This window comes from Aestuariimicrobium ganziense (assembly GCF_015352975.1).
In the GTDB taxonomy this organism is placed as follows: Bacteria; Actinomycetota; Actinomycetes; order Propionibacteriales; family Propionibacteriaceae; genus Aestuariimicrobium; species Aestuariimicrobium ganziense.
In genome coordinates this window covers 1-55989 of record NZ_JACYIZ010000008.1, presented here as the reverse complement: position 1 = coordinate 55989, position 55989 = coordinate 1, and the positions used below count along the sequence as shown (strand labels likewise).

Annotated in this window: 54 protein-coding genes, 1 tRNA gene and 1 riboswitch (1 of these 56 only partly in view); of the genes, 24 read left to right on the top strand and 31 right to left on the bottom strand. The window is 68.7% G+C overall.

The genetic code is table 11. The features are described from left to right. The 6 genes from IE660_RS13820 to IE660_RS13795 all read left to right on the top strand — a co-directional run. Nucleotides 1–427 carry the 3' portion of an endonuclease domain-containing protein gene (locus tag IE660_RS13820; RefSeq protein WP_203568963.1) on the top strand. Its footprint begins 314 nt before the window's first position, so 427 of the gene's 741 nt are visible here — the last part of the coding sequence; its start codon lies beyond the left edge, outside the window; the stop codon is at nucleotides 425–427. A 15-nt stretch (nucleotides 428–442) separates the two neighbouring features. Further along, nucleotides 443–549: riboswitch (TPP riboswitch) on the top strand. A 40-nt stretch (nucleotides 550–589) separates the two neighbouring features. Further along, nucleotides 590–1240 (top strand): ECF transporter S component, encoded by a 651-nt coding sequence (locus tag IE660_RS13815; RefSeq protein WP_203568962.1) that lies wholly within the window; start codon nucleotides 590–592, stop codon nucleotides 1238–1240. A 4-nt stretch (nucleotides 1241–1244) separates the two neighbouring features. After that, nucleotides 1245–2816 (top strand): ABC transporter ATP-binding protein, encoded by a 1572-nt coding sequence (locus tag IE660_RS16230; protein WP_203568961.1) that lies wholly within the window; start codon nucleotides 1245–1247, stop codon nucleotides 2814–2816. Then, complete coding sequence (locus tag IE660_RS13805; RefSeq protein ID WP_203568960.1) at nucleotides 2813–3607, top strand: energy-coupling factor transporter transmembrane component T family protein; 795 nt, start codon at nucleotides 2813–2815, stop codon at nucleotides 3605–3607. Before IE660_RS16230 ends, IE660_RS13805 begins: the two co-directional genes overlap by 4 nt. Further along, entirely contained in the window at nucleotides 3604–4158 is a 555-nt protein-coding gene (locus IE660_RS13800; RefSeq protein ID WP_203568959.1) for a nucleoside/nucleotide kinase family protein, read from the top strand. Before IE660_RS13805 ends, IE660_RS13800 begins: the two co-directional genes overlap by 4 nt. 159 nt (nucleotides 4159–4317) lie before the next feature. Continuing rightward, complete coding sequence (locus IE660_RS13795; protein ID WP_203568958.1) at nucleotides 4318–4911, top strand: hypothetical protein; 594 nt, start codon at nucleotides 4318–4320, stop codon at nucleotides 4909–4911. Between the two features lie 6 nt (nucleotides 4912–4917). Here the strand turns inward: IE660_RS13795 and IE660_RS13790 are convergent, their stop codons facing one another. The 5 genes from IE660_RS13790 to IE660_RS13770 form a co-directional block, all read right to left on the bottom strand. Continuing rightward, nucleotides 4918–5814, bottom strand: a complete 897-nt coding sequence (locus tag IE660_RS13790; protein WP_203568957.1) for a TIGR01777 family oxidoreductase — start codon at nucleotides 5812–5814, stop codon at nucleotides 4918–4920. Between the two features lie 95 nt (nucleotides 5815–5909). Next, nucleotides 5910–7328, bottom strand: a complete 1419-nt coding sequence (gene pntB / locus IE660_RS13785) for a Re/Si-specific NAD(P)(+) transhydrogenase subunit beta (protein WP_203568956.1) — start codon at nucleotides 7326–7328, stop codon at nucleotides 5910–5912. After that, a complete protein-coding gene (locus IE660_RS13780; protein ID WP_203568955.1) occupies nucleotides 7325–8869 on the bottom strand; it encodes a Re/Si-specific NAD(P)(+) transhydrogenase subunit alpha in 1545 nt (514 codons plus the stop codon). Before IE660_RS13780 ends, pntB begins: the two co-directional genes overlap by 4 nt. Nucleotides 8870–9097: 228 nt before the next feature. After that, entirely contained in the window at nucleotides 9098–9709 is a 612-nt protein-coding gene (locus tag IE660_RS13775) for a CE1759 family FMN reductase (RefSeq protein WP_203568954.1), read from the bottom strand. Beyond that, nucleotides 9702–10355, bottom strand: coding sequence for an ATP-binding cassette domain-containing protein (locus IE660_RS13770; protein ID WP_203568953.1), 654 nt, complete (start codon nucleotides 10353–10355; stop codon nucleotides 9702–9704). Before IE660_RS13770 ends, IE660_RS13775 begins: the two co-directional genes overlap by 8 nt. 451 nt (nucleotides 10356–10806) lie before the next feature. On the opposite strand from IE660_RS13770, the gene IE660_RS13765 reads away from it, so the two are divergent. Together IE660_RS13765 and IE660_RS13760 are read left to right on the top strand one after the other, a co-directional pair. Then, nucleotides 10807–11181 (top strand): ArsR/SmtB family transcription factor, encoded by a 375-nt coding sequence (locus IE660_RS13765; RefSeq protein WP_203568952.1) that lies wholly within the window; start codon nucleotides 10807–10809, stop codon nucleotides 11179–11181. Next, nucleotides 11174–12091 (top strand): SRPBCC family protein, encoded by a 918-nt coding sequence (locus IE660_RS13760; RefSeq protein ID WP_203568951.1) that lies wholly within the window; start codon nucleotides 11174–11176, stop codon nucleotides 12089–12091. Before IE660_RS13765 ends, IE660_RS13760 begins: the two co-directional genes overlap by 8 nt. A 21-nt stretch (nucleotides 12092–12112) precedes the next feature. Here IE660_RS13760 and IE660_RS13755 read toward each other — a convergent pair whose 3' ends face one another. Beyond that, on the bottom strand, nucleotides 12113–12661 hold the full coding sequence (locus tag IE660_RS13755) for a hypothetical protein (RefSeq protein ID WP_203568950.1): 549 nt from the start codon (nucleotides 12659–12661) through the stop codon (nucleotides 12113–12115). A 95-nt stretch (nucleotides 12662–12756) separates the two neighbouring features. On the opposite strand from IE660_RS13755, the gene IE660_RS13750 reads away from it, so the two are divergent. Next, nucleotides 12757–15858, top strand: a complete 3102-nt coding sequence (locus tag IE660_RS13750) for a DUF3427 domain-containing protein (protein WP_203568949.1) — start codon at nucleotides 12757–12759, stop codon at nucleotides 15856–15858. 13 nt (nucleotides 15859–15871) lie between these two features. On the opposite strand, the gene IE660_RS13745 is transcribed toward IE660_RS13750, so the two are convergent. Beyond that, a complete protein-coding gene (locus IE660_RS13745; RefSeq protein ID WP_203568948.1) occupies nucleotides 15872–16105 on the bottom strand; it encodes an ester cyclase in 234 nt (77 codons plus the stop codon). Nucleotides 16106–16353: 248 nt separating this feature from the next. Between IE660_RS13745 and IE660_RS13740 the strand changes: the two genes are divergently transcribed. Genes IE660_RS13740 through IE660_RS13725 form a run of 4 tightly spaced genes read left to right on the top strand, consistent with a single transcriptional unit; the run spans nucleotide 16354 to nucleotide 18559 of the window. Next, a complete protein-coding gene (locus IE660_RS13740; protein ID WP_203568947.1) occupies nucleotides 16354–16983 on the top strand; it encodes a TetR/AcrR family transcriptional regulator in 630 nt (209 codons plus the stop codon). Between the two features lie 52 nt (nucleotides 16984–17035). Continuing rightward, complete coding sequence (locus IE660_RS13735; protein ID WP_203568946.1) at nucleotides 17036–17875, top strand: CPBP family glutamic-type intramembrane protease; 840 nt, start codon at nucleotides 17036–17038, stop codon at nucleotides 17873–17875. Nucleotides 17876–17912: 37 nt separating this feature from the next. Continuing rightward, on the top strand, nucleotides 17913–18167 hold the full coding sequence (locus IE660_RS13730) for a type II toxin-antitoxin system VapB family antitoxin (RefSeq protein ID WP_203568945.1): 255 nt from the start codon (nucleotides 17913–17915) through the stop codon (nucleotides 18165–18167). Then, the gene (locus IE660_RS13725) at nucleotides 18164–18559 is read left to right on the top strand and encodes a type II toxin-antitoxin system VapC family toxin (protein ID WP_203568944.1); all 396 of its coding nucleotides are present in this window, start codon (nucleotides 18164–18166) and stop codon (nucleotides 18557–18559) included. Before IE660_RS13730 ends, IE660_RS13725 begins: the two co-directional genes overlap by 4 nt. Here the strand turns inward: IE660_RS13725 and melA are convergent, their stop codons facing one another. The 3 genes from melA to IE660_RS13710 form a co-directional block, all read right to left on the bottom strand. Further along, nucleotides 18560–19942: an alpha-galactosidase gene (melA, locus tag IE660_RS13720; protein ID WP_203568943.1), complete on the bottom strand. Its 1383-nt coding sequence runs from the start codon at nucleotides 19940–19942 to the stop codon at nucleotides 18560–18562. A 523-nt stretch (nucleotides 19943–20465) separates the two neighbouring features. Further along, complete coding sequence (locus IE660_RS13715) at nucleotides 20466–22967, bottom strand: ATP-dependent Clp protease ATP-binding subunit (protein ID WP_203568942.1); 2502 nt, start codon at nucleotides 22965–22967, stop codon at nucleotides 20466–20468. Between the two features lie 213 nt (nucleotides 22968–23180). Then, complete coding sequence (locus IE660_RS13710; protein ID WP_203568941.1) at nucleotides 23181–23498, bottom strand: histone-like nucleoid-structuring protein Lsr2; 318 nt, start codon at nucleotides 23496–23498, stop codon at nucleotides 23181–23183. 236 nt (nucleotides 23499–23734) lie between these two features. Between IE660_RS13710 and IE660_RS15950 the strand changes: the two genes are divergently transcribed. After that, the gene (locus tag IE660_RS15950; protein ID WP_203568940.1) at nucleotides 23735–24862 is read left to right on the top strand and encodes an NADH-quinone oxidoreductase subunit D-related protein; all 1128 of its coding nucleotides are present in this window, start codon (nucleotides 23735–23737) and stop codon (nucleotides 24860–24862) included. A 67-nt stretch (nucleotides 24863–24929) separates the two neighbouring features. On the opposite strand, the gene IE660_RS13700 is transcribed toward IE660_RS15950, so the two are convergent. The 7 genes from IE660_RS13700 to ftsH form a co-directional block, all read right to left on the bottom strand. After that, entirely contained in the window at nucleotides 24930–25610 is a 681-nt protein-coding gene (locus tag IE660_RS13700; RefSeq protein WP_203568939.1) for a hypothetical protein, read from the bottom strand. Nucleotides 25611–26107: 497 nt separating this feature from the next. Beyond that, on the bottom strand, nucleotides 26108–26635 hold the full coding sequence (locus tag IE660_RS13695) for a DUF3180 domain-containing protein (protein WP_203568938.1): 528 nt from the start codon (nucleotides 26633–26635) through the stop codon (nucleotides 26108–26110). Continuing rightward, nucleotides 26632–27177, bottom strand: a complete 546-nt coding sequence (folK, locus tag IE660_RS13690; RefSeq protein ID WP_203568937.1) for a 2-amino-4-hydroxy-6-hydroxymethyldihydropteridine diphosphokinase — start codon at nucleotides 27175–27177, stop codon at nucleotides 26632–26634. Before folK ends, IE660_RS13695 begins: the two co-directional genes overlap by 4 nt. Beyond that, a complete protein-coding gene (folB, locus tag IE660_RS13685) occupies nucleotides 27161–27565 on the bottom strand; it encodes a dihydroneopterin aldolase (protein ID WP_203568936.1) in 405 nt (134 codons plus the stop codon). The genes folK and folB overlap by 17 nt, the downstream gene beginning before the upstream one ends. 78 nt (nucleotides 27566–27643) lie before the next feature. After that, nucleotides 27644–28459 (bottom strand): dihydropteroate synthase, encoded by an 816-nt coding sequence (gene folP, locus IE660_RS13680; RefSeq protein ID WP_203568935.1) that lies wholly within the window; start codon nucleotides 28457–28459, stop codon nucleotides 27644–27646. Beyond that, complete coding sequence (gene folE / locus IE660_RS13675; protein WP_203569028.1) at nucleotides 28456–29070, bottom strand: GTP cyclohydrolase I FolE; 615 nt, start codon at nucleotides 29068–29070, stop codon at nucleotides 28456–28458. The genes folP and folE overlap by 4 nt, the downstream gene beginning before the upstream one ends. An 8-nt stretch (nucleotides 29071–29078) precedes the next feature. Next, the gene (gene ftsH / locus IE660_RS13670) at nucleotides 29079–31343 is read right to left on the bottom strand and encodes an ATP-dependent zinc metalloprotease FtsH (RefSeq protein WP_203568934.1); all 2265 of its coding nucleotides are present in this window, start codon (nucleotides 31341–31343) and stop codon (nucleotides 29079–29081) included. Between the two features lie 192 nt (nucleotides 31344–31535). Here ftsH and IE660_RS13665 point away from each other — a divergent pair, with 192 nt between their 5' ends. After that, nucleotides 31536–32735: a winged helix DNA-binding domain-containing protein gene (locus tag IE660_RS13665; RefSeq protein ID WP_203568933.1), complete on the top strand. Its 1200-nt coding sequence runs from the start codon at nucleotides 31536–31538 to the stop codon at nucleotides 32733–32735. Between the two features lie 19 nt (nucleotides 32736–32754). Here the strand turns inward: IE660_RS13665 and hpt are convergent, their stop codons facing one another. The 4 genes from hpt to dacB all read right to left on the bottom strand — a co-directional run bounded on the left by hpt (nucleotide 32755) and on the right by dacB (nucleotide 36940). Further along, nucleotides 32755–33306 carry a hypoxanthine phosphoribosyltransferase gene (gene hpt / locus IE660_RS13660; protein ID WP_203568932.1) on the bottom strand — a complete coding sequence of 184 codons (552 nt, stop codon included), beginning with the start codon at nucleotides 33304–33306 and terminating at the stop codon, nucleotides 32755–32757. 135 nt (nucleotides 33307–33441) lie between these two features. Continuing rightward, complete coding sequence (tilS, locus tag IE660_RS13655) at nucleotides 33442–34476, bottom strand: tRNA lysidine(34) synthetase TilS (protein ID WP_203568931.1); 1035 nt, start codon at nucleotides 34474–34476, stop codon at nucleotides 33442–33444. After that, nucleotides 34476–35513: a zinc-dependent metalloprotease gene (locus IE660_RS13650; RefSeq protein WP_203568930.1), complete on the bottom strand. Its 1038-nt coding sequence runs from the start codon at nucleotides 35511–35513 to the stop codon at nucleotides 34476–34478. Before IE660_RS13650 ends, tilS begins: the two co-directional genes overlap by 1 nt. After that, a complete protein-coding gene (gene dacB / locus IE660_RS13645) occupies nucleotides 35510–36940 on the bottom strand; it encodes a D-alanyl-D-alanine carboxypeptidase/D-alanyl-D-alanine endopeptidase (protein ID WP_328701964.1) in 1431 nt (476 codons plus the stop codon). The genes IE660_RS13650 and dacB overlap by 4 nt, the downstream gene beginning before the upstream one ends. A gap of 66 nt (nucleotides 36941–37006) precedes the next feature. On the opposite strand from dacB, the gene IE660_RS13640 reads away from it, so the two are divergent. After that, entirely contained in the window at nucleotides 37007–37567 is a 561-nt protein-coding gene (locus IE660_RS13640) for an inorganic diphosphatase (protein WP_328701963.1), read from the top strand. Then, nucleotides 37564–38610 (top strand): TRM11 family SAM-dependent methyltransferase, encoded by a 1047-nt coding sequence (locus IE660_RS13635; protein WP_207731132.1) that lies wholly within the window; start codon nucleotides 37564–37566, stop codon nucleotides 38608–38610. Before IE660_RS13640 ends, IE660_RS13635 begins: the two co-directional genes overlap by 4 nt. Nucleotides 38611–38672: 62 nt before the next feature. Here the strand turns inward: IE660_RS13635 and IE660_RS16225 are convergent, their stop codons facing one another. Continuing rightward, entirely contained in the window at nucleotides 38673–39332 is a 660-nt protein-coding gene (locus IE660_RS16225) for a DUF1707 SHOCT-like domain-containing protein (RefSeq protein ID WP_203568928.1), read from the bottom strand. A 137-nt stretch (nucleotides 39333–39469) separates the two neighbouring features. Continuing rightward, entirely contained in the window at nucleotides 39470–41305 is a 1836-nt protein-coding gene (locus IE660_RS13625; RefSeq protein WP_203568927.1) for a gamma-glutamyltransferase family protein, read from the bottom strand. Nucleotides 41306–41441: 136 nt separating this feature from the next. Here IE660_RS13625 and IE660_RS13620 point away from each other — a divergent pair, with 136 nt between their 5' ends. Genes IE660_RS13620 through IE660_RS13605 form a run of 4 tightly spaced genes read left to right on the top strand, consistent with a single transcriptional unit; the run spans nucleotide 41442 to nucleotide 45118 of the window. Then, nucleotides 41442–42986, top strand: coding sequence for an acyl-CoA carboxylase subunit beta (locus tag IE660_RS13620; RefSeq protein ID WP_235998087.1), 1545 nt, complete (start codon nucleotides 41442–41444; stop codon nucleotides 42984–42986). A gap of 16 nt (nucleotides 42987–43002) precedes the next feature. Continuing rightward, complete coding sequence (locus IE660_RS13615) at nucleotides 43003–43464, top strand: OadG family transporter subunit (protein WP_203568925.1); 462 nt, start codon at nucleotides 43003–43005, stop codon at nucleotides 43462–43464. After that, nucleotides 43464–43997 carry a biotin/lipoyl-containing protein gene (locus IE660_RS13610; RefSeq protein ID WP_203568924.1) on the top strand — a complete coding sequence of 178 codons (534 nt, stop codon included), beginning with the start codon at nucleotides 43464–43466 and terminating at the stop codon, nucleotides 43995–43997. The genes IE660_RS13615 and IE660_RS13610 overlap by 1 nt, the downstream gene beginning before the upstream one ends. Next, a complete protein-coding gene (locus IE660_RS13605; RefSeq protein WP_203568923.1) occupies nucleotides 43997–45118 on the top strand; it encodes a sodium ion-translocating decarboxylase subunit beta in 1122 nt (373 codons plus the stop codon). Before IE660_RS13610 ends, IE660_RS13605 begins: the two co-directional genes overlap by 1 nt. A gap of 89 nt (nucleotides 45119–45207) precedes the next feature. Here the strand turns inward: IE660_RS13605 and IE660_RS13600 are convergent, their stop codons facing one another. After that, nucleotides 45208–46230, bottom strand: a complete 1023-nt coding sequence (locus tag IE660_RS13600; protein ID WP_203568922.1) for an acetylxylan esterase — start codon at nucleotides 46228–46230, stop codon at nucleotides 45208–45210. A 61-nt stretch (nucleotides 46231–46291) separates the two neighbouring features. Between IE660_RS13600 and IE660_RS13595 the strand changes: the two genes are divergently transcribed. Next, a complete protein-coding gene (locus IE660_RS13595) occupies nucleotides 46292–46807 on the top strand; it encodes a SixA phosphatase family protein (RefSeq protein WP_203568921.1) in 516 nt (171 codons plus the stop codon). Nucleotides 46808–46841: 34 nt separating this feature from the next. On the opposite strand, the gene IE660_RS13590 is transcribed toward IE660_RS13595, so the two are convergent. The 3 genes from IE660_RS13590 to IE660_RS13580 all read right to left on the bottom strand — a co-directional run bounded on the left by IE660_RS13590 (nucleotide 46842) and on the right by IE660_RS13580 (nucleotide 49606). Then, complete coding sequence (locus tag IE660_RS13590; protein ID WP_203568920.1) at nucleotides 46842–48137, bottom strand: Dyp-type peroxidase; 1296 nt, start codon at nucleotides 48135–48137, stop codon at nucleotides 46842–46844. 9 nt (nucleotides 48138–48146) lie between these two features. Further along, nucleotides 48147–48659, bottom strand: a complete 513-nt coding sequence (locus tag IE660_RS13585; protein ID WP_235998086.1) for a copper chaperone PCu(A)C — start codon at nucleotides 48657–48659, stop codon at nucleotides 48147–48149. Nucleotides 48660–48739: 80 nt separating this feature from the next. Beyond that, entirely contained in the window at nucleotides 48740–49606 is an 867-nt protein-coding gene (locus tag IE660_RS13580; RefSeq protein ID WP_203568919.1) for a hypothetical protein, read from the bottom strand. Between the two features lie 185 nt (nucleotides 49607–49791). Here IE660_RS13580 and IE660_RS13575 point away from each other — a divergent pair, with 185 nt between their 5' ends. Beyond that, nucleotides 49792–51174: an ammonium transporter gene (locus tag IE660_RS13575; RefSeq protein WP_203568918.1), complete on the top strand. Its 1383-nt coding sequence runs from the start codon at nucleotides 49792–49794 to the stop codon at nucleotides 51172–51174. Beyond that, nucleotides 51171–51509 (top strand): P-II family nitrogen regulator, encoded by a 339-nt coding sequence (locus IE660_RS13570; protein WP_203568917.1) that lies wholly within the window; start codon nucleotides 51171–51173, stop codon nucleotides 51507–51509. The genes IE660_RS13575 and IE660_RS13570 overlap by 4 nt, the downstream gene beginning before the upstream one ends. 126 nt (nucleotides 51510–51635) lie before the next feature. Here the strand turns inward: IE660_RS13570 and IE660_RS13565 are convergent, their stop codons facing one another. The 4 genes from IE660_RS13565 to IE660_RS13550 form a co-directional block, all read right to left on the bottom strand. After that, nucleotides 51636–52988: a flavin monoamine oxidase family protein gene (locus IE660_RS13565; RefSeq protein ID WP_203568916.1), complete on the bottom strand. Its 1353-nt coding sequence runs from the start codon at nucleotides 52986–52988 to the stop codon at nucleotides 51636–51638. A gap of 191 nt (nucleotides 52989–53179) precedes the next feature. Next, a tRNA-Thr gene (locus tag IE660_RS13560) sits at nucleotides 53180–53255 on the bottom strand. A gap of 100 nt (nucleotides 53256–53355) precedes the next feature. After that, the gene (locus tag IE660_RS13555) at nucleotides 53356–55056 is read right to left on the bottom strand and encodes an alpha/beta hydrolase (protein ID WP_203568915.1); all 1701 of its coding nucleotides are present in this window, start codon (nucleotides 55054–55056) and stop codon (nucleotides 53356–53358) included. A 9-nt stretch (nucleotides 55057–55065) separates the two neighbouring features. Further along, the coding region (locus tag IE660_RS13550) for a PSP1 domain-containing protein (RefSeq protein ID WP_203568914.1) at nucleotides 55066–55989 on the bottom strand (924 nt) is incomplete at its 5' end.

The following is a 55989-nucleotide window of genomic DNA, read 5'->3' as shown; positions in this document are numbered from 1 at the left end:
GCTTCGCCGCCAGGTCACCACGATCGAGCAGCTTCGTGACGCCTTCGACCTGCTCAAACCCGCCGCTGGGCACCAAGCCCTGCGGCAGATGCTCAACCAGAGCCGGAAGGGACCGTGGTCGCCTCTTGAGCTCGAGGCCCACGACCTGCTGCACACGGCTGGCCTTGACCAGTGGCAGGCCAACCATCCGGTCTGGATCGTCGGGGAACTGTTCTTCATCGACATCGCCTTCCCCGAACTCAAGATCGCGATTGAGCTCGACGGCCAGGGCCACCACTCCTCCCCCGCCGACCTGGCCCGAGACGACACTCGTCAGAACCTGCTGGTTCTCGACGGGTGGCTCGTGCTCCGTTACCGAACCGTCGCGCTCGACACCCTGGTCGACAACGTGCTCGCCGCGATCCAGATCCGGTCAACCATCGGCTGACCGGGCTACACTCGTCGGCAGATACACGGGAGTCCGGGAACGGACTGAGAGGAAGGCTGCCGCCTTCGACCGTCGAACCTGATCTGGGTCATGCCAGCGCAGGGAGATGCTCTTGTGCGTCGAGGGTCGACGCGCACCCGTGCCCATTTCGAGGAGGGGCACATGGCCACCACCAACGGCGTTCGCGCCGTGCACACCACAGACCACACCGACGAGACCACACCGGCCACCCACAAGGGATGGCGAGTGGTCGACATCGTCGTCGCCGCCGTCCTGGGCGTCGCGATCGGACTGATCTTCTGGGGCTGGAACTACGTCGGCGGCTCGCTGTTCGCCACATTGGACGCCGCCACCCCCGGCATCGGCGGGCTGGTCGTCGGCGTCTGGCTGCTCGGCGGCGTGCTGGGCGGGCTGATCATCCGCAAGCCCGGCGCCGCCATCCTGGTCGAGGTGATCGCCGCGATCGTCTCGGCGCTGATCGGCAACCAGTGGGGCTGGACGACCGTGATCTCGGGCCTGTTCCAGGGACTCGGCGCCGAACTCATCTTCCTGGCACTGCTCTACCGTCGCTTCACCCTGCCGGTCGCCCTGGCCGCAGGCGCTGCCGCTGGTGTCGGGGCCTGGTTCAACGAGTTCCTGCTCTTCGGCAACCGCGCCAAGTCCGCCGCCTTCAACAGCATCTACCTGGGCTGCCTGATCGTGTCGGGAGCGCTGCTGGCCGGGCTGGTCGGCTGGCTGCTGACCAAGGCACTGGCCGGCACCGGAGCGCTGAACCGCTTCGCCTCCGGCCGCACCAGCGACGACCTGGTCTGAGCCGATGATCACCGCCGAGTCCTGGGGCTGGCGCCATGCCGGCCGCAAGGCCTGGGCGGTGCGCAACCTCGACCTCACCATCGACCCCGGCGAGCGCGTGCTGTTGCTCGGAGCGTCTGGCTCTGGCAAGTCCACCCGCTTGCCCGCGCTCGCCGGGGTACTCGGCTCGGCCGACGAGGGCGAGTCGACCGGCACCATGCTGGTCAAGGGCAAGCACCCCACCCGGCAGAAGGGTCTGGTGGCCCTGGTCCAGCAGGACCCGGAGGCGGCGGTGGTGCTGCACCGTGTCGGCGACGACGTCGCCTTCGGCCTGGAGAACCTGCAGGTGCCGCCAGACCAGATCTGGCCCCGGGTGAGCGAGTCACTCGAGGCTGTCGGACTCGATGTCGCCCTCAATCGCCCGACCAGCGCGCTGTCGGGTGGCCAGAAGCAGCGTCTTGCCCTGGCCGGGGCGATCGCGATGCACGCCGAGGTGCTGCTGCTGGACGAACCGACCGCAAACCTCGACCCCGAGGGCATCGACGAGGTCCGTGGCGCGGTCGGGCGCCTGGTGGCCGACCGCCGCACCACCCTGATCGTGGTCGAGCACCGGGTGCAGGTGTGGGCCGACCTGGTCGACCGGGTGGTGGTGCTCGCTCGAGACGGTGGCCTGCTCGCCGACGGACCACCCCTCGAGGTGTTCCACCGGCACCGCGACGCGCTGCTCGAGGCCGGGGTGTGGGTGCCGGGAGCGCCCCTGCCGGTCGACGGTGATGGTTTCGTGCCACGCGATCACCCCACAGCGCCCGATTCGGCCGATTTCGCCGATCCCGTGGCACGAAACCATCACGAACGCCTGCTCACCACCGCCGACCTCACCATCGGACGCCACGCACAGCACCCGGTGCAGCGCCACCTCGACCTGACGATCCCCGCCGCCACCTCGACCGTGGTCACCGGCCCCAACGGGGTGGGTAAGTCCACGCTCGCCCTGACTCTGGCCGGGCTCCTCGAGCCGTTGTCCGGTGAGGTCATCGCCGCCCCGGCGATCCGCCCACCGGCCGCCCGACGCTCGCTGATGCGCCGGGTCAGCCCACCGCACCCGATCACCTGGCGCTCGCGCGATCTGCTCACCCGCATCGGCACGGTCTTCCAGCAACCAGAGCACCAGTTCGTTGCCGCCACGGTCGCCGACGAGATCGCCGTCGGCCTGCGGGCCCTGGGCACCCCGACGGCCGAGGTCACCGCCCGCACCGACGAACTGCTCGAGGTGCTTCACCTGACCAGACTCGCCCGGGCCAACCCGTTCACCCTGTCCGGTGGCGAGAAGCGGCGCCTCTCAGTTGGCACGGTGCTGGCCACCCAGCCGGCGGTGATCCTGCTCGACGAACCGACCTTCGGCCAGGACCGCAACACTTGGGCCGAGTTGGTCCGGCTGGTCAGGGCCAGCGTGGACGAGGGCCGCGCCGTGGTCTCGGTGACCCACGACCAGGCCTACCTGTCGGTGCTCGCCCAGCACCGGATCGCGCTGACCGGCGGACCAGACCGCCACGACGACGAGGCCACCACCCCGGGCAGGGCAGGGGCGCCCCGATGACCAGCGCCCACGTCGGCCTGGCCCCGTCCCAGTCGCCACCGACTCGTCTGCTCGACCGGCTCAACCCACTCACCCGGGTCGCCATCGGCCTGGTGATGCTGGTGCCGCTGGTGATCACCATCGACTGGCTGTCAGCCGCGATCGTGCTGCTCGGCGAACTGCTCGGGGTGCTGCTGCTCGGGGTGAAGCTGCCCCAGTTGCTGCGACGCCTGCTGCCGATCTTCCTGGTCGCGCCGATCGGCGCCCTGTCGATGGCGCTCTACGGCAAGCCCGGTGGCCGGGTGCACCTGGACTGGGGCGTGATCGTGGTCAGCGACCAGTCACTGGCACTCGCCGGTGCCGTGCTGGTGCGGGTGTTCGCCCTGGCCCTGCCTGCGATCGCCCTGATGGGCAGCCTCGACCCGACCGACCTGGCCGATGCGCTGGCCCAGATCCTCAAGCTGCCGGCCCGGTTCGTGCTCGGCACCCTCGCCGGTGTGCGCATGGTCGGGTTGTTCGTGGACGACTGGCGCGCCCTCGGCCAGGCCCGCCGCGCCCGCGGCCTGGGTGACCAGGGCCGGCTGCGCCGCTGGGCGTCGATGGCGTTCGGGCTGCTCGTCCAGGCCCTGCGCCGCGGCACCAGCCTCGCCACCTCGATGGAGGCCCGCGGCTTCGGCGGCAACCAGCGCACGTGGGCACGCTCGTCCCGGCTGACCGGGGCGGATGCGATCGCGATGCTGGTCACGCTGCTGCTGGCGGCCGGGGCTGTCATGGCAGCGATCGTGTTCGACACGCTGTGGATCACGGGGTGACCCCGGTGCCGACCACGCTGCCCCGCGACACCGAGGCCCTCGCCGAAGCCCTGCTCGCGCTGACCCCGACGGGCGACCACCCACGCATCCTGCTCGACGGGGGCTCCGGGTCGGGCAAGACCAGCCTCTCCCATGACCTCGCCGCGGCGATGGCCCAGCAGGGCACACCGATCACCGTGGTGTCGCTCGACCGGGTCTATCCGGGCTGGTCAGGGTTGTCGGCGGCGTCGCTGATGGTGCCCGGCATGCTGACCGGACGACGTGCCCACCCCACCTGGGACTGGGACCGGGGCCGGGTCGGTGACTGGGTCGACCTGCCCGACGGTGCGATCCTGGTCGAGGGCTGTGGCGCGATCACCCCGGCCAACCGTGCGCTGGCGACCGCTACCGTGTGGTGCGACCTGGACGCGACCAGCCGCCGCACCCGCGCGCTCGACCGTGACGGTGAGGGCTTCCGGCCGTGGTGGCAGCACTGGGCTGCGCAAGAGGCCTGGCACTGGCAATGGCATCGTCCCCGAGCACTGGCCGACCTGACCGTCGACATGCGCTGAGCCCAGGCGCGGCACAATGGGGCCATGACGCAGGCCCCACCTCCCGGCTGGACCGGCCCGCCCGGACCGCCGCGACCTTCCGGGGCACCTGGCCAGGCACCTCCTCCCGGCACGCCCGGGCCGCCGATGCGTCCCGCCCCGCCGCCAACTCCGCCACCCGTGGGACGACCCCCGCTGCCCCCCGGCCAGCCCTGGACCCCGGGTCCGTGGCCGCCGGGCAGTCGTCCGCCGTGGATGATGCCGCCCAAGCCACCGAAGAAGTTGCCCAGCGCGCAGACCACCCTGCCCTCGCTGGCGGTGCTGCTGGTCAGCGCCGCACTGCTGATCGCCTCGTTGGTGATGCCGATGATCATCATGGAGAACACCCACTGGATGAGTGGACCGACCCTGATCCAGTTCGGCGCCCCCCACCTGCTGTTCGGTGAGGCCAGCGACGGTGTGCAGACCTACTTCGTGATCATGGCGTCGCTGGCGGTGGTGACCGCCGCCGGGTTGTTGCTGGGCGCTGCCCGCCTGCTCGGCAAGGGGTTGGCCACCACGTTGGCGATCGTGGCGACGCTGGGGTTGTTGTCGAGCCTGGTCCTCAGTCTGGTGTTGCTGGTCGGTGCGGCAGCCGAGAGCGCCACCGCCGGGGTGGCCGCCTACGGTCTGCCGGCGGGGTTCTTCGGTGCGCTGCTGGCCGGATTCGTGCCCGGCATCCGTGACGGGTGGATCCGTCGTCCGCGCGGCACCGAGGCCACACCGCAGGCCTGAGAGCGGTCAGTCCAGCGCAGCCCGCATGGCGTCGTTGACCGTGCGGTGTCCGAAGTCGAAGCCGCTCTCGATCAGCACCTTGGGCCGCACCCGCTGCGAGGCGAGCATCGCGTCGTCCACCATCTCTGAGGTGAACACCGCCCGCGCGACCGGCAGTGGCAGCGGCAACTTGGCCGGGCGGTGCATCGCCCGGGCGAAGGCGCGGGTGAACTCGAGGTTGGTGACCGGATTCGGGCCGACCATGTTGACCGGTCCGCAGAGGTCGTCCCTGGTCAGCAGGTGGGTCATCGCGGCGACGTGGTCGGCCAGCGAGATCCAGCTCACCCACTGGCCTCCGTCGCCGATCGGGCCGCCGAGCCCGAGTTCGTAGATCAGCTTCTGCTTGCCCAAGATGCCGCCCTGACCAGCCAGCACGTGACCGGTGCGCAGCAGCACGACCCGGGTGTCGGTCGGGGACAACTCGACGGCGGCTGCCTCCCAGTCGCGGACGAGATCGGCCAGGAATCCATGCCCGGCCGACGACTGCTCGTCCAACTGCTCGGGGCCACGGTCGCCGTAGACGCCGATCGCCGATCCTGACAGGAAGGTCCGGCAGCGCGGGGCTTCGGCCAGGGCCGCGGCGATGGTCTGGGTCGGGCGCAGCCGAGAGTCGACAAGTTCGCGCTTGCGCGACCTCGTCCAGCGGGCGTTGGCGATGCCGGCGCCGGCGAGGTTGACGACAGCGTCGACGTCGGCCAGACCGCCCTCGATCTCCCTGCGTTGCTCTGACAGGTGCCAGCGGCGCTCGTCAGGCGAGTGCGGTTCGCGACGCACCAGCCGGACGACCTCGTGCCCGGTGCGGCGCAGGTGCTGGGTGAGGGCCGAGCCGATCAGCCCGGTCGATCCTCCGACGGCGACGCGCATGTGACCACCCTATACAGCGCAGGCGGCTCGCACGGGCAAGCGCCAAGACCCCACCCCGCCCGCGCGAGGCATCGGGCGGGGCCTGTCGGGGCAACTCAGAGCGCCCGGATGATGTCCTCGACCCGCTCCTTGGCATCGCCGAACAGCATCTTGGTGTTCTCCTTGAAGAACAGCGGGTTCTGCACGCCGGCGTAGCCGGTGGCCATCGAGCGCTTGAAAACCACCACGTCCTTGGCCTCCCACGCGTGCAGCACGGGCATGCCGGCGATGGGCGAGTCGGGCTCGTCGATCGCGGCCGGGTTGACGGTGTCGTTGGCGCCGATCACGAGCACGACGTCGGTCTCGGGCAGGTCGTCGTTGATCTCGTCCATCTCGAGCACGATGTCGTAGGGCACCTTGGCCTCGGCGAGCAGCACGTTCATGTGCCCGGGCAGCCGTCCGGCGACCGGGTGGATGCCGAAGCGGACGTTGACGCCCTGGGCGCGCAGCTTGCTGGTCAGGTCGGCGACCGGGTACTGGGCCTGGGCGACCGCCATGCCGTAGCCGGGGGTGATCACCACCGACGACGCGTTGCGCAGCAGGTCGGCCACTGCGACTGCGTTGATCTCGGTGTGCTCACCGTAGTCACGGGCCTGTCCGACGACGTTGCCGTCGGAGCCGAAGCCGCCGGCGATCACCGACAGGAACGAGCGGTTCATCGCCTTGCACATGATCCAGCTCAGGTAGGCACCCGATGAGCCGACCAGTGCGCCGGTGATGATCAGCAGGTCGTTGCTGAGCATGAAGCCGGCTGCGGCTGCGGCCCACCCGGAGTAGGAGTTGAGCATCGAGACCACGACCGGCATGTCACCGCCGCCGATGGCCGAGACCAGGTGCCAGCCCAGCAGCAGCGCCAGCACGGTCATGACGATCAGCAGCGGACGAATCGGCTGGTAGACGAAGACCACGGTCATGACCGAGAAGGCGACCAAGATGCCGCCGTTGATCGCGTTGTGGGCCGGCAGCATGACCGGACGCGACTTGAGCTTGCCCGAGAGCTTGCCGTAGGCGACCAGTGATCCGGTGAAGGTGACCGCACCGACGAACACGCCGATGAAGACCTCGGCGTTGTGCACCTTGTCGTGGGTGCCGCCGGTGTACCAGGAGTTCCAGCCGACCAGCACCGCGGCCAGACCGACGAAGCTGTGCAGCATGGCGATCAGTTCGGGCATGCCGGTCATCTCGACCTTGCGTGCCTTGGCGATGCCGATGCCCGCGCCGATGGCCATGGCGGCCAGCATGATCGCCAGGCCGATCCAGCCGGAGCCCTTGGCGGTGATCGACACCTCGCCGGTGGTGGCCTTGGTGCCCATGGCTGCGGCGGCCACGGTGATGACAAGGGCCAACGCCATGCCGATGATGCCGAAACGGTTACCGGCACGGGCCGACTCGTGCTTGTTGAGTCCGGCGAGCGAGAGGATGAACAGCAGGCCGGCCACCACGTAGCTGCCCTGCACGAGGCTGACCGGGATCATCGCTGATCACCCTTCTGGAACATCTGCAGCATGCGCGCTGTGACGGTGAAGCCGCCGAAGACGTTGATACTGGCGACGAGGATGGCGACGGCGGCGACGATGGTCAGCGCCCAGTCGCCGGGCGAGACCTGCAGCAGCGCCCCGACCAGGATGATGCCGCTGATCGCGTTGGTGACGCTCATCAGGGGTGTGTGCAGGGCGTGGTGCACGTTGCCGATGACGTAGTAGCCGATCACCACGGCCAGCACGAACACCATCATGTGGCTCAGGAACGCCGGCGGTGAGACCAGCGAGAGCAGCAGGAACAGCACCCCACCGACGCCGAGCGCGATGGCGCGGGTGCGTCCCGGATCGCGGGTCGGCCTGGTCGGCACGGCGGGCGTGACTGCCGGCTGGACGACCGCGGGCGCGGCCGAGACCTGCACCGGGGGCGGTGGCCACAGCAGGTCGCCGTCGCGGGTGACGGTCATGCCGCGCTGCACCGGGTCGTCCATGTCGAGGACGAGTTGCCCGTCCTTGCCCGGGGTGAGCAACGCCATCAGGTTGACCAGGTTGGTGCCGAACAGTTGGGACGCCTGGGTGGGCAGGCGTCCGGGCAGATCGGTGTAGCCGAGGATGGTGACGTCGTTGTCGGTGAGCACCTTCTCGTCGGCGCGTGAGCCGGCGACGTTGCCGCCGGAGCCGGCGGCCATGTCGACCACGACCGAGCCGGGCTTCATCGAGGCCACCATCTCTTCGGTGATCAGCCGGGGGGCTGGTCGTCCGGGAATCAGGGCGGTGGTGATGATGATGTCGACTTCCTTGACCTGCTCGGCGTAGAGCGCTGCGGCCTTGGCATTGAAGTCGTCGGTGGTCTCACGCGCGTAGCCGTCGGCCGAAGGGCCGGTGTCCTCGGCGTCGATGTGCAAGAAGTCGGCACCCATCGACTCGACCTGTTCGGCGACCTCTGATCGGGCGTCGAAGGCGCGGACGATGGCTCCGAGCGAGCGGGCGGTGCCGATGGCGGCCAGGCCGGCCACACCGGCGCCGATCACCAGCACGGTGGCCGGAGGCACCTTGCCGGCGGCGGTGACCTGTCCGGTGAACAGGCTGCCGAACTCGTGCGCGGCCTCGATGACGGCGCGGTAGCCGCCGATGTTGGCCATGGACGAGAGCACGTCGAGCGACTGGGCACGCGAGATGCGAGGTACGGCGTCCATGGCCAGGCCGGTCAGGCCGTGGGCCTGGAGTTGCTCGATGAACGCGGGGTCGGTGCGGGGAGACATCAGGCTGATGACGGTCTGCCCGCGATGGGTGAGGGGGAGTTCGTCGGAATCGGGCGCATTGATCTTCAGGACGATGTCGCTGGCCCAGACCTCGGCGCGGTCGACGATGACCGCACCTGCCTCGGCGTACGCCGCGTCGTCGAAGGCGGCAACCTTGCCTGCGCCTGTCTCGATCACCACGGCGTAACCGAGTTTCGTCAAGCTGGTCACGGTCTTGGGGGTGGCCGCGACCCTGGTCTCACCGCTGCGCGATTCCTTCGGAATGCCGATTCGCATTCTGGAGTCCTTCGTGTGCGTGACCTCGCCGAGCGGCGAGATTCGCGTCCGACCCTAGTTGGACGAGCAGTCGTGGCCCGGGGCGGGGTGGCGATTCCTACTGCTGAGTCATGGTCACCCAACAGCTCAGTGGTGGGGCATGGTCGAGCGCACGGCTGATCGGTTCGGGGTGGAACAACTTCCGACTGCTGGCTTGAGGTCGGTGCACCCGCCAGTCCGGACGACCCCTCAGATGGCGAAGGTGCCCACCCGGGCGGCCCAGGCGTAGTGGATCAGTTCGGTCGCGGCGGCGCTGATCCGCTCGGCCAGTTCCTGTGACGGGGCGGTGCCCTCCCACTCGTCCGCGGTGACGAACAGTGCCGACGACAGCACGACCGCGCGCAGGTAGGCCAGCATCGGGCGCACCGCGGAGTCGAGCACCAGCGTGTGTCGCTGGGTGCCGCCGGTGGCGGCGATCACGGTCGGCAGTCCGCGCAGCAGGTCGACGGGCAGGGTGTCGAAGAAGCTCTTGAGCAGCCCCGAGAACGAGGCGTTGATCGTGGGGGTGGCGGCCACCATGGCGTCGGCGCGGGCGATCTGTTCGTGGGCGGCAGCCACCTCGGGAGCGACCTGTCCGCTGATGAGCGTCTGGGTGACCGCCAGCGCGATGTGGCGCAGTTCGATGTGGACGATCTCGCAGCGTTGGTCGCGGGCGCGCACCTGGCGACAGGTCTCGTCGGCGACGAACTGCCCCAACCGGGTGGTGGAGCTGACCTCGCTGAGCCCGGCCGAGACCACCACGACCCTGATCGGGTCCTTGGGGTCGGGGCGCGGGATGGCGGGGGTGGTGGGTTCAGGCACTGAGCAGCTCCTGTGGGGCGGGGGTGAGGGTGTCGAGCACTCGTCCGTCGGCGGCGAGCACGACGATGCGGTCGGCCAGGGCCAGCGCCTCGTTCAGGTCGTCGGTGACGATCACGCTGGTCAGCCTGTCATTGACCAGCACGTCGCGCAGCCAGCGGCGGGCAGCCCAGCGTGTCGGGGCGTCGAGTCCGGCGAACGGGTTGTCGAGCAGCACCAGGTCGGGCAGCGACGACAGCGCGCGGGCGAGCGAGGCGTGGCGGGCCTGGTCGTCGGTCAGGTCGTGGCGGTGGGCCGCGCGCAGGTGGGTGAGGCCGAGCAGTGCGAGCGCCTCGTCGGCATGGTCGAGCGCCGGGGCGCGGAAGCGTCGTCCGAGCTCGACGTTCTCGGCCACGGTGAGCCAGTCGAACAGCAGCGGGGCCTGGCCGGCGACGGAGGTGCGGGGGCGTCCGCCGGGGAAGGTGACGGTGCCGCTGGCGGCCGGGAGCTGCTCGCTGAGCACGCGCAGCACGGCCGAGGCAGCAGCCGCGCCCTCGGGTGCGAAGAGGACGAGCTGCTGCCCCGCGACGACGTCGAGGGTGAGTCCGTTCAGCACGGGGCTGGGGCCGTGGCCGGCCCGGACGGTGGTGAGTTGGGCGAGAAGAGACATGACGGACCTTTCGAGAGTTGGGTGGCTGGGGTGTCGTGGGGACGACAACAACAGCTCCCGAACTGCTCGAGGTGGTGGGTCATGGCTGGCTCCCTGGTTGATGATTGGCTCAGGCGAGGTCGGCAGGGGTGACTGCTGCTCGCAGGTTTCCGAGGGTGCGGTGGCGACCATCACCTGCCCCGCATTCCGGGAACGAGGGGGTCAGCGACCGCTCAGCAACAACAGGGAAGCGACAGACGCTTCGACGAGACCGAACGCGAGGCCGACGACAGCGCAAGGCTCGCGTTCAGCGAGTCGGCGTGCTGCATCATGGCGGGTTCCCTGTCTCGGATGTCTGGTTCGACTGGGGACCAGTATGCGTGCGGTCGATGGGTGACGACCAGCACCCGTCCGAGTTCTGAGATCGCCCAGGTCTTGACTTGATATCAGTCACTACTGATATCATCTCTGCATGAATTCATTCGCCGTCCTGGCCGACCCGGTCCGGCGCCGCATCGTCGAACTGCTCTGTGAGGGTGAGCGAAGCGCCGGTGAGATCGGCGCGGTGGTGATGCCGACGTTCGGCATCGGACAGCCCGCCGTGAGTAACCAACTGCGGTTGCTGCGCGAGGGGGAGGTCGTCCGGGTCGAGGCACGCGGATCGCACCGCATCTACAGCCTCGAACCGGGTGCGCTGGACGACGTGCAGACCTGGGTCGAGCGATACAGCGCGCTGTGGTCGCAGCGGCTGGACGCCCTGGGCGCCGAACTCGCCCGCGCAGCCCGACAGGCTGCGCCCCATGACCGCCCGACATCTGACCGAAAGGCTGGAAGCACGCATGAGTGAGCTGACCCGAGCCCTGGTGGGCACCCCCGAGCACCCCGAGTTGGTCTTCCGACGCAGCTACCAGTTCCCGGTGGACGAGCTGCGGGTGGCCTGCACCCAGCCCGAGCGGCTGGAGCGCTGGTTCGGCCGCGTCGAAGGATGGCCCAGCAAGGTGGGCGACAGCTACCGCGCCCACCTGAGCGATGACGCCGATGACGTCGCCGAGGGACGCGTGCTGGTGTGCGAGCCCGACCGGCTGCAGGTGAGCTGGTCGTGGCAGGGCGAGGCCGACAGCACGATCACGGCGCACTTCGTGGCGCTGGACGAGTCGTCGAGCCAACTGCGGTTGCACCACGAACTGCGCGAACCCGACCACACTGCCGGCTATGGCGGCGGTTGGGAGCAGATCCTGGGGTCGCTCGAGCGTGCGCTGACCGGTCGTCCCGAGGGGGCCGAGGACGCCGAGGTCGAGCGGGCCGCAGCCTCACGCTGGCGGTCGATGGCCGACCGACGAATGGTGCTCGAGCGGCGGATGCCGGCACCGGTCGAGCAGGTGTGGCAACGGTTCGCCAGCGCCGAGGGGCTGCACGGTTGGTGGTGGAGCCACTGGAGCGATGTCACCGTGCAGGCTGATGTGCGTGAGGGTGGCAGCTACCGGATCGAAGCCCCGTCGCAGGGTGTCTTGCTCGAGGGTGACTACTTGACGGTGGACGAACCCCGCCGGCTCGCCTTCACCTGGGTGTGGAGCGACGTCGACGGTGGCAGCGCCGACGAGGCGGTCGAGATCGACTTCGTGCCGGCCGACGATGATCCGAGCGGCGCGACGATCCTGCGGGTTCGTCACACCGGGGCGTGGGACGACGAGTCGAACGCAGAGAACTACCGGCAGGGCTGGGAGTTCACCCTGGGGCAGTTGGAGCAGACGCTCTGAGGTGGGCCGCCTTGGCGCTGACTACTCCTGCTCGCGGGCGCGCTCGTTCTCGCGGTCGGCGTAGCGGCTGAGCTGGGCGGCGAACCCGCGTCCGAACCGTCTGGCCGAGTGGGGCGGGACGAGCGCCTTGGGCACTGCCAGCCGCAAACCGTCCTCGCGACGCAGCAGCACGACGTGGTTGAGAGTGTCGGCCTTGGTGTCCTCCCAGGGGAACTCGATGGTTCCCGCCGGGGTGTGCAGTTCGAAGGCTTCCTTCTCTTCCTTCGAGGTCACGGTCGCGCCGACCGGGAAGGCACGCTTGGCCAGGGATCGGGACCGTGAGCCCATCCGGCGAAGCAGGATCGCGAACGGCAGGATCCCGGCGACCACCAGCGGCAGCGCGATCGTGGCGATGGTGCGCAGGCTGACCCCGTTGATCAGCATGCCGATCGGGACGATGGCCAGAGCGATCATGATCGCCAGCAGCCAGAACGGCAGGGGCTGGCCACCACGGATCGCCTCGGTGAGGTTGTCCTTGGTGATGGTCAACTGGTTGGGGAGGACGACCTGGGGGCTTTGCTCGCTGCTCACGGGTCCATTGTGCCCGTGAGTCTGCGAAGTCTCTCGCTCTGCCTGTCGCTCCTAACCACGCTTGCTTGTCACTCCCCTCTGGCAAGCTGTGGAGCGTGAGAGAGGACGCCACCCCCGAGGGCCTCTACGACGAACTCGTCACCAGCAAGGTCGAGGTCGCCCTTCGTGCGAGCCTGCTCCAACCGCACCTGGCGAAGGTGGCTCCCGCGGAAGCTCCGGACGCCCTTGCACTCCATGTTCAGCGGCGGCTCGCCGAACACTTGCGGACCCTGAAGGACAAGCCCGCCGTAGACCTCACCAACAGGATCCTCGCGCTCCTTGATGCCCCAGAGCTTGCCTGGTCTCCGCCCGCCGGGAAGAAGTCCGATGGTCTGCAGCGCTTGCTCTCACTCCGAGTCGATGAGAGTGCTTTCGCCCACGAACCAGTGCTTCCCGTGGGTGAACTCGCCCTCCTCACGAACAGCCCCAACGAGCCATCGGTGGGCCACCAAATCCGCGGGGAACTCGCCAGCGCCAACTCCGTCCGACTCATTTGCGCATTCATCAAGTGGTACGGCCTGCGAACGATTGAACCTGCCCTCACCGCACTCGCCAAGCGGTCCACGCCGTTTCGAGTGATCACGAGTACCTATCTGGGTTCCACCGACCGACGAGCCTTGGATCGCCTCGTCCGCGACTTTGGTGCCGAGGTCAAGGTCCACTACGAGATTGAACGCACCCGACTTCACGCCAAGGCCTGGATGTTCGAGCGCGATACCGGTTACCACACTGCCTACGTCGGGAGCTCGAACCTCACCAGCGTCGCTCTGCTCGATGGTGTGGAGTGGAACGTACGACTGACGGAGGCAGCTTCGCCGTCGGTCCTTCGAAAGTTCGAGGCAACATTCGAGTCGTACTGGAACAACGAAGCTTTCGAGACCTACAACCCTGACACCGACGCTGACCGGTTCGACCAGGCGATTGCCGAAGCGGGCGGTCAACAACGAGACCGGGTCACGATCTCGCTGTCCGGCCTGGAAGTCAGGCCGTATCCGCATCAGCAACAGATGCTGGAACAACTGCAGGTCGAGCGTGACGTCCATGGTCGCCACCGGAACCTACTGGTTGCGGCCACCGGGACTGGCAAGACCGTGATCGCGGCGCTGGACTACCAACGACTCGCTCGCCAGGCTGGGAGGCTGCCGTCGCTCCTCTTCGTAGCCCATCGAAAGGAGATCCTGGAGCAGGCGCTGCGGACTTACCGAGAGGTACTCGGCGATGCCTCGTTTGGGGAGCTCTACGTAGGTGGCCAGAAGCCCGATGGGTGGCAGCATGTCTTCGCGTCTATCCAGAGCCTGAATAGCTCGTCGATCCACCAATTCGCCCCCGATGCTTTCGAAGTGGTCGTGGTCGACGAGTTCCACCATGCCGCCGCAGCCAGTTACCGTGCTCTACTGACTCACCTACAACCCACCGAGTTGCTGGGACTCACCGCCACGCCCGAGCGCACTGACGGGTTCGACGTCCGATCCTTCTTCGAGCACAGGACAGCCGCCGAGCTGCGCCTGTGGGATGCCCTCGAGGCTGAGCTGCTGAGCCCTTTCCACTACTTCGGTATTAGCGATGGCACGGACCTCACAGGCGTCACCTGGCGTCGCGGCCGATACGACGAGGCAGCGCTCGAGAACCTCTACACAGGCAACGACGCCCGCGCCCGGGTCGTCCTCAAGCAACTGAACGAGAAGATCAGCGATCCACTCCAGATGAGAGCCCTCGGCTTCTGCGTCGGGGTTGCTCACGCGGAGTACATGGCTCGCGTGTTCAACGAGGCCGGCATCGCAGCTCGCTCGATGACTGGTACGCGTAACGCACGCGAACGGCATCAAGCTATTTCTGATCTGACCAACCGTCGAGTCAACATAATCTTCTCCGCCGACCTCTACAACGAAGGCGTGGACCTCCCCGACGTCGATACGGTCCTCTTCCTGCGACCAACCGAGAGCTCAACCATCTTTCTGCAGCAGCTTGGCCGTGGTCTTCGAAGGGCTCGCGACAAGGCCGTGCTTACCGTGCTCGACTTTGTCGGTAACCAGCGCGCGGAGTTCCGCTATGACCAGCGATTTACCGCAATGACGGGTGTACCGAGAGGGCGACTGAAGTCGGATGTTGAGTCCGGATTCCCAACCCTGCCGTCTGGGTGCCAGATTCTGCTCGATCGCCAGTCAACCGACCTTATCCTGCGCAACCTCAAGGCTCAGGTCAGCTCTCGCTGGTCGACGATGGCCAGCGCCCTCCGCGCGAGCAGCACGGAAACTCTCGCGGCCTTCCTGGAGGAGCAGCAGATCGACCTCTCTCACGTGGTTTCGAAGACCGGCAAACGCGGCTGGACCGATCTCCAGCGACAGGCAGGTCGGCCGATCCCGGCGCCGGGACCAAAGGAGTCCGACCTGCTCAAGCGGGTGGCGGGATTCGTCCACGTTGATGACCCTGATCGCTCGCAGGCGTACCAGGCCATCCTGGGCGGCGCGCTCGATTACGACGCGATGGCGCCTCCGGAGCGCACGTACGCGAGGATGCTCGCGTTCTCCATCTGGCCGTCGATGCCCTTCGCCTCATTCACTGAGGCATTAGCCAGCCTTCGACCTGAGATCAACTTCCGGAACGAGGCTCTGGAGGTGCTGCGCGTTGCTTGGGAGAGAGTGACACACGAAGCGCGACGTCTCGATGGCCCGCTGGCTTTCGGGCCACTGCGCTCACACGCCCATTACTCCCGCGACGAGATCGTGGCTGCTTTGGACTATGCCAATCTGAATAACCCATCGGCGAACTTCCGCGAAGGCGTGCTCTGGTCAGAGCACTGGAACGCTGACGCTTTCCTCATCACCCTGCACAAGGATGAGGACCGCTTCTCGCCTACGACGATGTACCGCGACTACGCCATCAGCCCCGACATCTTCCACTGGGAAAGCCAGTCGAGGACGACGGTGGCTTCGCCCACCGGTCAGCGGTACGTCAACCAGGCCACTGTTGGAAGTGGCGTCGTACTGTTCAGTCGAGCCACTGGCACCGACGCCTTCGGCAAAGGGGCTCCCTACCTCTGCCTCGGGACGGCTCGCTACTCGAGTCATAGCGGCGAGAAGCCGATCGCGATCACCTACCGCCTCGACCGCTCAATGCCAACAGATCACTATCTCGTGGCGAGCGTTGACGTCAGCTGAGGTTCCCGCAGGGTCAACATCCCGACAGCATCCCCAGCTGCCGCATCACCCCGGCCTCGTCCCGCACCCCCCAGTGCTCGGCCAACCGCTCCCCCTCGGTTCGGTACACGTGGATCGTCGCCATCACGTACGGCTTACCCGCCGCGGCATCCCCGTGCACCTGCGCGACGACACCCGCCCCCCTGACCGTCGCGCGGATCACGATCCTGTCGCCGGTCTCGATCAACTCCTCGACCGAGTACTGCACCCTTCAGCACCTGGGTGACGAAGGTCAGCGCCTGGCGGTAGCCGTCGGGTCCCGGCGACGCGGGGAACGGCGCCCGTGGTCGACGAAGTCCGCAGTCACGCACTCGTCCAGTCGGTTGCGGTCCCCGGAGTTGAGCGCCTCCAGCACGGCCATGGCGGCTGGCATCGCTGCGTTGCCATGATTGACCCTCTATTGAGTGGATCGCTATTCCAGTGGAATGATGATTCACCCAAGGGGTTGGGAAACCAATGGCCAGCACCTATGACAACGCCGCCCGCGCCGAACGCGCTCGCGAGACGCGCCTGCGCATCGTCCTGACCGCCCGCGACATCCTGCTGGCCGGCGGCTACCCCACCGTGACCATCACCTCGCTGGCCAGAACCGCCGAGGTCAGCCCCCAGACCGTCTACAACTCCATCGGCGGCAAGGCAGCCGTGGTCAAGGCCGTCTACGACCACCTGCTCGCCGGTGGCGACGAGCCCGTCCCGGTGGGCGCACGCCCGCAGTTTGTCGCGATGTCCCAGGCCTGCAACCGGTCGTCCATGCTCACCGCCTACGCAGCCCTCAGACGCCGCATCCACGAAGGTGTCGGCCCCCTGCTCGCACAACTGCTGCACATCGGCGCCGCAGCCGACCCCCTGCCCAGCGACCTGGTCGACACCATTGAGACCGAGCGCCGCACCGGAGTGACCCGCATGGCCACCGCGATGGCCGAACGCCACGGCCTGCCCGACGGCATCAGCCTGGACGAGGCGATCGACATCTTGTTGACGCTCACCGCCCCCGAGGTCGGCGACCGGCTGATCCGGCGCTGCAGGTGGACTGCCGAGCAGTTCGAACGCTGGCTCGCGAGGATGATGGTGGCGTCACTGGGGTGAGGGGCGCTCTCCGACCGGCCTGCCGACTGGCCGCGTCTCCTAGGCTGGCGGGGTGACCGTCGTTGACCACCACCACGCTCCTGCCACCACCAGGCTGACCGGGTGGACGCCTGCCCTGATCCCTGCCGCCTTGGTCTCGCTCTCTGCGTTCTTCCTGTTCGCGCTGGAGTGGCGTCCGATCGGGTTCCTGACCATGGCGGTCGGCATCGGGCTGTGCACCTGGCTCGACCGTGAACTGTTGCGCGACCTGCTGTTGATCTGTGTCGGCCTGGTCATCGTGTCGACGATCAGCGTGCGCGCCGACGTCAGTTGGCTCAACGTGATCCTGATGGGCACCGTGCTCACCATGGCGGTCGCTGTGCCCTACCTGCTCAACCGGTTCGGCTACGGCGACCACACCATCCGGTTCCAGTGGCTCTCGGGCGAACCGTGGACCAGGTGGATGTGGGCCTACCTGATCGCGGTACCGGCCATCGGCTGGCTGCTGCTGCCCACCTACTTCGTCCGCTCCGGCGCCTACCTCAACTGGCCGCTGCTGGCCGACTGGACCGAGGTGGCCCGCTTCTTCGCTGGGGTCAACTTCGTCGGATCCTGGGACGAGTTCTTCTTCATCTGCACGGTCTTCGTCCTGTTCCGCCGGCACTTCCCGTTCTGGATCTCGAACGTGCTCACCGCGGTGATCTTCGTGTCGTTCCTCTACGAGCTCGGCTACAAGGAGTGGGGTCCGCTGCTGACCACCCCGTTCGCGATGCTGCAGGCCTACCTGTTCGCCAAGACCCGATCGCTGCTGTACGTGCTGTGCGTGCACCTGCTGTTCGACGTCGTGGTGTTCCTGTCGATCGTCCACGCCCGCTACCCCGACCGTCTGCCGATCTTCTTCTACCTGTGGTGAGCCCGTGAGGAAGAAATCTGCCCGGTAGTCTTCCTCCATGGCGCTGAACATCAAGGACGAGGCGACCGACCGCGTGGCGCGTGAGCTCGCGTCGCTGACCGGGGAGTCCATCACGGTGGCCGTCCGCCGGTCGATGGAGGAACGGTTGCATCGGCTCCGGGCGCAGCAACGACGCCACACGGCTGGACGTTCCCTCCAGTCCTACATCGATCGCGCCAGGGCGCGTCCGCTACTCGACACCCGCCCCGAGGACGAGGTCCTGGGCTACGACGAGTTCGGCCTCCCGACATGACCGTCCTCGACAGCTCCTCCTTGGTGGCAGTTCTGCTCGGCGAACCCGATGCCGAACGCCACCTCGACGCGATGATCAGGTCCGAGACCCTCTGCATTGGCGCGCCCACGTTGCTCGAGGCGCAGCTGGTACTACTCCATCGAGCCGGCGACGAGGCCGTGCGCGACCTGCACGCCCTGTTGGCCGACCTCATCTGTGACGTGGTGGCCTTCGACGAGGTGATGTCCACCACTGCCGCTGTCGCGCATGCGCGCTTCGGCAAGGGACGACATCCGGCCGGGCTGAACTTCGGCGACGCCTTGGCCTATGCCGTGGCCAAGGATCGCGGCGAGCCGCTGCTGTTCAAGGGCGACGACTTCCCCCAGACCGACATCACCGCAGCGCTCGTCTGATCAGTCGGCCGCGAGCTCGGGCTGCAGCCAGTCCCGGTGGGCTTCGAACAGCTCCTCGGTCATCTGGCGGATCTGCGGCAGCGTGCACAGCGCAGACGTCAGCGGATCAAGCGCCACCGCGTGGAAGACGTGCTCACGGTTGCCGGTGAGTGCGGCCTGCACGGCCAGGGTCTGCACGTTGACGTTCGTCCGGTTGAGCGCGGCCAACTGTGGCGGCAGGTCACCCAGCTTGACCGGCTGCACGCCGTTGCGGTCGACCAGGCAGGCCAACTCGACGCAGGCGTCATCGGGCAGGTTGCTGATCAGTCCGTCGTTGGGCACATTGCCGTAGACCACGCTCGGGGTGCCCGTGACCATGGAGTTCACGATCAGAGCCCCGTACTCCACCGACGGTGCTAGCTCGGCCTTGAGCATCTCGAGCTGGTCGGTGAGGTCGCCGGTGACGTCGTGGTCGGCGCAGATCTCGTAGTAGTCCCAGCGCTGCGGAATGTGGTCGAGCACCATGTCGGAGTTCTTGCGGAAGTAGGGCACGTACTCCGAGGCGTGGTGGCTCGACTCGGTCTCGAAGTAGCCGAACGCCTGCATCAGTGAGGTGCGCACCTGCTCGTTGCCACCCTCATAGGTGGAGTGGGCGTCCATCTCGCCGGAGTGGTCGCCCTGGTCCTCACGCAACTGGGCGGCGGATCGTCCGACCTGGTGACGCTCACCCATCACCTCGCGCAGGCGCGGGTAGAGGTCTTCGTCGCCGCGGCGGAACTCGAGGATCCAGGCTTGGTGGTTGATGCCGGCGCTGCGGAAGGCGACCTCGTCGTAGGGCACGTCGATGCTGCGGGCGAGCATGCGGGTGGTGCCCTGCACGCTGTGGCACAAGCCGACGGTGCGCAGCCCCAGCGCGTTGAGGTAGCTGGTGGCCATCGCCATCGGGTTGGCGTAGTTGATGAACTGCGCGTTCGGGCACAGCTCGCGCGCATCGGCAGCAATCTGCTGGTAGGCGACCACCGAGCGCAGGAAGCGGAACACCCCGCCAGGGCCGAGGGTGTCACCGACACACTGGTCAATGCCGTAGCGACGCGGGATCTCGACGTCGTGGCGGTAGGCCTCGACCCCGCCCACCTGGAAGGTGATGATCACCACGTCGGCGTCGCGCAGCGCCTCACGCCGGTCGGTGGTGCTGACCACGTGGGTCGGCAGTTGGTGGTGCTCGACCAGCGCCCTGGACGCATCGACCACCCTGGCCAGGCGACCCTCATCGATGTCCATCAGCCTGATCTCGGCGTTCTGCAGCGCCGGGAAGCTGATGATGTCGCCGAACAGCCGGAACGGGAACACGAAGCCGCCGGCTCCGATGATGGCAATGACAGGACGATGCGTCGTGGTGGGCATGGCTTCAGCCTAGGCAGCCTGGTCCACGATTTCTGGCGGGGTGCGCAGTGACCTCGGACGAGTTCTCGCCACGGTGGGGACGCCACCGCACTCGATCGGCGGATCACTCCGGGTAGTCGCGGAGTGATCCGCCAAATGGGGGCTCGGGCCCCACCGGTTTGTGGCGTGAAATCGGCTGTCACTGAGTGATTTGTCGCCACCAATCGCCCCACGAGCGCCAGGCCGCACGAACCCGCTCCGATCAGTGGCGTGAAATGCGTTGTCAGCAGCGTGTTTCGCGCCACAAATCGGGCTGGGCTGGTGGCACGACTGCATCAGGCGATCTCGACACGGTCGCTCGTTCCTCACGACCTGCTCGATCAACCAAGAGACACGTGAACGCGACTCGATCACCACCACGCCCCCGGGACGCCAAGCGGCGCCCACCCCAAGGTGAGCGCCGCTCGGTGGTCTCGACACGCGCTTCGCGCTACTCGACCGACGTGGATGAGGACGATTGCTCGCTCCTCAACCCAACGTCAGGTCAGCTGCCCTCCATCGCCAGTTCAGGCGTGTCGGGCACCTCGGACTTCGGGCTGCCGGTGAAGCTGAACGGCAACTCGTCCCCCTTGGGAGCCACGTCGACGACGACGACCTCGCCGGCCTTGAGATCCCCGAACAGGATCTTCTCGGCCAGGATGTCCTCGATGTCGCGCTGCAGCGCACGGCGCAGCGGACGAGCGCCCAGCACCGGGTCGAAGCCACGCTTGGCGACCAGGGTCTTGGCGGCCGGGGTGAGCTCGATGCCCATGTCCTTGTCCTTGAGGCGCTCCTCGATCTGGGCCACCATCAGGTCGACGATGTGCTCGATGTCCTCCTGGCTGAGCTGGTGGAAGACCACGATCTCGTCCACGCGGTTGAGGAACTCGGGGCGGAAGTGCTGCTTGAGCTCGTCCGACACCTTGGCCTTCATCTTCTCGTAGCTGCCAGCAACGTCACCGGCCTGCGAGAAGCCCAAGTTGACCGACTTGGAGATGTCGCGCGTACCCAAGTTGGTGGTCATCACGATGACGGTGTTCTTGAAGTCGACCACGCGACCCTGTGCATCGGTGAGGCGACCCTCGTCCAGAATCTGCAACAGCGAATTGAAGATGTCGGGATGCGCCTTCTCGATCTCGTCGAACAACACCACGCTGAAGGGCTTGCGACGCACCTTCTCGGTGAGCTGGCCGCCCTCTTCGTAACCGACATATCCGGGCGGGGAACCAAACATCCGCGACGCGGTGTGCTTCTCGGAGTACTCGCTCATGTCGAGGGTGATCAGCGCATCCTCGTCACCGAACAGGAACTCGGTCAGCGCCTTGGTCAGCTCGGTCTTGCCCACACCCGAGGGCCCGGCGAAGATGAACGAACCGCTGGGACGCTTGGGGTCCTTCAGCCCGGCACGGGTACGACGGATCGAGCGCGACAGCGCCTTCACCGCATCGTGCTGGCCGATGTAGCGCTTGCCCAGCTCCTCCTCCATCTTGAGCAGGCGGGCCGACTCCTCCTCGGTGAGCTTGAACACCGGGATGCCGGTCGCGCTCGAGAGCACCTCGGCGATCTCCTCCTCACCGACCACGGCCGGCACGGAATCGTCGCCCGACTTCCACTCGGTCTCACGCTCGTCACGAGCACGCAGCAACTTCTTCTCGTCGTCGCGCAGGGCCGCGGCCTTCTCGAAGTCCTGCGCGTCGATCGCGGCCTCCTTCTCCAACCGGACGCCGGCGATCTTCTCGTCGAACTCGCGCAGGTCGGGCGGGGCGGTCATCCGCTTGATCCGCAGCCTGGCACCGGCCTCGTCGATCAGGTCGATCGCCTTGTCGGGCAGGAAGCGGTCCTGGATGTAGCGGTCGGCCATGTTGGCGGCAGCCGACAGCGCCTCGTCGGTGATGGTGATCCGGTGGTGCGCCTCGTAACGATCACGCAGACCCTTGAGGATCTCGATGGTCAGCCCGATCGAGGGCTCGGCCACCTGGATCGGCTGGAAGCGGCGCTCGAGCGCAGCGTCCTTCTCGATGTTCTTGCGGTACTCGTCGAGGGTGGTCGCACCGATGGTCTGCAGCTCACCGCGGGCCAGCATCGGCTTGAGGATGCTGGCGGCGTCGATCGCGCCCTCGGCGGCACCCGCACCGACCAAGGTGTGGATCTCGTCGATGAACAGCATGATGTCGCCGCGGGTCTTGATCTCCTTGAGCACCTTCTTCAGGCGCTCCTCGAAGTCACCGCGGTAACGGCTCCCGGCCACCAGCGCACCCAGGTCGAGGGTGTAGATCTGCTTGTCGCGCAGGGTCTCGGGCACGTCACCCCGGACGATCTGCTGGGCCAGGCCCTCGACGCAGGCCGACTTGCCGACTCCGGGCTCACCGATCAGCACCGGGTTGTTCTTGGTGCGACGGCTCAGCACCGTCATCACGCGCTCGATCTCCTTCTCGCGCCCGATCACCGGGTCGAGCTTGTTCTCGCGCGCGGCCTGGGTGAGGTTGCGTCCGAACTGGTCGAGGATCGTGCCGGACGACGGCGAGGGCGCCTCGGGCGCTCCAGCGGTCGAGGGCTGCTCGCCCTTGCCCTGGTAGCCGCTGAGCAGCTGCAGCACGGTGGTGCGCACCCGGTTGAGGTCGGCGCCGAGCTTGATCAGCACCTGCGCCGCGACGCCCTCACCCTCACGCATCAGGCCGAGCAGGATGTGCTCGGTGCCGATGTAGGAGTGGTTCATCTGCAGCGCTTCGCGCAGCGACAGCTCGAGCACCTTCTTGGCGCGCGGCGTGAATGGAATGTGGGCGGTCGGGGTGGTCTGGCCGGGGCCGATCATGTCTTCGACCTGCTCACGCACGGCCTCAAGCGAGATGCCCATCGACTCCAACGCACGCGCGGCGACGCCTTCACCCTCGTGGATCAGGCCCAACAGGATGTGCTCGGTGCCGATGTAGTTGTGGTTGAGCATCTTGGCTTCGTCCTGCGCGAGCACGACGACGCGTCGGGCCCGGTCGGTGAACCGCTCGAACATGTGTCTCCTCTCGGAGCCTCGCCCTCATGGTGGACGAGCTCCCGTCGGGTCAATCCCGCATCAGCTCCACGACTGGCGGTCATGGATTGACCCAAGTCTAGTAACCCCGGGTGACAGCTGGCGCTTCCGTCCTTTCGCCGTTGGCGCAAAGCCCGACGACCACCCACCCTCACCGGGTGGATGGTCGTCCAGGATGGAGTTTGCCGAACGCGCTCAGTGGGCGCGGTCGTAGGCCTCCTTGACCTCGGCCGGCACGCGACCACGCGAGCTGACCTTGAAGCCATTGGCATTGGCCCACTCGCGCACCGCAGAGGTGTTGTTGCGCCGCGAGGTGCGCTTGGTGGCACCCGACGAGCCGCTCACCTTGGTGGCATGGCCGACCCACTTGGAGAAGTCAGTGCGCAGATCGGCCGCATTGGCGTCGTTCAGGTCGATCTCGTACGAGGTTCCCTCGAGCGAGAAACGGATGCTCTGGGTCGCGCTCGACCCGTCGATGTCGTCGACGAGCACGATCTGGGTGCGCTTGGCCATGGGTTCTCCTTCTGGAGCAATTCGGTCACGAAAAGGTGCGGCGACATCACTGTGCGCATTGTCGCCATGGCCAAGAGTAGCCATTGACTCACTTTCGTCAACCGCACGTCGTCACGATCGGCAATCTGCACACATCCGAGAAAATCTGGTTGTCTGCAGCCGACCTCACATTTCGCGAGGACGACAGGGCCGCTTCGTTTCGTGTGCTGGCGGCTGAAGGTGACAGACTCCTGACCGTGCGCACCCACCTGCAGATCGGCGCCCTGGCCGGTGACGAGCGGCTCGACCTGGGCCCCCAGCACCCCACCCGGGCGGGTCTGGTCGACCTGTGGCTCGACGTGGACGACGCCGGTTTGGTCACCGCGGCGCAACTGCAGCCCGGCTACCTGCACCGGGGCGCCGAGAAGCTGTTCGAGGTGCGCGACTACCGTCAGGTGCTGATGCTGGCCGACCGGCATGACTGGCAGGCCCCGTTCAGTGGAGAACTCGGCGCGGCACTGGTCTGCGAGCACCTGTGGGGGCTGCAGCCTCCCCCACGCGCGGTGGTGCTGCGCACCCTTCTGGCCGAGATGGCACGGGCGATCTCTCACCTGGGGTTCCTGAGTTTCGTCGGCGCTCTCAGCGGGGACGACGCGCTGGCCGCCTGGCTGCGCACCGTGCGCGAGCGCGCCCGGGTGCTGATGCTGGAACTGTCGGGCAATCGACTGCACCCGATGCTCAACCGGCTGGGCGGTCTCAGCGAGGACGCCACCCCGGCCTGGCTGGACGCCTTGGTCGTCTGGTTCGACCAGGCCGAACAGGTCGCCGGCGAGATCGACCATGCACTGCTGGCCGATCCGTTCACCGATGCTCGGGGCGTGGGCGTGCTCACCACCGAACAGGCCGAGGCACTCGGCGTGAGCGGGCCTGCGGCGCGAGCCCTGGGGCTGCCGTGGGACCTGAGGCGTCGTCCGGGCTACCTGCACTACCCCGAACTCGACTTCGACGTCGCCACCCCGGACGACCTGACCGGCGATGCGGTCTCGCGGCTGCGGATGCTCGTCCACGAGGTGCACCAGTCGGCCTCGCTGGCGCGACAGTGCCGCGTCGTGCTCGACGAGGTGGACGGACCGGTGTCGGTCAAGCTGGCCAAGATCATCAGATTGCCCGATGCCGAGGCCCGGTTGTCGATCGAGGCCCCGTGGGGTGTGGCCGGATTTCACCTGGTCAGCCGGGGCGACCGGGTGCCGTGGCGGTTGGCGCTGCGCACCCCGACCTTCGCCAACGCCCAGGCGTTGCAGCATGCGCTGCTCGGAACGCCCCGGGAGTGGGTCGACGTGGTGGTGGCCTCTTTGGCCTGGACCACCGGCGACCTCGACAAGTGAGCTCACCCACTCGGAAATGACCGACGCCCCGGCTGGTGCCGGTGCGTCTGGTGGTGGCTCGAGGCGGTCAGGCCTGCCGGGCGATCACCTCAGGCAGGTGAGAGAGCGCCTCGCCGGCCAGGGTCGGGTGGTCACCGTCGGCCCACAGCTCGGCGGCGGTGGGCAGTTCGGCTGCGTGCACGCGGCGCGACACGACGCGGCGCGGCAGGGTGACCAGCTCGGCCTCGGTGGTGGGCTCATCGCTCGCGGCCTGCTCGGCGGCTGCGGCACGGAGCTCGGCGACCAGCGCGCGCTCGGACTCGAGCTGGGCCTGCAACTCGTCCAGCTGGGTGCGGCGCAGGTCGGCCTCGTTGCGGGCAGAGAGCAGGTTGCCACGCACCGTCGACAGCTCCTGCTGGGTCGAGGCGAGCTCGGAGCGGATGCCGTCGAGCTGGGCGGTGTGGGCGCGCGACCGGGCCTGGAAGGTGCCGATCATCTCCATCGACTCGGTGTGGTGCGCGGCGGCAGCGGCAGCGGCAACAGCCTTGACGGCCTTGAGCTCGCGGCGGTGCAGCACCTCCATGCGCGACATCTCGGTGAAGGCCAGCCAGACCGCAGCCGCTGCACCGGCGAGCGCAATGACCAGACCGACCCGCACCAGCCAGGCGGGACCGAAGATGGTCAGCACCCCGACCAGGGCGGCGACCAGCAGCACGACCAAGATCGCGCGACGCTCGACGGACAGGGGGGCAACATGCTTGGCACTCACGGGGCCCACCCTAGGCGGTGGCACCCGCGAACTCGCCGAGCCACTCGGAGAGCTCAGCAAATCATCATCCTGCGTTCACAAAGCTGCAGCCACTGGCGCATCCATGGCGTGAAACTGCCGGTGTTCGGTGCATTTCACGCCACGAATCGCCATCGATCGGCGAGGCTGGAGAGGTCTGCTGGACGCCCACCACGAAGGAGCCCGAGATGTCGTCGGCACCGCACCTGCACGGCAGCAAGCTGGGACGAGGCCTGGGCCGCGTCACCACCCGCTCGATCAGCGCCGAGAACCCGACCGGAGCCAAGGGCGGCGCGTCCATGACCGAGGGCACCGGGAAGAACTGCGCACGCGACCTCGGACCGGGGTGGAAGATCTCGCCCTCGGGCCTCATGACCCACTCGACCAGCCACTCGATGAGCCATGTCCCACGTGTACACGGACACGGTCTCGACACGGTCGCTCGTCCCTCGCGACCCACTCGACCAGCGTGGAAACACTCAGGCGGCGTCCTCGGGCTCGTCCGCGCCGGGATCGACCCAGCACGCCTTCTCGAGTCGCCAGCCACCCACGGCGAAGAGCCCTGCGCAGACCACGGCGACCAGTCCCCATAGCACTCGCTGGCGGGGCAGGGGCGCGTCCCACTGCCCGACCTGGGTGAGCGCGTAGGCGAGGTGCCCCCCGGCCAGCAGGGCACCACTGAGCACGATCGTCTTGCCCAACACCAGGGCCGAGACCGCCGATGAGGGGTCCAGCGCCCCGGGCGTCCCGGCTCGTCGGCTGACCACCACGGCGGCCACTGACGCCAGCGCCCCGATCACCAGCAGCACCAGCGACATCGACCAGGGTGTGACCGGCACGGTTCGTCCGAGCAGTTCGAAGGTCTCGACCACGAACCAGCCCACCACCGCGCCGCTCAGCGCGGCCACCGCCAGCAACTTGGGCGTGGTCAATCCGAGCCGAGGTCCCTCAGGGGTCGGCTTGGGATCAGGAGCAGGTCCCTGCTCCTCGTCGAACACCCGGGTCACGGGAACTCGATGACCTCATCGATCTTGCGCACACCCGAAGTGTCCAACTCCACCAGCAGATCTGCAATCGGTCCCACGCCGGGCAGTTCCCCCAGCGGGTCGGCCTCGAGCCAGGGCACCAGCACGAAGGCACGCTCGTGGGCGTGCGGATGCGGCAGCACCAGCCGCTCGTCCGCACGTTCGCGCTTGCCGACCATGATCAGGTCGATGTCGAGCGTGCGCGGACCACCCGCGACCTCACGCTGACGACCGAAGGCCTCCTCGAGCGCGAGCACCCGGTCGAGCAGGGTCATCGGTTCGAGCGTCGTCTCGGCGACCATCACCAAGTTGTAGAAGTCAGGCTGGTCGGTCACCGGCCCCACCGGCTCGGTCACGTAGACGCTCGACAGGTCGACCGGAATCAGGTCAGGGGTCTGCGCCAGTTCGGTCACCGCTGCCTGCAGGATCTCGAGACTGTCGCCGACATTGCTACCCAGACTGAACACGACCTTGCTGATCGGTCGCAGGTTGCCGAGGGTGTCGACGTCAACGGGGGTGTTCATGCTGCTCCTCACACTTGCTCCGGACGAGGGGCCTGCTGCGGACGAGGCTGACCGACACGTCGTCGAAGGCCACCGTGATCGGCGCCTGCGGCTTGTGGACGACGACCTCGACCGTGGTCACCGGCTCGAACGCGAGGCAGGTGTCGGCGATGCGGCCGGCCAGCGTCTCGATCAGGTCAACCGGTGAGCCGGTGACGTCGGCGACGACGGCCTCGGCCACCTCGCCGTAGTGCACGGTGCCCTCGATCTGGTCGGCCGACGTGTCGACCGCAACCTCGAGGCGCAGGTCGACGACGAACTCCTGGCCGTCGCGACGCTCGTGCTCGTAGACCCCGTGGTGACCAACGGCACGCAGCCCGGTCAGGGTGATCCACACCGGCTCGACCATGCCACCTCCACTCTCGTCCACCACGTCCTGTGCGTCGTGTCGTTCACGACGCGCCGACCATACCCGAGAACGGTCTGGTCAGGGCGTCCGGCGTAGTCGGGCCACAACTTCGACCGCGTCACGGTGGGCCCGCGCGGTGTGTGTGCGCACCGCCCAGACCCCCTGCAACGCACTGTGGGTGGTCAGGGCCACTGTGGCATCGTCGCGTTCATCCGCGGGCCTGGGACCGTGCTCGTCCGCCAAGAGTTCACCGAGGAATCGCTTGCGTGACACCCCGACCAGCAGCCGGTGCCCCAGATCGAGGAACTGCTCCTGTGCGCGGAGCAGCGCCCAGTTGTGCTCGGCGTCCTTGGCGAACCCGTACCCGGGGTCGAGGACGAGCCGCTCGGGGGCGACGCCGGCTGCGAGTGCGGCGTCGCGCCGATCGACCAGTTCGTCGAGCACCTCGGCGACCACGTCGAGGTAGCGGGCGTTGGCGTTCATCACCTCACCGTGGCCGCGCCAGTGCATGGCGATGTAGTCGACGTCGGCCCCGGCAACAGTGGCCAGCATGTCGGGGTCGGCGAGCCCACCCGAGACGTCGTTGATGATCGCGGCACCGGCGGCGATCGAGGCCTCGGCGACGGCGGCGCGCATGGTGTCGACCGACACCGTCACCCCCTGGCCCGAGAGGGCTGCCACCACCGGGACGACGCGGTTGAGTTCCTCGTCCAAGCTCGGACGATGCGCGCCCGGGCGGGTGGACTCCCCGCCGACGTCGATGATGTCGGCGCCCTGGGCGACCAGGTCGAGCCCGTGGTCGACGGCGCGTTCGGCGTCGAGCCAACGTCCCCCGTCGGAGAAGGAGTCGGGGGTGACGTTGAGCACCGCCATGACGAGGGTGCGGTCGGTCATCGCGGTGAGTTGATCAGGGCCATGGCCTCGGCGCGGGTGGCCGGGTCGCGCAGCATGCCGCGCACCGCCGAGGTGGTTGTCCGTGAACCAGGCTTGCGGACCCCACGCATGGTCATGCACTGGTGCTCGGCCTCGATCACCACCAGCGCGCCGCGCACCTGCAGGTGCTCGACCAGGGCGTCGGCGACCTGGGTGGTGAGCCGCTCCTGCACCTGGGGCCGCTTGGCGAACAGGTCGACCAGCCGGGCCAGCTTGCTCAGCCCGGTGACCCGACCCTCACGGTTGGGGATGTAGGCCACGTGCGCCACCCCGGTGAAGGGCAGCAGGTGGTGCTCGCACAGGCTCCACAGTTCGATGTCGCGCACCAGCACCATCTCGTCGTGGGCGATGTCGAAGGTGGTCGCCAACAACTCACCGGCGTCCTGGTGAAGGCCCGACAGGATCTCCTGGTACGACTTGGCCACCCGGGCTGGGGTGTCGCGCAGCCCGTCACGATCGGGGTCCTCACCGATCGCCAGCAGGATCTCGCGAACGGCGGCCTCAATGCGCGCCAGATCGAATCTGGGCTGCTCAGAGCCGGGCGACTCGCCGCGCGGCAGGTCGGAGGCCATCATCGGCCTCAGCGAGAGATTCCCGGGCCCTGCGGACCCTGGCCGGGAGGCGGACCCCACGGGTTGTTCGGCGGCAGCGGACCGTCCTCACCGGGGTGGCCACCGCCGGGCAGGCCGGTGCCGGGCTGACCCGGGGTGCCGGGCGCTCCCCATGGTCCCGAGGGCGGACCCTGCGGGGGTTGGCCACCGATCGGCGGCTGTCGGTAGGGGTCGCCACCCCAGCCACCCGGCATCGGATTGGCGTAGGGGTCGCTGGGCGGGGTGCTCGGCGGGGTGTGCCCGGGCGGCAGCTGAGTGCCACCGGCGGGCTGCGGCTCGCTGCCGCTGCCGGGCGACAGGGCCGGCTGCACCGGGCGCTCCGGCATCTCGACAGGCGGTTCGGACGACGGCACCCGCTTCTCGGAGCCGGTCCAGGCGCCGCGCGAGGGCCAACGCTTGAGGTCGGTGAAGATCTCGGCGACCTCGGCCTTCTGCAGGGTCTCCTTGACCAGCAACTGGCGCACCAGTTCGTCCAGCACGTCGCGGTTGGCCTCGAGCACCTCGAACGCCTCCTGGTGGGCGGTCTCGAGCAGCTTGTTCATCTCCTCATCGATGATGGTGGCAGTCGCGTCGGAGTAGTCGACCCGGGGACCCGAGCCGGCCGCCATGCCCAGGAACGGTTCGGTGTCGCCACCGCCGAGCTGGATCGTCCCCAGCCGGTCGCTCATGCCGTACTGGGTGACCATCGCCCGGGCCACCTTGGTGGCCTTCTCGATGTCGTTGCCGGCACCGGTCGAGGGGTCGTGGAAGATCAGCTCCTCGGCCGCTCGTCCGCCCATCATGTAGGCCATCTGGTCGAGCAACTGGCCTCGGGTCTGGGAGTACCTGTCGTTGTCAGGCATCACCATCGTGTAGCCGAGTGCTCGTCCTCGCGGAAGGATGGTGATCTTCTGCACCGGGTCGGTGCCGGGCATCGCCGCGGCGACCAGGGCGTGGCCGCCCTCGTGGTAGGCGGTGACCAACAGCTCGTGCTCGTTCATCAACCGGGTGCGCTTCTGCGGGCCGGCGAGCACGCGGTCGATCGCCTCGTCCAGTTCACGGTTGCCGATCAGTGGCAGGTCGAGCCGGGCGGTGAGCAGGGCGGCCTCGTTGAGCACATTGGCCAGGTCGGCGCCGGTGAATCCGGGGGTGCGGCGGGCCACCGACTCCAGGTCGACGTCCTCGGCCATCGGCTTGCCCTTGGCGTGCACTCGCAGGATCTGGTGGCGTCCCTTGAGGTCGGGGGCCTCGACACCGATCTGGCGGTCGAATCGTCCCGGACGAAGCAGCGCCGGGTCGAGCACGTCGGGACGGTTGGTGGCCGCGATCAGGATGACCCCGCCACGCACGTCGAAACCGTCCATCTCGACCAGCAACTGGTTGAGGGTCTGCTCGCGCTCGTCGTGACCGCCACCCATGCCGGCGCCGCGGTGGCGTCCGACCGCGTCGATCTCGTCGATGAACACGATCGCCGGAGCCGCCTCCTTGGCCTGCTCGAACAGGTCGCGCACACGGCTGGCACCGACGCCGACGAACATCTCGACGAAGTCCGAGCCCGAGATCGAGAAGAACGGCACCCCGGCCTCGCCGGCCACAGCGCGGGCGAGCAGGGTCTTGCCGGTTCCGGGCGGGCCGTAGAGCAGCACGCCCTTGGGGATCTTGGCACCGACGCGCTGGAACTTGGGCGGGTCGGAGAGGAACTCGCGGATCTCCTGGAGCTCCTCGATCGCCTCCTCACAACCGGCGACGTCGGCGAAGGTGGTCTGCGGGGTGTCCTTGGTGGCGATCTTGGCCCTCGACTTGCCGAAGCCCATCACGCCTCGTCCGCCACCGGCGCCGCCCTGCACCAGGTTCATGATGAAGAAGAAGCCCAGGATCAGCAGCAGGATCGGCAGCAGGTTGTAGAGCAGCGTCGTGAGGATGCCCGGCTTGGGGTTCTCACCCCGCCAGACCTCGATGGTCTTGTCGGCCACGCGCTTGTTCAGCGCGGTGACCAGGTCGGTCGACTGCTGCCCCACCCAGGTCGAGCGCACCTTGGTGCCGTCGTCCTTGGTGATCCGAATCGCCTGCTCACCGTCGATCAGCACGACTTCCTTGAGCTTCTCGGTGCCGGTGATCAGCGAGACCGCCTCAGAGGTGGGCACCTCCTTGAAGCCGGTGGAGCGCGAGGCCAGGTTCATCGCACCGATGACCAGCAACATCACCATGAGGATCCAGATGAAGGGGTTGCGGATGAGCTTCGACGGGGTCTTCATTGCCTGCCTTGTGCGTGGGAGCGTCGCTGCGGTGACGCTGAGCAGGTCAAGGCTACCAGCGGGGTGTGAACCCATCGGGGCTCGTAGCCACGCCCTCGGCGAAGCTATCGGGGCGTGGTTCGTCACGGTGGTGCCGGCCTGCCTCGGGCTGGTTCGCGTGGCGGACGAACCCGGCTACGGCAGGATTCGTCCATGCGCCTGGTCACCGATGCCGAACGCCGCCGCCGACTCGCCGTCCGCCACGGACTGCACCCCGACCACCGGGCGGCCGGACCGCTCGAGGCGACCCGGGCGATGACGGTGTTGCACGCCACCGAACCGTCGACGGTGCACCTGTCGGTGCAGGCCCGCACCGAGGGCGTCAGCATCGACGACGTCGAGCACGCGCTCTACCGGGAGCGCTCGATCGTCAAGCAGTTGGCGATGCGTCGGACGATGTTCGTGGCGCCCCGCGACCTGCTGCCCGCCCTGTGGGGCAGCGCGAGCGCCCGGGTGGCTGTCGCGGAGTACAAACGGTTGGCCAAGGAGATCGAGAGCGCCGGAATCGCCGACGACGGGCCTGCCCACCTGGAGCGGGCCTTTGCGGCGGTCGAGGCGCACCTGGCCGATGGCTCGGCCCACCAGGCCGCGAAACTGCGCGAAGCGCTGGTCGAGTTGTCGGGAATGGTCGATCGCGCCGTCGGAAAGAGCTATGCCAGCCGTGGCTCGATCGCGCCGAACGTGCTGACGCTGATGGGTGTGCAGGGACGCATCGTCCGTGGCGAGAACGCAGGCGGCTGGCGGGTGTCACGTCCGCGCTGGACCTCGATGCAGACCTGGTTGGGTGAGGTGCCTGCTGCTTGGGACTCGCAGGCCGGGTACGCCGAGATCGTGCGGCGTTGGCTGGCCACCTTCGCCCCGGGCACCGAGGCCGACCTGGTCTGGTGGCTGGGAGGCACGAAGGCCGCCGTGCGGCAGGCACTGGCCGACGTCGGGGCGGTGCAGGTGGCGCTGGGGTCGGGCGAGGTGGCCTGGGTGCTGCCCGACGACGTGGACGAACGCCCGGGCGAGACGGCCGAGGCCGTGGGGCCGTGGGCGTCGCTGTTGCCTGTGCTCGACCCGACGACGATGGGATGGCGCGGCCGCGACTGGTACCTGCCGCGCGAGCACGTGCCGTACCTGTTCGACACGGTCGGCAACGGCTGCACGACCGTCTGGGTCGACGGTCGCATCGTCGGTGGCTGGGTGCAGGACGAGGCCGGTCGCGTCGAGGTGGTGCTGCTCGAGAAGGTCACCGCCGACCAGAGGCGGTTGATCGACGCGCAGGCGGCGCGGCTGACCGAGTGGCTCGAGGGTCAGGTGGTCAGCAACGTCTACAGCTCACACGTGATGAAGCGCCTGCCGCTGCCGTGAGGTCACTCGTAGACGTGAGTCACTCGTAGACGTGGGGTGACAGCACGCCGACGTCGCGCAGGTTGCGGTAGCGGCCGGCGTAGTCGAGTCCGTAGCCGATGACGAACTTGTTGGGGATGTCGAAGCCGACGTACTTCACGTCGACGTCGGTGGTGGCGGCCTCGGGCTTGCGGAACATGGTCATCACCTCGATCGAGGCGGGCTCGCGCGACTTCAGGTTGTGCACCAGGTAGCTCAGCGTGAGGCCGGTGTCGAGGATGTCCTCGACGATCAGCACGTGCTTGCCCGAGATGTCGGTGGTGAGGTCCTTGAGGATGCGCACCACGCCGGAGCTCTTGGTGCCCGAGCCGTAGGAGCTGATCGCCATCCAGTCCATCGTGCAGTGGCTCTTGAGGCTGCGACTCAGGTCGGCCATCACCATGACCGCGCCGTTGAGCACACCGACCAGCAGCAGGTCGCGTCCGGCGTAGTCGGAGTCGATCTGGGCGGCCAACTCGACGAGGCGCTGGTCGATCGCCTCGCGGGTGTGCAGCACTTCGGACAGGTCCTGGCTCAGGTCAGCAGCATCCACGGGTCAACCCTAGCGAGCGACGATGGCCAACACGCCGTCGGTGGGGTCAACCGAGCGGGCTGATGGTTTCGTGCCACGCGATCCGAGATTTGACCCAGATTTCGGCGATTCCGCCCATCGCGTGGCACGAAACCATCACCGAACGCTCGACGGGGATGCGAGCAGCCCGCCATCACTGCGCTGCACGAACAGGCCGGGCAGGCTGATCGGTCCTTGTCCGCGCCAGTGCGTGACCAGGGCGAGCGCCGAAGCGGTGTGGTCGTGGTTCACCTCGGTGGCTCCGCATGCCAGCAACCAGGCCCGCAGCACGCGGCTGGCGACCGCTGGTGGCAGCGCCTCGAGGGTGGCCACCGGCAGCACGTCGCCGTCAGGAAGGTGGTCGGCGGCCCAGACGTCGAGGGCGTCGGCGTCCTGAGCAGCCAGGGTCGCCGTGCGGGCGAGCGCCTTGGCGACACCGGGGCCGAGCACCTCGTTCAGCACCGGCATCAGTTCGTGGCGCACCCGGGAGCGCAGGAAGCGCGGATCGGTGTTGTGCGGGTCGTCCCAGACGTCGATGCCCCACTCACGACAGGCCTGCACGGTGGCCGTCCGGGGCAGGCCGAGCAATGGCCTGACCAGGTCGCCGGCACGTTCGGCGATGCCGGCCAGCGAGCGGGTGCCCGAGCCGCGGGCCAGGCCGAGCAGCACGGTCTCGCCCTGGTCGTCCAGGGTGTGCCCGAGGACGACAAGCCCTCCCCCAGCCGCCTCTCGCAGCGCTGCCAGACGGGCCCCGCGGGCCGCCGCCTCGAGCCCCATCCCGGAGTCGGTCGCCACCTCGACACGGACCACACGGCAGGCAAGACCCAGCGCCTCGACCCGCGCGGCGACTGTGCTGGCCACCTCGTCCGAGCCGGGTTGCAGCCCGTGGTCGACCACCACCGCCAGCACGTCGGGGATGCCCAGACCGGCCCGCCGCCGCTGCTCGAGCGTGGCCGCCAGGCCCGCGGCCAGGGCCATGGAGTCGGCACCGCCGGAGACTCCGAGGACGAGGGTGGGGATCTCGACACGCTCGCTGGCGCTCGCTACTCGATCGGCGTGAGGGGCACCGCTGGCGCTCGCCACATCGTCGACCAGCCCGCGGACGGCCTGCACCACCTGCAGCGCCGCAGGTCCGAGTTCGCGGCGGGCCATCACAGCCCCATGCGGGTCATCCAGCGCTTCGGGTCGGCCAACTCGTCGCGGTCCGGGAGCGACTCAGGCCCTTGCCAGACGGCATTGAAGCCCTCGACCCCCACCGTGTCGACCACGGTGCGACAGAACTTGGCGCCGTCGCGGTACTGGGCGATCTTGGCGTCCATGCCGAGCAGCTTGCCCAGCGCGGCCTGCCAGCCGCCCTGGTCGCGGCGCAGTTCGAACTTCGCCCGGATCCGGGGCAGGGTGGCGATCACCTCGGGCCCGGCCCGGTCCATCATCACGTCGGCGTGGCCCTCGAGCAGGCTCATCACCGCGGTCACCCGGTCGAGGGTCTGGGCCGCCGCCGGAGCCGACACCAGGTCGAGCAGACCACCGTTGGAGTGTTCGCGGCGGTCGCCCCGCATCGCCCGCACCCCGACATCGACCAGTCGGTCGCCGGACGCGTTCTCCTCGGCGAGCACCTGGCCCACCAGCGACAGCAGGTGCTCGCGCAGCCAGGGGGCGGTGGCGAACTGCACCCGGTGGGTCTGTTCGTGCAGGCACACCCAGGTGCGGAAGTCGCTGGGGACCACCCCGAGCGCCCGTTCGACCTCGACGATGGTGGGGGCCACCAGCACCAGTCCCGGCCGCGGCCCGAACGGGTCGTACTGGCCGAGCACGCGTCGTCCCAGCAGGCTGAACGCGGCGCCGATCTGGGCACCGATCGCTCGTCCGGCCACCTTGCGCGCCAGCGACGGGGCCTGGCGCGGCACCCCGAGGGACTCGACGATCGCCCGCGCCGACAGGGCGTTGACGCTCACCCAACTGCGGCGGTCGATCACCCGCTCGGCGTCACCGGCGACCCGCACGTCAACGTCGGCGAGCCCCGCTGCTTGGGCGACCAGTGCGGGGGCTGCGGCTGCGGCGCGGCGCAGTTCGTCCACCACCTCGCTGCGTTCGCTCGCCGACATCGGCGGTCCCGGAGGCACCATCGAGTGCCCGACCGCCTCGACGGTGCCCCAGTCGATCCAGGGCAGGGAGTTCAGTTGGCTCATCGGCAGCCACATCCGGTGATCGCCGATGCCGAGGCGTCAATCCAGGTGCGGGCGAACCAGTCGTTCTTGGAGTTGTTGACGATCAGCACGAGCACCACGGGTTGCCCGTCGGCGGTGACCGTCCAGCCCGACAACGACGACACCTCGCGCAGGGTTCCGGTCTTGGCGTGCACCCAGCCTCGTCCGGCCTTGGCGTCGGGGTTGAAGAAGCGGTCGCGCAAGGTTCCCGAGACGCCGGCCACCGGGGTGGCCACCAGCAGCCCTCGCACCGACTCGGTGCTGCTCACCCGAAGCCAGGCCGCGCCGAGCATCTCGGCCGAGACCCGGTTGCCGCGACTCAGGCCCGAGCCGTCCTGGATGACCGCGCCCTTGCGCCAGATCTTCAGGGCGGTGAGTTGCTGCTGCAGGGCCTGCGCGCCGCCGACGAACGAGCCGGGCTTGCCGGCGCCCAGGGCCAGTTGGCGCAGCAGCACCTCAGCGGCGGTGTTGTCAGAGATCACCATCATCCGGGTGACCAGCACCTCCAGCGGCAGCGAGGTGACCTCGGCGATCTGGGTTCCGGCGGCCTTGGCCCGGGTGGGTTTGCCGTTGACCTTGATGCCGCGCTCGGTGAGCAGGGCGATGAAGCGGGTGCCGGCGTCGAGGGCGGCGTCCTTGGCGCGCGGGGCGCCGACGACAGGACGACCCTGCGCGTCCAGCACGCGTCCGCCGTCGACCATCAGGGCGCTGATCGGGGTGACCTGGTCGCCGTAGGTGGTCGGCCAGGCCGGGTTCCAGGCCGGGCCGGTGAACAGCGTGTCGTCCACGGCCAGGGTCACGGTGGTGACACCGGCGGCCTTGAGGGCGGTCGCGGTCTGGGTGGCGAGGTCGACCAGCGTCGGTCCGCCCTGGAGAGCGGGGTGGCCGATCTGGCTGAGGTAGGGGTCGCCGCCGCCGCGCAGCACCACCCTGGTGCCCTGCAGCGAGACCGAGGTGGTGAACTCGGCGTCGGGGCCGAGTTCCTCGAGCACCGCGAGTGCGACCAAGGTCTTCATGTTCGAGGCCGGGATCATCGAGGTGGCGGCGTTCTCGCTGTACAGCGGCGTGCCGGTGGCCGGGTCGATCACCAGCACCGCGTTCGTCCCACCGTGTTCGCGCGGCACCGCCTTGAGCTTGGCCGACAGGCTGGCCGGGACGACGCTCGCCGACGGGGTCGCGGGGTCGGGTTCGTCGATCACGCCGTCGCCGGTGGCGCTCGGCAGCGGGGTCGGTGTGGGCGGAGCGAACAGACTTGGCTCGATGCTGGGACGACCGCCGTCGACCCGCAGTGAGGTGGCGTTGAGCAGGGGGCCGCCACCGACGATCAGGCCGATGATGATGACAGTGGTCACCATCGCCAGCACCGACAGTCCCAGCAGGGGGCCACGGCGCCCGTCCGCTCGACTCACCGGTACCTCCCGCAACGCGATATCCTCGCTTCTGGACGAGTGCCCCCATCATAGAGAGCCGTCGACGTGACCCAAGATTTCGCCCGAGTCGAGTTCGCCCCCGCACCCGAGGGGTTGACCTTCGACGTCACGATCGAGATCCCGAAGGGGACCAAGAACAAGTACGAGATGGACCACAACACCGGCCGCATCCGCCTGGACCGGACGCTGTTCACCTCGACCCAGTACCCCTACGACTACGGCTTCGTCGAGGGCACGCTCGGTGAGGACGGTGACCCGCTCGACGCGCTCGTGCTGGTGCCCGAGCCCACCTTCCCCGGGTGCCTGATCGAGTGCCGCGCCGTCGCCATGTTCCGGATGAAGGACGAGATGGGCGGTGACGACAAGGTGGTCTGCATTCCCACCGCCGACCAGCGCCAGAACCTGATCACCGACATCGACTCGCTGCCCGAACTGCTGCTGCTCGAGATCGAGCACTTCTTCACCGTCTACAAGGACCTCGAGCCCGGCAAGTCGGTCGAGGGTGCCACCTGGACCGGTCGCGAGGCGGCCGAGAAGGAGATCAACGCCAGCATCGAGCGGGCCAAGGGCACCCCGTACGAGCACCACCACGTGAACCTGCACTGAGTTCCGTGCCCCGCTACAGCCTGCTGCTCGCCCCCGCCGCCAACCGCGTCTACGCCGGGGAATCTGCTGCCCTCACCGCGTCCGAACTGGCGCTGACGGCCGCCTTCGCCCGCGAAGTCGCGCCCACCACGATCGCCGGCGTCGTCCACCTCGGGTTCGAGGCCGACGGGTTGGACGAGGCCGCGCTGGCGGTGTTGGCCACCCAGTCGGCGAGGCTGGCCCTGTTCGAGCGGGTCGGGGACGACGACGGATCTGGGGACGATGAGTTGCTGCGTCCGATCGCGTTGCCCGAGGTCGACTGGCTGGACGACGACCTGGTCACCATCCCCAAGTACCCCGGCAAGACCAACGAACAGTTCACCCGGCTGCTGCTGAACGTGACGCTGGCGCGGGTCAGGACTGAGGCGCAAGGTCGTCCGCTGGATGTGCTCGACCCTCTGGCCGGACGAGGCACCACCCTGTTCACCGCGTGGATGCTCGGCCACCACGGCTTCGGGGTCGAGGGCGACGCCAAGTCGGTGGAGCAGTTGAGCGCCTACGCCAAGACCTGGCTTCGCCGCAAGCGCCTCAAGCACAACGCCGACCTCGTCCCGGTGCGCCGCGAGGGCAAGAGCCTGGGACGCAAGTTCGAGGGCGAACTGCGGCTGCCCGATCGTCCCACGCTGACCATGGGCGTGTTCACCGGCGACACCCGCGATTCGGCCAAGCTGTGGGGCAAGAAGCGCTTCGACGCGATCGTGGCCGATGCCCCCTATGGCGTGGTGCACGGATCGTCGACCGATGTGCGCGGGGTGTCCGGCAAGCGCGACCGGTCTCCGGCGGGGTTGTTGGGCGAGGCGATCCCGGTCTGGTCACGGCAGTTGCGCGCCGGAGGGGCGCTCGGACTGTCGTGGAACACCCACGGGCTGACTCGCGAGGCGCTCGCTGAGATGCTCGAGAAGGCCGGGCTCGAGGTGTGCACCGGAGACGCCTGGCTGGGCTTCGCTCACCGGGTCGACTCCTCGATCAACCGCGACCTGATGGTGGCGACCAAGCCGGTCTGATCCGCCCGCAGCCGTCTCGACACGTCGCGCGAGCGCTCCTGCTCGACCCCCCAGGGATTCGCTCAGGCCTCGATCGCCGCGCGGGGAACTGGCGGCGGCTGAGCGGGCTTGCGCCGCCCCTGCCACTTGTCGAAGCGCGACGCCGGGCGCACCCGCACTCCCGAACTGGTGCGCCCACGCACCACGATCCGGGGATGCCCAGCAGTCGGGCGGGTGGGCACCGAACTGGTCACCGTGGACGACTGGTCGGCCATCACCGCCGACACGTCCACACCCCAGCCCTCGGGGACGATCAGGACGAGGGTGCCGTAGCCACCGACCAGCACCAGGTCGATCAGCTGGCCCGCCGAGCGGGCGTGGGTGAAGTCGAGCTTGGCCTGGTTCCACTTGGCGTGCACCTCGAGGAAGGGCGGAACCAGCCAGTCGCCACCGAACCGGGTCTGGCCGACGGCCGAGGTGATCACCAGCGGCCGCTCCCACCGGTAGCCCGGGCCCTCGCCGAGCGCCGGGGACTCACCGAGCACCTGGTCGAGGTCGGCCGACGGCACCAGGTCGTCGAGCACCATGGCCAGGTCGTCCCGGGTGACCGCGCCGAGCGCTCGCGCCACCCGGGAATCCAGCTCGGTGTACTCGAGTCGTCCATCGGCGGCTGCCTCGCGGACGAGCTCGAGGGCGTGCTCGCGCTGGGCGGTGCCGACCCGCAGGTGCCTGTCGTCGCTCATGGTTCCAGTCTGTCGTGATCGGGGCTCGTCGCGAATCCGCCATGGGGTGGAGATCGGTGGCGGGCGAGTCCCCCCTCGTGCATGAGCGGTCTCGACACGTCGCAGGCGCTCCTACTCGACCACCCAGACCGTTCCGCTCACCGCCCTGCGGCGTAGGCCTGCACTCCCCTGGGCGTGGCGCCGGCGAGCAACTGTCCGGTGCGGGGATGCCTGGCCACCGCGCACAGCCGGCCCTCGGTCCAGGCCGGGGCCACCACCACGTCGTGGCCGCGCGAGCGCAGACCGGAGACCACCGACTCGTCCGTCTGCGCCTCGACCACCACCTGGTTGGGGATCCACTCCCTGGGCCAGAACGACCCGACCACCTGCTCGGTGTGCCAGTTCGGGGCATCGATCGCCTGCTGCAGGTCCAGTCGCCCGGTGCGGTCGAAGTCGTTGGCCAGCCGGGCGAACAGGTGGAAGCTCCACTGGTCCTGCTGGTCACCGCCGGGGGTGCCGAAGGCGATCGTCGGGCGTCCCTCGAAGCAGGCCAGGCTCGGGGTCAGGGTCGTGCGGGGACGACGCCTCGGCACCAGTGAGTTGGGCAGGTCGTCGTCCAGCCACATCATCTGCAGCCTGGTGCCGAGCGGGAAGCCGAGTTCGGGGACAACCGGGTTCGACTGCAGCCAGCCGCCCGAGGGGGTCGCGGCGACCATCATCCCCGAGGCGTCGACCACGTCGAGGTGGCAGGTGTCACCGGGCATCGTGCCATCGGCCCCAGGCACCGGGTCGGCGTGGGTCTGCACGGTCGGCTCACCCGCGCCCGCCACGCGGTCGCGCGAGACCCCACCGGCCAGCAACCGCTCGACGTGGCCGGCCAGACGCAGCTCCCGTCCGTCGACCACGCTGGGCCTGAACTCCAGCGACGACGACTCCCCCACCAGCGCCCCACGCGCGGCCACGAGGTCGGCGTCGGCCAGCCAGCCGATGTCGGCGCCGTCGCCGTACCAGGCCTCGCGGTCGGCGAAGGCCAGCTTGGCGCCCTCGACGATGCGGTGCACCGTTTCGGCGTCGAAGTCACCTGACGGCAGCGTCGAGAGCTCACCGGGCGCCACTCCACCCAGCAGGTCGAGTTGCTGGGTGAACACTGGGCCCTGTGACCACGGTCCGCACTTGTGCACCGTCCAGGGCCCCCACGAGGCGCTCACCGGCCGCTCCCAGGCCGGCTGCCACTCGACGAGGTCGTCGCCGCTCAGGAAACCCGAGTGCGCTGACCCGGACGAATCCATCGCCAGCCGTCCGGCGGCAGCGACCAACGCCTCACCGATGAAGCCCTGGCTCCAGCAGTGCAGCGCCGCGTCGATCTGGGCCTCCCGGTCAGGGCCGACCGCCTCGGCCTCGTCCAGCAGCCGCTGCCAGGTGGCCGCCAGCACCGGGTTGCACAGCCGCTCGTCCGGGGTGACCGCTCGTCCATGGGGCAGGTAGACCTCGGCAGAGCTCGTCCAGTGCTCGGTGAACAGCTCCCGCACCGACTCGACCGTGCGGGTGACCTGCGGCAGCGGATGGTGCCCACGCTCGGCCAGTCCGATGGCGTACTCGAGCACGTCGCGCAGCCGCCAGGTGCCGTGGTCGCGCAGCAGGACGAGCCAGGCCGGCACGGCACCGGGCACCGGAGCCGCCAGCGGACCCGTACCGGGCACCAGGTCGAGCCCCAGGTCACGGTAGGCGGCAGCCGTCGCCCCCGCCGGTGCCCAGCCCTGGCCCGAGAGCACCCTCGGCTCGTCCTCACCGGGCAGGCTGAGGATGATCGGCGCATCGCCACCGGGTCCGTTGAGGTGCGGCTCGACGACGTGCAGCGTGAACGCCGTGGCCACCGCCGCATCGACGGCATTGCCACCACGCTCGAGCACCGACATTCCCGAGGCGGTGGCCAGGTGGTGGGTCGACGAGACCATGGCGAAGTCGCCTGACAGGGTGGGGCGCGTGGTGGTCATGGCACCACTCAACCACTCGGTGGCGATCGGCGCGGGTCGAGCCGGGGGCGCTGTCGGCGGCCACAACCGGCTTTGCTAGTTTCCAGAACACCGGACGATGACGTCCGGGCAAGCACAGCCACCGGAACGGGGAACCATGGCGGACCAGCTGTCGACGTTGCGGGTCAAGCGCGATCAGGCGCTCGCCGGAGGCGGGCCCAAGCGCATCGAGGCCCAGCACGCCAAGGGGAAGATGACCGCCCGGGAGCGGCTCGCCCTGCTGCTGGACGAGGCCTCCTTCCAGGAACTGGGCGCCCTGGCCACCAGCCAGAACTCCGACTTCGGCTCCGACGCCTCGACCTATCCCGGTGACGGCATCATCACCGGCTTCGGCAAGGTGAACGGACGCCGGGTCGCGGTCTACGCCCAGGACTTCACCGTGCTGGGTGGCTCGTTCTCAGAGGTGCAGTCGAACAAGATCTCGCGCATTCAGGACCTGGCGATCGCCTCGGGCATCCCGCTGATCGGGCTCAACGACTCCGGCGGCGCCCGGGTGCAGGAGGGTGTGCGCTCGCTGGCCGCTTACGGCGAGGTGTTCTTCCGCAACGTGCAGGCCTCGGGCGTGATCCCGCAGATCTCGCTGATCATGGGCCCTTGCGCCGGTGGTGCGGTCTACAGCCCCGCGCTCACCGACTTCACCGTCATGGTCGACAAGACCTCGGCGATGTTCTTGACCGGCCCCGACATCATCAAGACCGTCACCGGCGAAGAGGTCTCGGCCGAACAACTCGGTGGCGCGTGGGTGCACAACACCAACTCCGGCGTCGCCCAGTTCCTGGCCGAGGACGAGCACTCGGCCCTGCGGATGACCAAGACGCTGTTGTCGTACCTGCCGCAGAACAACAACGAGGACGCCCCCGAGATCGTCTCGATGGACAACCCCGACCGCATGGAGGACGCCCTCAACACCATCGTCCCCGGCGACGACAACCTCGCTTACGACATGCGCGACGTGATCGGGCTGATCTTCGACACCGACTCGTTCCTCGAGGTGCACGCCCACTACGCCGGCAACGCGATCGTCGGGTTCGCCAGGCTGGGCGGGCACTCGGTGGGCATCATCGCCAACCAGCCGTCGGTGATGTCGGGCTGCCTCGACATCAACGCCTCTGACAAGATCGCCCGCCACATCACCGTCTGCGACGCCTACAACATTCCGCTGGTGACCTTCGTCGACTGCCCCGGCTACCTGCCCGGCGTCGAGCAGGAGTACAACGGCGTCATCCGCCACGGCGCCAAGATCATCTACGCCTACTGCCAGGCCACGGTGCCCAAGATCTCGATCGTCACCCGCAAGGCGATGGGTGGTTCGTACGTGGCGCTGTCGTCGAAGCAGATGAACAACGACGTGGCGCTGGCCTGGCCGTCGGCGCAGATCGCGGTGATGGGCGCCGAGGGTGCGGCCCGGTTGCTGCACCGGCGCGCGATCGCCGAGGCGGACGACCCGGCGGCCGAAGAGGCCACGTTCATCGCCGACTACAAGCAGAAGTTCTACAACCCCTACGAGGCCGCCAACGTGGGCCAGATCGATGAGGTGATCGAGCCTCGCGAGACCCGTCCGCGGTTGATCCGTGCGCTCGAGGTGTTGCGGACCAAGGTGCAGACCGGCGTGCCCAAGAAGCACGGCCTGTTCCCGGTGTGACGAGGACGACGCGACCATGAACCTGTTCGAGATCCCCGTTCCCCTGGAACTGGCTCCCCTCGAGATGGCCCCGCTGGAAATGGACTGGGGCTGGGGCCTGATGATGACCGGTGTCGGCATGTCGGTCGTGTTCGGGCTGCTGGCGTTGCTGTGGGCGCTGCTGCACCTGATCGCCCGCGGGGACGAGTGGGCAGCCAGGCGCGCGGCCCGCGCCGAGGCCGCAGCCGTCGCCCAGGCGCCGGCACCGAAGCCGGTTGCCGCCGCGCCGGCCTCACCGACGGTCACCATCGCCGACCCTGACGGGCTGGACGACGACACCATCGCCGCGATCGCGATCGCGGTCATCAAGCATGCCGACGTGCGCCGCAAGCAGGCAGCCCCCGAGATGCGCGCCAACGCACCGGGGTCGCAACTGTGGGCCAGCCGCTGGGTGGCCGTCGGACGCGGCCTGCAGAACACCCCCTGGAGGAGAAGGTAATGCGCCGCTACACCGTCACCGTGAACTCGTCGACGAGGGTGATAGACGTCGAGGAACTCACCGCCGACACCTACCGCGTGCAGGTCGACGGACGCACTCTCGACGTGCGGCTGGACGACCACCGAGGCCTCGCGCACGCCGCCATCGCCCCGACCGTCGAGGTGCGCCGCAGCGCCGCGGCATCAGCAGCCGGAGCCCCCGCCGCCGCACCCGCGGCACCGGTCAGCGCGCCGCCGACCTCGGGTGCTCCTGCCGTGGCACCGGTGCCGGGTGGGCCTGCTCGTCCGGTCGGTGGACCGCCCGCATCGGGACGTGCAGACCGGCTCACCGCCCCGATGCCCGGTGTGGTGCTCGAGATCCGCACCAGCGTCGGTGAGGTGGTCAGCCGTGGCCAGACCTTGATGGTGCTCGAGGCGATGAAGATGAAGAACGAGCTGAAGTCGCCGCGAGACGGCACCGTGGACGAGATCTACGTGGCCGAGGGTGCCCAGGTGAAGTACGGCGAGGCGCTGGTCCGCTTCGAGGAGAGCTGATGAACTCCGAAACCCTCCGCCTGCTACTGGACGGAGTCAACAACCTCTCCTGGCAGTCGATGGTGATGATGGCCATCGGCCTGCTGCTGATCTGGCTGGCCATCGCCAAGGAGTACGAGCCGCTGCTGCTGCTGCCGATCGGCGCCGGCGCGATCCTGGCCAACATCCCACTGTCGCCGCTGGTCGGCGAGCACGGGGCGCTGACCACGCTCTACAACATGGGCGTCGAGAACGAACTGTTCCCGCTGCTGATCTTCATCGGCATCGGCGCGATGACCGACTTCGGGCCGCTGCTCGAGAACCCCAAGATGGTGCTGCTGGGCGCTGCCGGCCAGTTCGGCATCTTCCTCACCCTGCTGCTCGCCCTGGCCCTGGGCTTCAGCCAGCCGCAGGCGGCCTCGATCGGCATCATCGGCGCGATCGACGGGCCCACCTCGATCTACGTGTCGAACAAGCTGGCCCCCGAACTGCTGGCCCCGATCACCGTCGCCGCCTACAGCTACATGTCGCTGGTGCCGCTGATCATGCCCCCGGTGATGCGACTGCTCACCACCAAGAAGGAGCGGGCGATCCGGATGCCCTACTCCTCGCGCGAGATCAGCCAGCGCACCCGCCTGCTGTTCCCGATCATCGTCACCCTGGTGGTCTCGATCCTGGTGCCGTTCGCCACCCCACTGATCGGCATGCTGATGCTGGGCAACCTGATGCGCGAGTCGAAGGTCGTCGAGCGGCTCACCGGGGCCGCCTCGAACGAACTGGCCAACGTGGTCACCCTGTTCCTGGGCCTGGCCATCGGCTCGACGATGATGGGCGAGCGGTTCCTGCGTCCGGCCACCCTGTTCATCATGGGGCTGGGCCTGATCGCCTTCGTGCTCGACACCGCCGCCGGCGTCATGTTCGGCAAGCTACTCAACGTGTTCAGCAAGGGCAAGTTCAACCCGCTGATCGGTGCCGCCGGCATCTCGGCCTTCCCGATGGCCGCGCGCGTCGTCCAGAAGGAAGCCTCGCGCGAGAACTTCGACAACTTCGTGCTGATGCACGCGATGGGTGCCAACGCCGCAGGTCAGGTCGCCTCGGTGGTCGCCGGTGGCGTGCTGCTGGCGCTGATGGGCGCCGCCTGAGCCCGGTCGTCCGCAGCCACGTCGTCCGCAGCCACGTCGTCCGCAGCCAGGGCGGCGTCAGCTGACGCAGGCGCCCTGAAGGCGACGACTCAACGGCGCAGTCCGCGGCGGGGTCGCTTGCGCCCGCGTGGGGCCTCGAGGCGCTCCTTCATCCAGACCAGCTGGGCCCAGGTCTGCACCTCTCGCCCGCCCTCGTGCCCGTTGTGGGAGTAGACGTTGATCTGCTGGTCGGGGTCACCCCAGGCGTTGAACGCGGCATAGACGGTGCTGGGCGGGCAGATCTGGTCCATCAGTGCCACCGAGAACAGGGTCGGGCAGGAGGCGCGGCGGGCGAAGTTCACCCCGTCGTGGTAGCCCAGCGTGGTGAGCACCTGCTCGACCTCACCCGGACGACCCTTGAGGTGGTCAGAGATCTCCTTGTAGGGATAGGCGTCGGTCAGCGTGATCGCCCGGTCGAAGTGGCACAGGAAAGGCACGTCGGGAGTGGCACCGGCCAGCGGCACGTCGAGCAGCCCGGCCAGGCCGGCGACGGCGATGGTGATGCCACCGCCCTGCGAACCACCACGCACGAAGATCTTGTCGGTGTCGACCTCGTCGATCTCCCGGGCCACCTCGAGCAGTCGGAAGGCGTCGGTGAACACCCGGCGGTAGAAGTAGCTGTCCTTGTCGTCGATGCCCTGGGTCATCGTGCCGGGCTGGCCGCCGCCGGCCTCGGGGTCGAGGGTGCGGGGCCGGTCGGAGGCCTGGCTCCAGCCCTGGCCACGGGTGTCCATCGACAGGTGGGCGTAGCCGGCCGAGGCCCACAGCGTGTTCAGCGGCATCCCTCGTCCACCGGAGTAGCCGTGGTACTCCAGCACGGTCGGCAGCGGACCAGAGGCCCCCACCGGCAGGTACAGCCAGGCGCGGATGTCGTGGCCGCCGTAGCCGGCGAAGGTGATGTCGTGGATCTCGACATTGGCCAGCGGGCTGTCGACCTTCTCACGGCGCACGTCGAGGTCGTGCTTGCGGGCCTCGGCGATGGTTGCGCGCCAGAAGTCCTCGAAGTCGGAGGGTTCGTTGACCTCGGGCCAGTAGGTCTGCAACTCGTCGAGGGGCTTGTCGAAGAACGCCATGGGCGCGATTCTAGGGCGCTGGACGCCGCCTGCCACCACAGCGGTCACCTAGGCTGGGCGCATGCGGACCCTGGTGCTGATGCGGCATGCCAAGACCGAGCCCAACCACCCGATGGGCGACAAGGCACGACGCCTCACCATGCGGGGACGAAGCGATGCCGCCGACGTCGGACGACAGCTCGCCGACCGCGCCATCGACCTGGTGCTGTGCTCGTCGGCCGAGCGCACCCGCCAGACCGTGGAGCACCTGGGCCTCGACGCGCGCGTGGAGTACATGGACGTGCTCTACTCGGGCGGGGTCGAGACCATGCTGCAGCGGATCAGCGAGATCGACGACGAGGTGACCTCGCTGCTCGTGGTCGGGCACTCCCCGACCATCCCGTGGTTGTCGAGCCAGTTGGCGGCAGCCAGCGCGCCGCGCCAGGCGGACGAGATCGGCTGCTGGTTCCCGACCGCGGCCTGGACCGAGTTCACCCTCGAGGGCAGTTGGTCAGACCTGCACCCTGACCACTTCGCCACCGACGGCGCCGAGCAGACCCGGCTGGTCGGGCTGCACCGCCGCGACTCGACGCCCTGACATCGCCTGATCCCCCGGTGGGCCCCGGGACTGGTCAGCTGAACAGGCCCTGACCGATCCAGCCGCCCTCGTTGAAACCCGGAGCGATCGCGAACACCGCCGAGCCGACGGCGTGGGTCCACTCGTTGAGGGCGTCGGACTGGTCGAGCCGCTGCTGGATGGGGACGAACTGGGTGGCGGTGTTGGCCTGGAAGCTCAGGAACACCAGTCCGGCGCTGGAGCGCCAGGCCCCGTCGACGAACTCCTCGTGGGTGTAGTTGAGCCCACGGCGCAGGATCCGTCGTCCGCCGTTCTGGCTGGGGTGTGAGCGGCGGGCGTGGGCATCGAGGGCGATCACCGGGCCGTGCTCGTCGGTAGCGGCCAGGTCGACGTCGTCGTGTTCGGTGCCGCCGGTGAGCGGGGCGCCGTCCTGGATCCTTCGTCCGACCGCCTTGTCGTGGCGTTCGCGGGTGAGGGTGTCCCAGACCTCGAGGTCCATCTCGATGCGGCGGATGACCAGCTGGGTGCCGCCCCTCCACTCCGTCGAGGTGTCCCAGACGGTGCTGGCGAGCAGGTCGTCCTTGGGGTTGGCCGAGCCGTCGACCTGGCCGAACATGTTGCGTCCGGTGACCGCACGCCCTTGGCCGTCGGTGCCTCTCCACGAGCCGGTCTGCACCCAGCGGGGCTTGGCGAAGGTCTCGGCGTCGACCACCAGCCGCCGCTTGACGTGCGCGACCGTGGTCGGGTCGTCCGCGGCGACAAGGACGACCAGGTCGCCCCCGCCCCAACGGGCCTCGAGCTTGTCGTGGTTCATCGCCGGAATGTCGGTGAGCCCCACCGGCGGCGGTGCGGTCACCCCGGGCAGGTCGAAGACCTTCGCCCCGAAGCCGACGGTGACAGTGAGCGAGACCGCCTCCTGGGCCATCTCGGGCACCACGTCGCCGGGGATGGGTCGTCCCCGCATCGCGGCGGCGACGTCGGTCGACCACAGTCGCAGCAGCCGGCCCAACTTGTCGCCGTCGACGCCGTCGAGCAGGTCGAAGGCGATGATCTCGGTGGCCGCTGGGGTCGGGGTGGTGATGCCGGTCTGGTGCTCACCCCACGGTGAGTAGCGCTGCCGGATGACCACCGGGGCGGCCTGCGCCGGGGCGGGACGAAGCCCCCAGCCAGCTGCCGCGCCGGCCGCGAGCCCCACACCGGCGGTGCCGAGGTGGCCGAGTAGACGTCGGCGCCCCAAGGCATGGCCCGCGGGCGGCACGTCCGGGGTCGACTCGACCCGGCCGGCCTCGCCGGGCTCGACGGCAACGTCGCGCTCCGGCTGGTCGGTCAGATCGGGGGTGGGGTCAGCCATCGGCGCAGGTCAGCCGTTCGCCGCCGGGCTGGGGTGGTAGTGGTCCTCCTCCTCGGTGAACTTCTTCACCGGGGCGGTCACGGTGATCGGGTCACCGGTGGAGAAGGTGAGGGTGCAGGTGACCTCGTCGCCGATTGCGAGCGGCTTCTTCAGCATCATCAGCATGACGTGGTGCCCGCCGGGCTTGAGGTGCTCGTGGGTGCCGGGAGCGATCTCGAGGCCGTCCTTGTCCTCCTGCATGACCATCTTGCCGTCGTCGCCCTTGACCATCTCGTGGATCTCGGTCTTGCCGGCCACGCTCGAGCAGTCGGCCTTGGTCAGGGTGTTCGGCTTCTCACCGGGGTTGACGGCCGAGAAGAACAGCGCGGTCATCGAGGGGTCGGTGGCGCCCTCGGTGGTGCGAACCCAGGGATCCTCGATGATCATCGGGATGTCGTCGCCTTTCGCGCAGCCGCTCACGGCGACCAGGGCAGAGGCAGCAACCACGGCCATCGACCGTGACAGTACTTGGCGAGCACGCATGGGCCCACGGTAGGCGGGCAGGGCGCCCCGGTGCCACTGAGGCTCGACTGATGTGACCAAGCTCACACGCCGGCGGGCGGTCAGCGACCGACCAGGTAGATGGCGGCGTTGCGTCCGGCGCGGCAGGTGATCAGGTCGGCCCTGGTCGCCCGGGTGCAGGCGACGTCGTAGCGGGTGTTGGTGACCGGGCTGGTGGCCTGCAGCGTCCATTCCCCGACCTGGGTGCGGTCAACAGCGTTCCCGACGACCAGGGCGAACTCACACGAGGTGGCCGAGTTGGCCCCTACGCCGTCGGCGCAGCGCTTGGCATCGGCGGGCAGGCTCGCCGGGGTCGGTGTGGGTGTCGGCGTGGGGGTGGGGGTCGGCGTCGGCGCCGGGGCGCTGGAGGCGGGCCGCGTCGGGGTCGGGCGGGCGGCAGCGGTGGGGATCGGGGTCGGGGCCGGAGTGCCCAGCGCCAGCTTCGGTGGGTTCAGCAACTGCCAACTCACCAGCCCCAGGGGGATCAGCGCGGCGATGAACACCAGGGTGACCACCGCGATCGCCCAACGGCTTCGCGCGGGACGACCAGCGTAGGGCGGCGGGTCGTCCGGGGTGAGCGGGGTGGGTGGGGCCTCGACCCCCAGCGGCAGCCGCACTGGCGTGGCCTGCGAGACGGCCAGCGGGTCGCCAATGGCTGGACGAGGCGGATGCGGCGACACCGGACGGGACGGATCACCCAGGGTGTCCGGTCCCGGTCCACGCAGCGGTTCCGGACGACCGGCCGCGGTCCAACCATGGCCCCGCTCGCGGCCGGGATACCAGTGGTCGGGCGGGGTGGGGCGTTCCTGGCCGGGGCCGGGGATGTCGGGGGTGAGCCGCACGGCACCCGAGCGCATCAGGTCGGCGTGGCAGGTCGAGCAGACCATGTCCCTGGCCCCCACCGGGGCACTGCAGTCTGCGCAGTACACGCGTCACCTCCTCGACGGCACCTTGCTCTCCTCCCGCCCACCGACGATAGCGCGCAGGGGGTGAGCGGCCGGGTCAGGTCGCCCTGAGCCGCGAAACATGCTTGTCACACGTGCGCCGAGTCTGAAACCGGACTGTCACACCAGCACAATCCGCACGGAATCGACGCCGACCAGAGTGTGGGGACATGACGATCCTCGAACTGAATGCGGGCGACACCGCCTGGGTCTTGATGTCAGCGGGCCTCGTGCTGCTGATGACCCCCGCCCTGGCGTTCTTCTACGGCGGCATGGTGCGCTCCAAGAGCGTGCTGAACATGATGATGATGTCAGTGGTCTCGATGGGGATCGTTGGCGTGATCTGGGTGCTGTACGGGTTCTCGATGACCTTCGGGAACTCGTGGAACGGCATCATCGGCAATCCCACTGAGTTCCTCGGACTGCAGGGCACCTTCGACACCCTGATCGGCGCCGAGGGCAACCAGATTCCGCTGCTGGTCTTCGCCGGCTTCCAGGCGGCCTTCGCGATCATCGCCGTGGCGCTGGTCTCGGGCGCGGTCGCCGACCGGATGAAGTTCGGCGCCTGGGTGGCGTTCGCGGTGCTGTGGGCCACGCTGGTCTACTTCCCGGCCGCCCACTGGGTGTTCGCCTTCGACGGTGTGGTCGCCGAGAAGGGTGGTTTCATCGCCAACCAGATCAAGGCCTTCGACTTCGCCGGTGGTACTGCCATCCACATCAACGCTGGGATCGCCGCTCTGGTGCTCGCGTTGGTGATCGGACGACGCGTCGGGTTCGGCACCAAGCCGATGCGTCCGCACAACCTCACCCTGGTGATGCTCGGCGCCGGCCTGTTGTGGTTCGGCTGGTTCGGCTTCAACGCCGGCTCGGCGCTGGGCGCCAACGGCCTGGCGGGCATGGTCTGGATCAACACCCTGGCCGGTGCTGCCGCCGCGATGCTGGGCTGGCTGCTGGTCGAGCGGATCCGTGACGGACACGCCACCTCGCTCGGTGCCGCCTCGGGAATCGTCGCCGGATTGGTGGCGATCACCCCCGCATGCGCCGTGGTCTCGCCGCTGGGCGCCCTGGCCGTCGGCCTGCTCGCCGGTGTGATCTGCCCGCTCACCCTCGGGTTCAAGGTGCGCTTCGGTTACGACGACGCCCTCGACGTGGTCGCAGTCCACCTGGTCGGTGGCCTGGTCGGCACCCTCGCGGTCGGGCTGTTCGGCACCCAGGAGCTCACTGGTGGCGCGGCCGGCCTGTTCTACGGCGGAGGTCTCGAGCAGCTCGGTCGTCAGGCGCTCGGTGCCTTGGCCGTCCTGATCTACTCCGGCATCGTCTCGCTGCTGATCGCGCTGGCCCTGAAGTACACCATCGGCCTGCGCGTCGGCACCGACGCAGAGGCCCAGGGCGTCGACCTGGCCGAGCACGCCGAGCAGAGCTACGACCTGTCGCGGGTCGGCTACTCCGCCTACCGCGTCGCCCAGACCCTGGTCGTGCCCGCCTCGCCCCTCTCGCCCATCACCCCGGCTCGCAACGCCGACAACGTCGACACCAAGGAGCCCGTCGCATGAAGTTGATCACCGCCATCGTCCAGCCCGGCACCCTTCAGAACGTGCAGATCAGCCTCGCCCAGCACGGCGTCAGCGGGATGACGGTCTCGGAGGCCAGCGGGTACGCCCGCACCCGTGGCCACACCGAGGTCTACCGAGGAGCCGAGTACACCATCGACTTCATCTCGAAGGTGCGCATCGAGGTGCTCTGCAGCGACGACGAGGCGGCTGACGTCATCGAGCTGATCTGCCAGTCCGCCCGGACCGGGCATATGGGCGACGGGAAGATCTGGTCAACCCCGGTCGACCAGGTGGTTCGAGTCCGCACCGGCGAGTCCGGAGACGAAGCCCTCTAGTCCCCATCCATCCAGCGAGCACCCCGCCCGACGCCCTCCCGAACACCCTCGGGAGGGCGTCAGGCATTTTGTCCACTCGCTTCCACCCTCGGGGCTCAACCCCATGTGGGTTCAGCCCCGGTGGGTTCAGCCCAGGTGGCGGGCGACCTCGGCGGCGGCCTGCGCCCCCGAGCGCACCGCGCCCTCCATGTAGCCGTTGAACTGCGAGGCGTACTCGGCACCGGCGAACAGCACCCGCCCGAAGGGCTCGCCCAGCGCCGGACCGGTGTTCGTCCACAGGCCGGGGGTGAAGTGGGCACCGTGGCAACCGCCGGTGTACTGCTCGGCGCTCCAGTCGCGGTCGAGGTACTCCACCGGGGTGTGTTCGGTCGTACCGAAGGCAGCTTCGACCGAGGCCGCGAAGGCCCGCTGGCGCAGCAGTTGGCTGCGCGACCCGTAGCCCTCAGCGCCTTCGAAGTAGCCCATCAGCACGCCGCGTCCACCGGGCTCGGAGGTGTCGAAGCTCACCCGCACCGCACCCTCGTCCGCGCCCATCTGGCCGGAGTGGCCCAGTCGGCGCCACCACGGCTCGTCGTAGACCAGGTAGGCCTTGATCACGTTGCCCTCGGGCACCTTCAACGCCATCTCGGCTCGCCCCTCGGGCAGCGGCGGGTCGTAGCTGAGCCGGGTGGCCAGGCGCGGGGGCAGGGTGATCACCACGTTCTCGGCGCTGAGCACCTGCTCGACGCCCTCGGGGTCGACCACGACGACATCGACCCGGTGCTCGGAGTGGATGATCCGCACCACCGGGCGTGACAGCAGCACCGGCTCGGGCAGGCTCGCCGCAAGTCGCTCGCAGACCTGGAACAGCCCGCCCTGCACACGCTGTTGCTTGAGGCCACCGTTGACCGCGATCAGCGCCTCCATGTCGACGCCCCGGTTGGCCCGCTGCAGCCCATCGACCAGGCTGATCTGGTTGGCCTCGACGTCGAAGGCAGCCTTGAAGCAGCGTCCGAACCACTCCTGACCCCCGGGGGTGCCGAGGTTGGCATGGATCCAGCGGGTCAGCGGCTGCTCGAGCCAAGTGGCATTGGCCTGGGCCCAGGTGGGGTTCTTGACGATCTTCTCGGCGAGCCGGCGGAAGCGGGCCAGGCCCTTGCCGAGGTCGGCGATGGCGAACGGGTTGAGGCTGGCGTCGATCTCGTCCTGAGTGGGCATCTGGTGGCTCTGGCCACCCAGCCGGACGGCGACGTCGCCCTCGCGCGGGTCGACCAGGGCGAGGCCGTGGGAGGCCACCAGTTCGAGCATGTGGGTGTGCGAAGCAGCGATCCACTGCCCGCCCATGTCGACCACCTGCCCGTCGCTGAGTTCGGCGTTCTCGATGCGTCCACCGACCCGGTCGCGGGCCTCGACGACCAGCACCGACCTACCGCGCGCAGCCAGGTCGGCGGCGGTCGCAAGACCCGCCAGACCTGCTCCGACGACGATGCAGTCGTACATCTGTGACAACCTCCCTGGGGGCTTGCCGAGAAGGGGGATGTCCCAGCGAGGCGACCCGCTTGGGACGATACCCACCCTCGTCACACCGAATTCGACCCCCCTGTGACTATTCGACGAATCACCCTTGTCTGGGGGTCGCGAGCCGGGGGTCGAGTGGGGCGAGGGGCGCTCGCACAGAGTGCCCCGCACAGTGGAGCCACCTACGAGAATCGAACTCGTGACCTACGCTTTACGAGAGCGTCGCTCTACCGACTGAGCTAAGGTGGCGCGCCGGTCGCAGACCGGCCCCAGAAGCGTAGCAACGCCGACCGTCGCGGCGCCAAACGCTCCCACGCTCAACACCCTCCACGCTCAACACCCACCACGCTCAACACATCGTGCCGTTGCGCGGCACCGTGCCCTTGTTGACGAAGTCGTGGACGATCGAGGTCACGCAGCTGTTGCCCAGCGAGTACGCGGAGTGCCCGGCACCCTTCCAACCCACCAGCACGCCACTGTCGAGCTGCTCGGCCATCCACTCGGCCTGCTGGTAGGGGGTGGCCGGGTCGCCGGTCGCGCCCAGGACGAGGATCGGGGCGGCACCCTTGGCGATCGGCTTGATCTGCGGCATCGCCTTGGCGGTCCAGTAGGTGCACTGCAGGCCCGGTCCCATCCAGTACCCGAAGATCGGGGCCTTCTTGGCCATCTCGGGCCAGGACTTGCGGGCCTCGGCCAGGCCGCCGTCGACGGAGTCGGCGCAGGCGATCGCCGGGAAGCTGTAGGCCAACGAGCCGTAGCCGTTGTTGTCGCGCCCGATCAGCCAGTCACCGGCCCGCTGCAGGTACTGCGGGTCGTTGGCGCGCACCGCCCACATGATCGAGTTGTACAGCGAGTCGTAGGCCTCGTCGCCGCTGTAGAGGTAGGCGGCCACACCCAGCACGGCGGAGGAGTCGTGGAACTTGCGTCCGTTGACCGTCACGGGGTTGGCGTCGCGGGTCTTGAAGTAGGTGGTCAGGGTCTTGATCACCTCGGCGCGGGTGGCACCGAGCTCGCACTCACCGCCCTTGACGCACCAGTCGGCGAACTCGTTGAGCGCCAGGTCGAAGCCCATGGCCTGGAACACCGAGTCGTTCTCGGTGATGTTGACCGCGGAGTCGAGCACCAGGGCCCCGGTGCGCTGCGGGTAGAGCTCGGCGTACAACGAGCCGACGAAGGTGCCGTAGCTGATGCCCAGGTAGGTGAGCTTGGCGTCGCCGACCAGGTGGCGCAGGTAGTCGAGGTCGCGCACGTTGTCGAGGGTCGAGATGTGGTCGAGCAGGCGCCCCGAGGCCTCACGGCACTGCTTGGCGAAGTCCTGGTTGCCCTTGATGATCGCCTTCCACTCAGCTTCGTCGTCAGGGCTCTGGTCGAGCGCGTTGAGTGCATCGGTCTGGGCGGTGGTGCCGCACTTGACCGGAGTGGACTCCCCCGAACCACGGGGATCCCAGCCGACCACGTCGAAGCCGGGGAACGGGCTGCCGTCGAAGCCGCGCGCCATGCCGATGCCCGAACCCCCCGGTCCGCCGGGGTTGACGAACAGCGAGCCCTTGCGCTGGCCGGTGGCCTTCTTGCGGAAGAGCTTGATCGTGATCGCCTGGCCGTCGGGATCGTCCCAGTCGAGCGGGACGGCGACGCTGGCACACTCCCCGCCCTGGCAGGCGGTCCAGTTCAGCTTCTGGTCGGCGTAACGCTGGATGCCCTGTCCGGGCGGCGGGCTCACGAAGCCCTCGGGCTTGGCGTCGCTGGTGACGCTGGTCTGGCGGTCGGGCGAGGTGGGCACGTCCTTGAACAGCGTGTGCTTGCTGAGGTCGAAGCCCGAGAACGGCCACTGCGAACTGTCGACCTTGCCCGACGAGGGGGCGCTCGAGCCCGACGCGGACGAGCTGCTGCTGGGCGACTGCGAGGCGGGCGCCTCGGAGGTCGGCGGCACCTGGGTGGTGGTGACCACGGGGGGATCGGCATCGTCGGAGCGGTTCAGTCCGAGCAGCGTGCAGCTCGACAGGACGAGGCTGCCGGCCAGTGCCAGCACGAACGCTGCGGGTCGTCGCATCGGGACTCCTCAGGTGTTGCGGGGACGTGGTCGATGGTAGGTCGAGACCGGAGCAGGGTCGTTCTGGGCCAGGCGGCGGGAGCGGTCAGCACGCGCTCGGTGGGTGGTGCAGACCTCGACCAGCGGGCACCTGGTGACCGTCGCCCCGGTACGGACGACGAGGGTCTGGCTGGGTGGGTGCTGTCCCACGACCACGCCCTGGCCCGCCTCGGTCTCGACCCGGGCTCCGATGGCCGGGGCTCGTTCGGCGAAGTCGACGTAGAGCGGGTGTTCGTAGGTCAGGCAGCACATCAGGCGCCCACAGGCACCGGCGATCTGCAGCGGGTTCGGGGGCAGGTTCTGTTCCTTGGCGACCCGCATGCTGATCGGCTCGAGGTCTCGCAGGAAGGTGGAGCAGCACAGCTCTCGTCCGCAGTGGCCGACACCGCCGGTGATGCGCGCCGACTCGCGAGAGCCGATGTGGCGCAGGTCGACCCGCGAGCCCACCGCACGGGCCAGCGGACCCACCAGGGTGCGGAAGTCGACCCGTTCGGGCGCGGTGTAGTGGATGGCGACCAACGGGTCGTCGCCCCGGTCGATGACGTCGACGGCGAGCACCCGCATGCCCAGCCCGCGCTCGGCGATCATCGCCTTGGCCACCGCGGTCACCTCGGCCCGCCGGCGCCGCATGGCAGCATCGCGCTCGAGGTCGGCCTGGCTGGCAGGGCCCGGGCACAGCGGCAGGGTCTTCCCAGTGAGCTCGTCGCTGCTGGGTTCGGGTGCCCACACCACCTGGCAGACCTCGGGCCCACGCTCGGTCGGGTAGAGCACGTGGTCGCCGACCGCGTAGTCGCGCGCGCCCGGGTCGAGGTAGTGCAGTTGCCCGTGGCGCTCGAACGCCACCGCCATCAGCCGACCCCCCGTCGGGGTGCTCGGCTGCGGCTGGCTCATGCG

Excerpts from the sequence above, each read along its gene's own strand:
- IE660_RS13805 (WP_203568960.1), top strand. The coding sequence starts at position 2,813 with ATGACCAGCGCCCACGTCGGCCTGGCCCCGTCCCAGTCGCCACCGACT.
- IE660_RS13625 (WP_203568927.1), bottom strand. The coding sequence starts at position 41,305 with ATGACCACCACGCGCCCCACCCTGTCAGGCGACTTCGCCATGGTCTCG.
- IE660_RS13665 (WP_203568933.1), top strand. The coding sequence starts at position 31,536 with ATGCGCCTGGTCACCGATGCCGAACGCCGCCGCCGACTCGCCGTCCGC.
- IE660_RS13760 (WP_203568951.1), top strand. The coding sequence starts at position 11,174 with ATGAGTGAGCTGACCCGAGCCCTGGTGGGCACCCCCGAGCACCCCGAG.
- IE660_RS16230 (WP_203568961.1), top strand. The coding sequence starts at position 1,245 with ATGATCACCGCCGAGTCCTGGGGCTGGCGCCATGCCGGCCGCAAGGCC.
- IE660_RS13595 (WP_203568921.1), top strand. The coding sequence starts at position 46,292 with ATGCGGACCCTGGTGCTGATGCGGCATGCCAAGACCGAGCCCAACCAC.
- IE660_RS13565 (WP_203568916.1), bottom strand. The coding sequence starts at position 52,988 with ATGTACGACTGCATCGTCGTCGGAGCAGGTCTGGCGGGTCTTGCGACC.
- IE660_RS13575 (WP_203568918.1), top strand. The coding sequence starts at position 49,792 with ATGACGATCCTCGAACTGAATGCGGGCGACACCGCCTGGGTCTTGATG.
- IE660_RS13790 (WP_203568957.1), bottom strand. The coding sequence starts at position 5,814 with ATGCGCGTCGCCGTCGGAGGATCGACCGGGCTGATCGGCTCGGCCCTC.
- pntB (WP_203568956.1), bottom strand. The coding sequence starts at position 7,328 with ATGATCCCGGTCAGCCTCGTGCAGGGCAGCTACGTGGTGGCCGGCCTG.
- IE660_RS13740 (WP_203568947.1), top strand. The coding sequence starts at position 16,354 with ATGGCCAGCACCTATGACAACGCCGCCCGCGCCGAACGCGCTCGCGAG.
- IE660_RS13815 (WP_203568962.1), top strand. The coding sequence starts at position 590 with ATGGCCACCACCAACGGCGTTCGCGCCGTGCACACCACAGACCACACC.
- tilS (WP_203568931.1), bottom strand. The coding sequence starts at position 34,476 with ATGGCCCGCCGCGAACTCGGACCTGCGGCGCTGCAGGTGGTGCAGGCC.
- IE660_RS16225 (WP_203568928.1), bottom strand. The coding sequence starts at position 39,332 with ATGAGCGACGACAGGCACCTGCGGGTCGGCACCGCCCAGCGCGAGCAC.
- IE660_RS13555 (WP_203568915.1), bottom strand. The coding sequence starts at position 55,056 with ATGCGACGACCCGCAGCGTTCGTGCTGGCACTGGCCGGCAGCCTCGTC.
- folP (WP_203568935.1), bottom strand. The coding sequence starts at position 28,459 with ATGACCGACCGCACCCTCGTCATGGCGGTGCTCAACGTCACCCCCGAC.
- IE660_RS13605 (WP_203568923.1), top strand. The coding sequence starts at position 43,997 with ATGAACTCCGAAACCCTCCGCCTGCTACTGGACGGAGTCAACAACCTC.
- folE (WP_203569028.1), bottom strand. The coding sequence starts at position 29,070 with ATGGCCTCCGACCTGCCGCGCGGCGAGTCGCCCGGCTCTGAGCAGCCC.
- ftsH (WP_203568934.1), bottom strand. The coding sequence starts at position 31,343 with ATGAAGACCCCGTCGAAGCTCATCCGCAACCCCTTCATCTGGATCCTC.
- folB (WP_203568936.1), bottom strand. The coding sequence starts at position 27,565 with ATGGTCGAGCCGGTGTGGATCACCCTGACCGGGCTGCGTGCCGTTGGT.
- IE660_RS13615 (WP_203568925.1), top strand. The coding sequence starts at position 43,003 with ATGAACCTGTTCGAGATCCCCGTTCCCCTGGAACTGGCTCCCCTCGAG.
- IE660_RS13610 (WP_203568924.1), top strand. The coding sequence starts at position 43,464 with ATGCGCCGCTACACCGTCACCGTGAACTCGTCGACGAGGGTGATAGAC.
- IE660_RS13715 (WP_203568942.1), bottom strand. The coding sequence starts at position 22,967 with ATGTTCGAGCGGTTCACCGACCGGGCCCGACGCGTCGTCGTGCTCGCG.
- folK (WP_203568937.1), bottom strand. The coding sequence starts at position 27,177 with ATGAACACCCCCGTTGACGTCGACACCCTCGGCAACCTGCGACCGATC.
- IE660_RS13600 (WP_203568922.1), bottom strand. The coding sequence starts at position 46,230 with ATGGCGTTCTTCGACAAGCCCCTCGACGAGTTGCAGACCTACTGGCCC.
- IE660_RS13620 (WP_235998087.1), top strand. The coding sequence starts at position 41,442 with ATGGCGGACCAGCTGTCGACGTTGCGGGTCAAGCGCGATCAGGCGCTC.
- IE660_RS13730 (WP_203568945.1), top strand. The coding sequence starts at position 17,913 with ATGGCGCTGAACATCAAGGACGAGGCGACCGACCGCGTGGCGCGTGAG.
- IE660_RS13725 (WP_203568944.1), top strand. The coding sequence starts at position 18,164 with ATGACCGTCCTCGACAGCTCCTCCTTGGTGGCAGTTCTGCTCGGCGAA.
- IE660_RS13650 (WP_203568930.1), bottom strand. The coding sequence starts at position 35,513 with ATGAGCCAACTGAACTCCCTGCCCTGGATCGACTGGGGCACCGTCGAG.
- IE660_RS13770 (WP_203568953.1), bottom strand. The coding sequence starts at position 10,355 with ATGTCTCTTCTCGCCCAACTCACCACCGTCCGGGCCGGCCACGGCCCC.
- melA (WP_203568943.1), bottom strand. The coding sequence starts at position 19,942 with ATGCCCACCACGACGCATCGTCCTGTCATTGCCATCATCGGAGCCGGC.
- IE660_RS13765 (WP_203568952.1), top strand. The coding sequence starts at position 10,807 with ATGAATTCATTCGCCGTCCTGGCCGACCCGGTCCGGCGCCGCATCGTC.
- IE660_RS13570 (WP_203568917.1), top strand. The coding sequence starts at position 51,171 with ATGAAGTTGATCACCGCCATCGTCCAGCCCGGCACCCTTCAGAACGTG.
- IE660_RS13780 (WP_203568955.1), bottom strand. The coding sequence starts at position 8,869 with ATGCGAATCGGCATTCCGAAGGAATCGCGCAGCGGTGAGACCAGGGTC.
- IE660_RS13585 (WP_235998086.1), bottom strand. The coding sequence starts at position 48,659 with ATGCGTGCTCGCCAAGTACTGTCACGGTCGATGGCCGTGGTTGCTGCC.
- IE660_RS13710 (WP_203568941.1), bottom strand. The coding sequence starts at position 23,498 with ATGGCCAAGCGCACCCAGATCGTGCTCGTCGACGACATCGACGGGTCG.
- IE660_RS13590 (WP_203568920.1), bottom strand. The coding sequence starts at position 48,137 with ATGGCTGACCCCACCCCCGATCTGACCGACCAGCCGGAGCGCGACGTT.